This is a genomic window from Actinoallomurus iriomotensis (assembly GCF_030269445.1).
Lineage (GTDB): Bacteria > Actinomycetota > Actinomycetes > Streptosporangiales > Streptosporangiaceae > Actinoallomurus > Actinoallomurus iriomotensis.
In genome coordinates this window covers 1-56,791 of sequence record NZ_BSTJ01000001.1, presented here as the reverse complement: position 1 = coordinate 56,791, position 56,791 = coordinate 1, and the positions used below count along the sequence as shown (strand labels likewise).

Annotated in this window: 52 protein-coding genes and 1 tRNA gene (1 of these 53 cut by a window edge); 26 read left to right on the top strand and 27 right to left on the bottom strand. The window is 70.9% G+C overall.

Going from position 1 to position 56,791, the window contains the following annotated elements; translation table 11 throughout:
* Window positions 1-1,135: the 5' portion of a cytochrome P450 gene (locus QSK37_RS00260; protein WP_285616714.1), read on the bottom strand. It extends 125 nt beyond the left edge of the window; the window shows 1,135 of its 1,260 coding nt (coding positions 1-1,135); its start codon is at window positions 1,133-1,135; the stop codon falls past the left edge of the window.
* A gap of 513 nt (window positions 1,136-1,648) precedes the next feature.
* Between QSK37_RS00260 and QSK37_RS00255 the strand changes: the two genes are divergently transcribed.
* From QSK37_RS00255 to QSK37_RS00245, 3 genes are all read left to right on the top strand, one after another.
* Window positions 1,649-2,269 carry an ArsR/SmtB family transcription factor gene (locus tag QSK37_RS00255; RefSeq protein ID WP_285616713.1) on the top strand — a complete coding sequence of 207 codons (621 nt, stop codon included), beginning with the start codon at window positions 1,649-1,651 and terminating at the stop codon, window positions 2,267-2,269.
* A gap of 48 nt (window positions 2,270-2,317) precedes the next feature.
* Complete coding sequence (locus tag QSK37_RS00250; protein WP_285616712.1) at window positions 2,318-3,076, top strand: SRPBCC family protein; 759 nt, start codon at window positions 2,318-2,320, stop codon at window positions 3,074-3,076.
* Between the two features lie 93 nt (window positions 3,077-3,169).
* Window positions 3,170-3,243 (top strand) — tRNA-Pro (locus tag QSK37_RS00245).
* Window positions 3,244-3,350: 107 nt separating this feature from the next.
* On the opposite strand, the gene QSK37_RS00240 is transcribed toward QSK37_RS00245, so the two are convergent.
* Together QSK37_RS00240 and QSK37_RS00235 are read right to left on the bottom strand one after the other, a co-directional pair.
* A complete protein-coding gene (locus tag QSK37_RS00240) occupies window positions 3,351-5,150 on the bottom strand; it encodes a tetratricopeptide repeat protein (protein ID WP_285616710.1) in 1,800 nt (599 codons plus the stop codon).
* 196 nt (window positions 5,151-5,346) lie between these two features.
* Window positions 5,347-7,305 carry a WD40 repeat domain-containing serine/threonine protein kinase gene (locus tag QSK37_RS00235; RefSeq protein ID WP_285616708.1) on the bottom strand — a complete coding sequence of 653 codons (1,959 nt, stop codon included), beginning with the start codon at window positions 7,303-7,305 and terminating at the stop codon, window positions 5,347-5,349.
* 115 nt (window positions 7,306-7,420) lie between these two features.
* On the opposite strand from QSK37_RS00235, the gene QSK37_RS51605 reads away from it, so the two are divergent.
* The 7 genes from QSK37_RS51605 to QSK37_RS00205 all read left to right on the top strand — a co-directional run bounded on the left by QSK37_RS51605 (window position 7,421) and on the right by QSK37_RS00205 (window position 12,793).
* On the top strand, window positions 7,421-7,540 hold the full coding sequence (locus QSK37_RS51605; RefSeq protein WP_432705510.1) for a putative leader peptide: 120 nt from the start codon (window positions 7,421-7,423) through the stop codon (window positions 7,538-7,540).
* 52 nt (window positions 7,541-7,592) lie between these two features.
* Window positions 7,593-8,045, top strand: coding sequence for a cysteine dioxygenase (locus QSK37_RS00230; RefSeq protein WP_285616707.1), 453 nt, complete (start codon window positions 7,593-7,595; stop codon window positions 8,043-8,045).
* A 193-nt stretch (window positions 8,046-8,238) separates the two neighbouring features.
* On the top strand, window positions 8,239-10,503 hold the full coding sequence (locus tag QSK37_RS00225; protein ID WP_285616705.1) for a sensor histidine kinase: 2,265 nt from the start codon (window positions 8,239-8,241) through the stop codon (window positions 10,501-10,503).
* A gap of 25 nt (window positions 10,504-10,528) precedes the next feature.
* Window positions 10,529-10,942 (top strand): roadblock/LC7 domain-containing protein, encoded by a 414-nt coding sequence (locus QSK37_RS00220; RefSeq protein ID WP_285616704.1) that lies wholly within the window; start codon window positions 10,529-10,531, stop codon window positions 10,940-10,942.
* A gap of 6 nt (window positions 10,943-10,948) precedes the next feature.
* Window positions 10,949-11,323, top strand: coding sequence for a DUF742 domain-containing protein (locus tag QSK37_RS00215; protein ID WP_285616702.1), 375 nt, complete (start codon window positions 10,949-10,951; stop codon window positions 11,321-11,323).
* Window positions 11,304-11,891: a GTP-binding protein gene (locus QSK37_RS00210; RefSeq protein ID WP_285566309.1), complete on the top strand. Its 588-nt coding sequence runs from the start codon at window positions 11,304-11,306 to the stop codon at window positions 11,889-11,891. The genes QSK37_RS00215 and QSK37_RS00210 overlap by 20 nt, the downstream gene beginning before the upstream one ends.
* A gap of 416 nt (window positions 11,892-12,307) precedes the next feature.
* Complete coding sequence (locus QSK37_RS00205; RefSeq protein ID WP_285616701.1) at window positions 12,308-12,793, top strand: hypothetical protein; 486 nt, start codon at window positions 12,308-12,310, stop codon at window positions 12,791-12,793.
* 48 nt (window positions 12,794-12,841) lie between these two features.
* On the opposite strand, the gene QSK37_RS00200 is transcribed toward QSK37_RS00205, so the two are convergent.
* From QSK37_RS00200 to QSK37_RS00175, 6 genes are all read right to left on the bottom strand, one after another.
* Window positions 12,842-14,320, bottom strand: a complete 1,479-nt coding sequence (locus tag QSK37_RS00200) for an FGGY-family carbohydrate kinase (protein WP_285616699.1) — start codon at window positions 14,318-14,320, stop codon at window positions 12,842-12,844.
* Between the two features lie 123 nt (window positions 14,321-14,443).
* Complete coding sequence (locus QSK37_RS00195; RefSeq protein WP_285616698.1) at window positions 14,444-15,439, bottom strand: substrate-binding domain-containing protein; 996 nt, start codon at window positions 15,437-15,439, stop codon at window positions 14,444-14,446.
* Window positions 15,436-16,569: an ABC transporter permease gene (locus QSK37_RS00190; RefSeq protein ID WP_285616697.1), complete on the bottom strand. Its 1,134-nt coding sequence runs from the start codon at window positions 16,567-16,569 to the stop codon at window positions 15,436-15,438. The genes QSK37_RS00195 and QSK37_RS00190 overlap by 4 nt, the downstream gene beginning before the upstream one ends.
* Window positions 16,562-18,130, bottom strand: a complete 1,569-nt coding sequence (locus QSK37_RS00185; RefSeq protein WP_285616696.1) for a sugar ABC transporter ATP-binding protein — start codon at window positions 18,128-18,130, stop codon at window positions 16,562-16,564. Before QSK37_RS00185 ends, QSK37_RS00190 begins: the two co-directional genes overlap by 8 nt.
* Window positions 18,127-20,556: a glycoside hydrolase family 172 protein gene (locus QSK37_RS00180; protein ID WP_285616695.1), complete on the bottom strand. Its 2,430-nt coding sequence runs from the start codon at window positions 20,554-20,556 to the stop codon at window positions 18,127-18,129. The genes QSK37_RS00185 and QSK37_RS00180 overlap by 4 nt, the downstream gene beginning before the upstream one ends.
* Window positions 20,553-21,962 carry an L-fucose/L-arabinose isomerase family protein gene (locus tag QSK37_RS00175; protein ID WP_285616694.1) on the bottom strand — a complete coding sequence of 470 codons (1,410 nt, stop codon included), beginning with the start codon at window positions 21,960-21,962 and terminating at the stop codon, window positions 20,553-20,555. Before QSK37_RS00175 ends, QSK37_RS00180 begins: the two co-directional genes overlap by 4 nt.
* Before the next feature lie 197 nt (window positions 21,963-22,159).
* On the opposite strand from QSK37_RS00175, the gene QSK37_RS00170 reads away from it, so the two are divergent.
* Complete coding sequence (locus tag QSK37_RS00170; protein WP_285616693.1) at window positions 22,160-23,155, top strand: LacI family DNA-binding transcriptional regulator; 996 nt, start codon at window positions 22,160-22,162, stop codon at window positions 23,153-23,155.
* 15 nt (window positions 23,156-23,170) lie between these two features.
* Here QSK37_RS00170 and QSK37_RS00165 read toward each other — a convergent pair whose 3' ends face one another.
* Window positions 23,171-24,124: a LysR family transcriptional regulator gene (locus QSK37_RS00165; protein ID WP_285616691.1), complete on the bottom strand. Its 954-nt coding sequence runs from the start codon at window positions 24,122-24,124 to the stop codon at window positions 23,171-23,173.
* Between the two features lie 108 nt (window positions 24,125-24,232).
* Between QSK37_RS00165 and QSK37_RS00160 the strand changes: the two genes are divergently transcribed.
* From QSK37_RS00160 to QSK37_RS00130, 7 genes are all read left to right on the top strand, one after another.
* Complete coding sequence (locus QSK37_RS00160) at window positions 24,233-25,459, top strand: MFS transporter (protein WP_285616690.1); 1,227 nt, start codon at window positions 24,233-24,235, stop codon at window positions 25,457-25,459.
* A gap of 79 nt (window positions 25,460-25,538) precedes the next feature.
* Window positions 25,539-26,756 (top strand): acyl-CoA dehydrogenase family protein, encoded by a 1,218-nt coding sequence (locus QSK37_RS00155; protein ID WP_285616689.1) that lies wholly within the window; start codon window positions 25,539-25,541, stop codon window positions 26,754-26,756.
* 9 nt (window positions 26,757-26,765) lie between these two features.
* Window positions 26,766-27,410 (top strand): TetR/AcrR family transcriptional regulator, encoded by a 645-nt coding sequence (locus QSK37_RS00150; RefSeq protein WP_285616687.1) that lies wholly within the window; start codon window positions 26,766-26,768, stop codon window positions 27,408-27,410.
* Window positions 27,411-27,420: 10 nt separating this feature from the next.
* On the top strand, window positions 27,421-27,753 hold the full coding sequence (locus QSK37_RS00145) for a cupin domain-containing protein (RefSeq protein WP_285616685.1): 333 nt from the start codon (window positions 27,421-27,423) through the stop codon (window positions 27,751-27,753).
* 270 nt (window positions 27,754-28,023) lie between these two features.
* Window positions 28,024-29,112, top strand: a complete 1,089-nt coding sequence (locus QSK37_RS00140; RefSeq protein ID WP_285616684.1) for a hypothetical protein — start codon at window positions 28,024-28,026, stop codon at window positions 29,110-29,112.
* Between the two features lie 37 nt (window positions 29,113-29,149).
* Window positions 29,150-29,575: a VOC family protein gene (locus QSK37_RS00135; protein ID WP_285566281.1), complete on the top strand. Its 426-nt coding sequence runs from the start codon at window positions 29,150-29,152 to the stop codon at window positions 29,573-29,575.
* Between the two features lie 98 nt (window positions 29,576-29,673).
* A complete protein-coding gene (locus QSK37_RS00130; RefSeq protein WP_285616683.1) occupies window positions 29,674-30,966 on the top strand; it encodes a cytochrome P450 in 1,293 nt (430 codons plus the stop codon).
* A gap of 161 nt (window positions 30,967-31,127) precedes the next feature.
* Here QSK37_RS00130 and QSK37_RS00125 read toward each other — a convergent pair whose 3' ends face one another.
* The 11 genes from QSK37_RS00125 to QSK37_RS00075 all read right to left on the bottom strand — a co-directional run bounded on the left by QSK37_RS00125 (window position 31,128) and on the right by QSK37_RS00075 (window position 41,613).
* Window positions 31,128-32,054: a carbohydrate ABC transporter permease gene (locus tag QSK37_RS00125; protein WP_285616681.1), complete on the bottom strand. Its 927-nt coding sequence runs from the start codon at window positions 32,052-32,054 to the stop codon at window positions 31,128-31,130.
* Entirely contained in the window at window positions 32,038-32,916 is an 879-nt protein-coding gene (locus QSK37_RS00120) for a carbohydrate ABC transporter permease (protein WP_285616679.1), read from the bottom strand. Before QSK37_RS00120 ends, QSK37_RS00125 begins: the two co-directional genes overlap by 17 nt.
* 77 nt (window positions 32,917-32,993) lie before the next feature.
* Window positions 32,994-34,322: an ABC transporter substrate-binding protein gene (locus tag QSK37_RS00115; RefSeq protein WP_285616676.1), complete on the bottom strand. Its 1,329-nt coding sequence runs from the start codon at window positions 34,320-34,322 to the stop codon at window positions 32,994-32,996.
* Window positions 34,323-34,349: 27 nt separating this feature from the next.
* On the bottom strand, window positions 34,350-35,249 hold the full coding sequence (locus QSK37_RS00110; RefSeq protein WP_285616674.1) for a dihydrodipicolinate synthase family protein: 900 nt from the start codon (window positions 35,247-35,249) through the stop codon (window positions 34,350-34,352).
* Window positions 35,250-35,356: 107 nt separating this feature from the next.
* On the bottom strand, window positions 35,357-36,094 hold the full coding sequence (locus QSK37_RS00105) for an amidohydrolase family protein (protein WP_285616673.1): 738 nt from the start codon (window positions 36,092-36,094) through the stop codon (window positions 35,357-35,359).
* A complete protein-coding gene (locus tag QSK37_RS00100; protein WP_285616671.1) occupies window positions 36,084-36,971 on the bottom strand; it encodes an amidohydrolase family protein in 888 nt (295 codons plus the stop codon). The genes QSK37_RS00105 and QSK37_RS00100 overlap by 11 nt, the downstream gene beginning before the upstream one ends.
* Window positions 36,968-38,080 carry a mandelate racemase/muconate lactonizing enzyme family protein gene (locus QSK37_RS00095; protein WP_285616669.1) on the bottom strand — a complete coding sequence of 371 codons (1,113 nt, stop codon included), beginning with the start codon at window positions 38,078-38,080 and terminating at the stop codon, window positions 36,968-36,970. The genes QSK37_RS00100 and QSK37_RS00095 overlap by 4 nt, the downstream gene beginning before the upstream one ends.
* Complete coding sequence (locus tag QSK37_RS00090; RefSeq protein WP_285616667.1) at window positions 38,077-38,841, bottom strand: amidohydrolase family protein; 765 nt, start codon at window positions 38,839-38,841, stop codon at window positions 38,077-38,079. Before QSK37_RS00090 ends, QSK37_RS00095 begins: the two co-directional genes overlap by 4 nt.
* Window positions 38,838-39,599: a creatininase family protein gene (locus QSK37_RS00085; protein WP_285616666.1), complete on the bottom strand. Its 762-nt coding sequence runs from the start codon at window positions 39,597-39,599 to the stop codon at window positions 38,838-38,840. Before QSK37_RS00085 ends, QSK37_RS00090 begins: the two co-directional genes overlap by 4 nt.
* Window positions 39,596-40,594 carry a Gfo/Idh/MocA family protein gene (locus QSK37_RS00080; protein WP_285616665.1) on the bottom strand — a complete coding sequence of 333 codons (999 nt, stop codon included), beginning with the start codon at window positions 40,592-40,594 and terminating at the stop codon, window positions 39,596-39,598. The genes QSK37_RS00085 and QSK37_RS00080 overlap by 4 nt, the downstream gene beginning before the upstream one ends.
* A 122-nt stretch (window positions 40,595-40,716) precedes the next feature.
* Complete coding sequence (locus QSK37_RS00075) at window positions 40,717-41,613, bottom strand: IclR family transcriptional regulator (protein WP_285616661.1); 897 nt, start codon at window positions 41,611-41,613, stop codon at window positions 40,717-40,719.
* A 364-nt stretch (window positions 41,614-41,977) separates the two neighbouring features.
* Here QSK37_RS00075 and QSK37_RS00070 point away from each other — a divergent pair, with 364 nt between their 5' ends.
* The 5 genes from QSK37_RS00070 to QSK37_RS00050 all read left to right on the top strand — a co-directional run bounded on the left by QSK37_RS00070 (window position 41,978) and on the right by QSK37_RS00050 (window position 47,647).
* Window positions 41,978-43,132: a hypothetical protein gene (locus tag QSK37_RS00070; RefSeq protein ID WP_285616659.1), complete on the top strand. Its 1,155-nt coding sequence runs from the start codon at window positions 41,978-41,980 to the stop codon at window positions 43,130-43,132.
* Entirely contained in the window at window positions 43,126-44,439 is a 1,314-nt protein-coding gene (hisD, locus tag QSK37_RS00065) for a histidinol dehydrogenase (RefSeq protein WP_285616658.1), read from the top strand. The genes QSK37_RS00070 and hisD overlap by 7 nt, the downstream gene beginning before the upstream one ends.
* Window positions 44,440-44,443: 4 nt before the next feature.
* Window positions 44,444-45,409, top strand: a complete 966-nt coding sequence (locus tag QSK37_RS00060; RefSeq protein WP_285616656.1) for a sugar kinase — start codon at window positions 44,444-44,446, stop codon at window positions 45,407-45,409.
* A 76-nt stretch (window positions 45,410-45,485) separates the two neighbouring features.
* A complete protein-coding gene (locus QSK37_RS00055) occupies window positions 45,486-45,656 on the top strand; it encodes a hypothetical protein (protein WP_285616653.1) in 171 nt (56 codons plus the stop codon).
* 449 nt (window positions 45,657-46,105) lie between these two features.
* On the top strand, window positions 46,106-47,647 hold the full coding sequence (locus tag QSK37_RS00050) for a hypothetical protein (RefSeq protein WP_285616651.1): 1,542 nt from the start codon (window positions 46,106-46,108) through the stop codon (window positions 47,645-47,647).
* 236 nt (window positions 47,648-47,883) lie between these two features.
* Here QSK37_RS00050 and QSK37_RS00045 read toward each other — a convergent pair whose 3' ends face one another.
* The 4 genes from QSK37_RS00045 to QSK37_RS00030 form a co-directional block, all read right to left on the bottom strand.
* Window positions 47,884-48,567 carry a hypothetical protein gene (locus QSK37_RS00045; RefSeq protein WP_285616649.1) on the bottom strand — a complete coding sequence of 228 codons (684 nt, stop codon included), beginning with the start codon at window positions 48,565-48,567 and terminating at the stop codon, window positions 47,884-47,886.
* Window positions 48,568-48,610: 43 nt separating this feature from the next.
* Window positions 48,611-49,381, bottom strand: a complete 771-nt coding sequence (locus tag QSK37_RS00040; protein WP_285616648.1) for a S1 family peptidase — start codon at window positions 49,379-49,381, stop codon at window positions 48,611-48,613.
* Window positions 49,382-49,507: 126 nt separating this feature from the next.
* Entirely contained in the window at window positions 49,508-50,791 is a 1,284-nt protein-coding gene (locus tag QSK37_RS00035; protein ID WP_285616647.1) for an erythromycin esterase family protein, read from the bottom strand.
* A 47-nt stretch (window positions 50,792-50,838) separates the two neighbouring features.
* The gene (locus QSK37_RS00030; protein WP_285616646.1) at window positions 50,839-51,480 is read right to left on the bottom strand and encodes a CatB-related O-acetyltransferase; all 642 of its coding nucleotides are present in this window, start codon (window positions 51,478-51,480) and stop codon (window positions 50,839-50,841) included.
* A 96-nt stretch (window positions 51,481-51,576) separates the two neighbouring features.
* Here QSK37_RS00030 and QSK37_RS00025 point away from each other — a divergent pair, with 96 nt between their 5' ends.
* Window positions 51,577-52,218 carry a TetR/AcrR family transcriptional regulator gene (locus tag QSK37_RS00025; RefSeq protein WP_285616645.1) on the top strand — a complete coding sequence of 214 codons (642 nt, stop codon included), beginning with the start codon at window positions 51,577-51,579 and terminating at the stop codon, window positions 52,216-52,218.
* Between the two features lie 3 nt (window positions 52,219-52,221).
* On the opposite strand, the gene QSK37_RS00020 is transcribed toward QSK37_RS00025, so the two are convergent.
* Complete coding sequence (locus QSK37_RS00020) at window positions 52,222-53,649, bottom strand: rhamnulokinase (protein ID WP_285616644.1); 1,428 nt, start codon at window positions 53,647-53,649, stop codon at window positions 52,222-52,224.
* Between the two features lies 1 nt (window position 53,650).
* Window positions 53,651-54,649 (bottom strand): LacI family DNA-binding transcriptional regulator, encoded by a 999-nt coding sequence (locus QSK37_RS00015; protein ID WP_285616643.1) that lies wholly within the window; start codon window positions 54,647-54,649, stop codon window positions 53,651-53,653.
* 264 nt (window positions 54,650-54,913) lie between these two features.
* Here QSK37_RS00015 and QSK37_RS00010 point away from each other — a divergent pair, with 264 nt between their 5' ends.
* Together QSK37_RS00010 and QSK37_RS00005 are read left to right on the top strand one after the other, a co-directional pair.
* Entirely contained in the window at window positions 54,914-56,425 is a 1,512-nt protein-coding gene (locus QSK37_RS00010; protein WP_285616642.1) for a sugar ABC transporter ATP-binding protein, read from the top strand.
* The coding region (locus tag QSK37_RS00005) for an ABC transporter permease subunit (RefSeq protein ID WP_432705509.1) at window positions 56,425-56,791 on the top strand (367 nt) is incomplete at its 3' end. The genes QSK37_RS00010 and QSK37_RS00005, both read left to right, overlap by 1 nt.

The following is a 56,791-nucleotide window of genomic DNA, read 5'->3' as shown; positions in this document are numbered from 1 at the left end:
GTTCGGCCTCCATATTGAACACATGCAGCCCGATGCATTTGTGTGGACCGGCGCCGAAGGGCACGTAGGCGTAACGATGATGTCCGGGCTCTCCGCCGAGGGCGGGATCGAACCGATCGGGATCGAATTCGAGCGGGCGTTCCCAGAACGCCTCGAGCCGATGGGTCAGGAACGGGCTGACGAGGACCGACTCGCCGGCCTTGATCGTGACGTCGCCCAGCGTCGTGGACTCGACGGCCCGCCGAGGGAACACCCACCCGGCCGGGTAGAGCCGGAGCAGCTCCTGCACGATCTGCCGGGTGTAGGTCAGGCCGGACAGGTGCTCGGCGCGTACCGGGCCGGACCCCACGACCGTGTCGATCTCCTCGTAGAGCCTCCGCGTCACCTCGGGATGGTCGTCGAGGAGCGGCCACAGCCAGGTCAGGGCGCCGATCGTCGTCTCGGTTCCGGTGGCGAACATGGCGAAGAGGTTGTCGCGGACCCATCGATCGCTGACCTCGGCGCCGTCGGCCTCGTGCGCGCGGCAGAGCACGGAGAAGAAGTCGCGTACCTCGTCGTCGCGCCAGCGCTGTTCGCGGATCAGCGGGTAGAGGACCTCGTCGAAGAGCCGTATGGCGCGCCGGAGCGCCCGGTCGCCCGGCACCGGGACCGAGAACGGCAGGAAGGGCAGGAGGAAGCGGAACGCGATGGCCTTCACCACGGTCTCGAAGGCAGGTGTCAGCCGGGCGGCGTCCGCGGGCGTGATCTTGTTTCCGAAGAAGACACGAATGACGGTGTGGCTGACGATGTCGGACAGCTCGGCCATCGCGGCCACCGGTCGCCCGGTGCGTGCGTGCTCGGCGAGCCCGTCGAGGGACTCGTTGATGGCGGCGGCCATCTGGTCGGCCATCGAGTGGACGTACCGCCGGGTGAGTACGGGCTGGAGTGTCCTGCGGCTGAGTTTCCAGTCCGAGCCCTCGGACATGATGCTCCGGCCGAACAGCCGGCTCAGCGGCCGCCAGTACGTGCCCTCGCGCAGGAAGTTCGCGGCGTCGTCCAGCAGGATTTGCTGGACGTGGTCCGGGTGGGTCGCCAGGTAGACGTCGGCCACGCCGAAGTCGAGGCGAGCGACGCGACCGGCCGCCGCTCTTCCCATGCTTTCCACTTCCCCCATGGGATCGCGCAGTAGTCGCGGCAGATTGCGGTAGAGGCGGAAAGTTTCGGCCTGTGCGGCTGGGTCTGCGACGGCGATAGACATGACCGGACCTATGCTCCGCATCGATGTTTCGGCGGCGCGCACGCGTCCGTAACCCAAATGGTTTCGGAAGTGCTGCTGCGAGGACTGTCGGGGGAAGACTGCGTCGGTTGTCGAGCATCCGTGAGCAATTGGTTACAGTGAATCTGTATCACACGGCAGATTGGATTGGCGAGATCCATCTGTCTCTTGCATTTTGGACATCGTTGTGCTTTCTAGGGCCTGACCGAAACTATTTGCGCTGACAGACAGTCTTTGTTTCGGTCATTCGCTCTGCTCAGGGCGGTGGTCGGCGCGGTGCCGGGCGCGGCGATACGGACCTCGCGTGACGAGTGTCACAAATCGCCCACGCTCCGTGACGCCGAACACTCCGGCAGTCTTGACAAAAAAGTTTGTCGGTGCGAGGCTCCTCGCATGTTCGAAGTGGCAGTGATCGAGGACCCGGCCGCGGCCGAGGTCTCACTCGACCCCATCCGGGCCCGCCTGCTGGCCGAGCTGGCCGAGCCCGCCTCCGCGACGATGCTGGCCGCCAAGGTCGGCCTGCCGCGACAGAAGGTGAACTACCACCTCAAGGCGCTCGAGCGGCACGGCCTGGTCGAGCTGGTCGAGGAGCGCCGCAAGGGCAACGTCAACGAGCGGCTCATGCGGGCGACCGCCACGTCGTACGTCATCTCGCCGGCCGCGCTCGCCGCCGTCCAGCCCGACCCCGCGCGCTCGCCCGACCAGCTCTCCGCGCGCTGGCTGCTCGCCGTCGCCGCCCGTCTCGTACGCGACGTCGGCGAGCTGATCACCGGCGCGGCCAAGGCGCGCAAGCGCGTGGCGACGTTCGCGATCGACGGCGAGGTCAGGTTCGCCTCGGCGGCCGACCGGTCCGCCTTCGCCGAGGAGCTGGCGAACGCCGTGGCCGCCCTGGTCGCCAAGTACCACGACGCGACGGCCGAGGGCGGGCGCGAGCACCGCGTGGTCGTCGCCGTCCACCCGAGTACCCGCCCCCGCGAGGACGGGGCCGCCGCCCCGGCGGAAGAAGAGCGCTGACCGGACCGCCGGCGGCATCCCCGTACCGGCATGGAGAAAGAGACGACGATGACGCACGAGTTCGAAGTACGCAAAGAGATCACGCTGGACGCCACCCCCGAGCAGGTCTGGGACGCCATCGCGACCGGTCCCGGCATCGACTCCTGGTACATGGGCCGCAACGAACTGGAGCCCCGCGTGGGTGGCAGGGGCGGCCTTACGCTCGGCGGCCACACCGAGGAGTCCACCGTGACCTCCTGGGAGCCGGGGGAGCGGCTGGCGTACCGCACGCCGGAGAACCCCGACGGCACCTTCATGGCCTTCGAGTACCTCATCGAGGGCCGCGACGGAGGCGGCGCGGTGCTGCGGCTGGTGCACAACGGCTTCCTCGGCGACGACTGGGAGACCGAGTACGAGGCGATGAAGACCGGCTGGGACATGTACCTCGCCAAGCTGGCGGAGTACCTCACCCACTTCCGCGGCCGCGTGGCCACACCCGTCTTCGCGGCGCGTCCGCAGGGCCCGGCGCCGGAGCGCCTCTGGGCGGTACTGCGGAAGGAGCTGGGCCTGACCGGCGATGTCAAGGAGGGCGACCGGGCGGCGCTGACCGTCGAGGGCCTCCCGCCGATCGACGGCGTGATCGACTACGTGGACCGGCCCCACTTCCTCGGCATCCGCACCGAGGACGCGATGTACCGCTTCATCCACTCCGGCGCCGACCGCGGCAACGTCATCGTCCTCGGCCACCACCTGTTCGCCGGCACGGCCGGGCAGAAGGAGGCCGAGCACGCCTGGCAGGGCTGGCTCGACGGCCTGACCTTCGCCTGACGCCCGCTCGCGTACGGCCGGGCGACGGCCCGCGGCCCGCGCCCTGCGCGACCAGATCATCGGCCACGCTGTGCTAGCCTTTTAACGCGTTCTCGGGACGTAGCGCAGCTTGGTAGCGCATTTGACTGGGGGTCAAAGGGTCGTGGGTTCGAATCCCGCCGTCCCGACCGAGATCACAGGCCTCAGCGATCATCATGGATGACCGCTGAGTGACCAACTGAGTGACCAACGCACGAAGGGGCGCCCGTACGGGCGCCCCTTCGTGCGTGTTGTCTCACTCCGCCGCGTCGTCGGGGCCTTCCCCGCGGCGTTGTATCAGCTCCTGGTCGGCGTAAGCCTGCCAGCCGTACCGGGTGAACCATTCTGCCCGGCGGCGGTCCTGTTCCGTTCGATCCAACTCCCGCAAACGGCTCGCGGCCTCTACCGCTACTTCCGGATGGCCGGTGTCGACGGCCTTTCGGTGCCAGCGCCGGGCCTCCTCGATGTCTCCCTGTCCGGCCTCCAGGTTCCCGAGGTTGGCCATCGCCTTGGGTGCGTGGTCGGAGTGGCCGGTGTCGATGGCCTGCCCGTACGCGCGGCGGGCCTGCTCGATGTCTCCGTGTTCCGCCTCCAGGAGTCCGAGGCCGAAGAGCGCTCTGGGCGCCTGGTCGGTGTGGCCGGTGTCGATGGCCTGCCGGTACCAGCGGCGGGCCGCCGTGGTGTCACCGATGCCATGGAGCCACGCGGCGACCTGGTTAAGCGCATCAGGGGCGATGGTGGTGCCGGGGTGTCCCAGCAGGCGGTGGGCGGCGGAATGGGCATCCATGCGCAGGGCGGTGTATCCGATGTTGCGGCGCTGGTCGCCGTCGAAGAAACGGTCGGCATAGGCCCACAAGGCGTCCTGGACGGGCCAGTGGACCGACGCGGACCCATCGTCGGCGACGACGCTCAGCAGCGAGTGCGGAGCGTACCGCCGGCCACCGGCCACGGTCTGCACGTCGATCAGACGCGGCCTGTCGGGCCTGACCGCGGTCGCCCATTCCAGTGCCCGGGCGTAGCCGGCGGCCGACGCTGGGGCGATGACGCTCTGCCCGGCCGGCTCACGCCGATAGGCCCCGTACAGGTGCGTGAGGACGTCGGTGGTGAGGAGACGGGGCAGCCGGGCCCGGTACCAGTCGGTGACCGCGTGCAGCAACGCGACCCGATCGGTGGTCTCTTCCCCGGCCGGTGTCAAGGCGTCGTGGATCTGCTCCCACGCCACCATCAGCCGGCCCATCAGCACGTCGGCGTCCTCGTCCAGGACCGGTCGCAGGCCGGCGTACGTGTCCTGGGCTCGCAGCTCGGCTCGCTCGGTGCGGGTCAGCACGCCCAACTCGACCTGAACGGCATGTTCTTCGAGCGCCTTGACCTGGTGTTCGGGGATCCGTAGTCCCTCCAGCTCACCGGTGTCGATGGTGGCCAGCACCCGCAGCCCGTCCGGGAGCCGGTCGGCCGGCAGGAGCGCGAGTTCGGTGAATCGATCCGGCGTCAGCCCATCCGGCCACAGCACCGCACCAGGCCCGTGGCCGGCCCACCGGCGGGAGCATTCGATCATGTCGGTGAGCCGGACGCGCGGGTCATCGACGAAGCCGAGGACGTAGTGGTCGGGGAGCTGCGACTGGGCGGCCTGGGCGAGGGTGCTGGTGGTCCCGGCCAGCCGGGGGCCGGCCACCACGACGATGGGCCGGCGTCCGCCGGTGAGCGCCTCATCCAGGGCGTCGTCGACGTCGCGGGGGATGTAGAGCGCTTCGCCTTCGGGGCCGAATCGGTTGGGGTGCACACCCAGATCTCGGGGGGTGACCTCCGTCAGTCGCCGTGGCGACTCGTCCGGGGCGGTCAGGGTCGGCCAGAGTGTCGGCCGGATCTGCCCGTCGCGGACGTCCGAGCGAACCAGCCATCGGTTGACGCCTTCGGCGAGCGTCGCGAGCGTCAGCGCGGCGGCCAGCGCCCACCAGTTCCACCGGCCGCCGTTGAGGATCTGGTTGACCGCGGTGCCGACCGCCACGGCCATCGCGGCCACGCCGATGACCCGGGCCAGCAGGCGTATCGGCTTCATGCCCGCTTCCCGGTCGAGCCGAGAAAGGCGCGCCCAGGCGGGAAAGGACTGTCACGGAGACGTCGTGCCATGGCTTGACGCTACGGCGTGGCGGACACAGCAGGTGCACCATTGCGGCAGAAACGAGACCATGCGCTGACACGCGTCGGTCGGATTACATTTTCCGACGGTTCCGTCGGCATTTCCGTCCGGTGTCTCAGCGCAGCTCCCACAGGCGTACGGCGGCGTCGTCTCCGGCCGTGGCGAGGGTCCGGCCGTCCGGGCTGAAGGCGATCGCGTCGACCGTGCCGGTGCGCGCGTCCAGCCGGGCGGCGGCGGTGCGGCTCCGGACGTTCCACAGCAGCACGGTCTCGTCGCTCGCGCAGGCCAGCGTGCGGCCGTCCGGGCTGAACGCCACCGCGTTCACCCGCCCCGTGAACCGGGGCACGGTGGCCGTCAGCCGGCGCCCGCGGACGTCCCACAGGCGTACCGTGCGGTCGTCGCCGCCCGTGGCGAGGGTCCGTCCGTCGGGGCTGAACGCCATGTCACCGACGAGCGAGGTCAGCCTGGTGAGCGTCGTGGGCCGTGGCCGCGCCGAGACGTCCCAGAGGCGTACGGCCCGGCTGCCCGCCGTGGCCAGGGTCCGCCCGCGCGGGGCGAACACCGCGCTCAGCAGGGTCTCCCCGGGATCCGGCAGCGACCGTGTCGTACGCCGGGTGCCGACGTCCCACAGGCGCACGGCGTCGCCGGAGGTCGCGAGGACCGCCCCGTCGGGGCTGAAGCTGGGCGTGCCGGCTCCCCGGCCGTGGGTGCCGAACGTCGCGACCGCACGGCGGGTGTGGACGTTCCAGAGGACGACCCTGCCGTCGTAGCCGCCGGTCGCGAGCGTGCGGCCGTCCGGGCTGAACACGGCGCCGGCGACCGGGTGCCCGCGCCCGGTCAGCATGGCGGCCGGGGTGGCGGACGGGCGGCCCGCGGCGGTGTTCCACAGCCGTACGGCGTGGTCCTGGCCCGTCGCGGCGAGAGCACGCCCGTCAGGGCTGAACGCCACGTCGAGCACCTCGCCGCCGCCCGCGGGCAGCGTGGCGGCCAGGCGCGGACGGGGGACCGGCGTGCGGTACGACGCGGTGGGGCGGCGCCGTGGGTCGTCCACGCGAAGGCCGTTGCTCAGCAGCAGGAGGGCGAGCGTCGTCAGGGAGGCGACGGTCACGACGGGCCGCCGGCGCGGCCGGGGTGACCGTACGCTCCGCGCCGCCGGGCGGGGCGGCGGAGCGGCGGCCGTTCCGGGCGTCGGCCGGGTCGGCTCGCGCCACTTCTCCCGTACGCGCCGCGTCCGGCGCGCCGTCGCGGCGGAGGAGGCGCGTTCGCCGGCGGCGTCCGCGAGCAGTTCCGCGGCCTCGCCGGCGGTCATCCGTTCGGCGGGGTCCCGGCGCATCAGCCCGTCGACGACCGCGCGGAGCGGCCCGGCGTGGCGGGCCGGCGCGGGCTCGCCCGTGAGGATGGCGTGGAAGGTCGCGTTGGCGTTCGGGCCGCTGAAGGCGCGCCGTCCCTCGACGGCGTAGAAGAGCGTGGCGCCGAGCGACCACAGGTCCGAGGCGGCGACGGCGGGTTCGCCCCGCGCGCGTTCGGGCGCGGTGTAGGACGGGGCGCCCATGACGATGCCGTCCCCGGTGATCTCGTCGCCCGCGCCGCCCTCCGTACGGGCGATGCCGAAGTCGCCGAGCACGACCCGGTCGTCGCCGACGATGACGTTGCTGGGCTTCACGTCGCGGTGGAGGACGCCGTGGGCGTGCGCGGCGCGGAGGGCGTCGAGCACCCGCAGGCCGATGCGCGCGGCCCGCGCCGGCGCCAGCGGACCCTCCATGCGGACGATCTGGCTCAGAGTACGGCCCGGAACGTACTCCATGATGATCCACGGCACGCCGTCGTGCTCGACGACGTCGTGCACGGTCACCACGCCCGGATGGGTGAGCCGCGCCGCCGACCGGGCCTCGCGGAAGGTGCGTTCCCGGTGCTCGCGGCGCTGCTCCTCGGTGAAGTGCGGCGGGAGGAAGAGTTGCTTGGCGGCGACGTCGCGCCGCAGCCGGTCGTCGCGGGCCCGCCAGACCACCGCGAACCCGCCCCTGCCGATCTGCTCGATGAGTAAGTACTGCCCGGCGATCAGGCTCTCCCTCATGCGAGGACCTTAACCACGGCGGGCGCGCCTGCCACAGGGACGCCGGACTCGGCATCGATGAGCGGCCGTACGGCGTCGGCGGACGGCGACCGCGCGGGCCCGGCAGGCACTCCCCATGTTTCCAGTTGACTTAGTAGGCAATCTGTCCCAAGCTGGGGGAATGCTTTTCGGCGCTCCTCTTCACGCGCGCCTGCACGTCGACCTTCGGCGGCAGGCCAGCGCGCTGTGTCGGTGATCGAGCTCGTACGCCCGCGCCGTTCACCGAGGTTCGATTCAGGAGCATCATCATGACCACCGCCACCATCAGCTCGACCACGTCCCGGCTCGGCGAGATCGCCCGGTCCCTCGCCGACCGGTCCGAGGAGTGGCTCCACCGCGTCCGTCTCAGCGCCGACGGCCGCTGGTACGAGCGCCTGCACCACGACGACGACCACGAGGTCTGGCTGATCAGCTGGCTCCCGGGACAGTCGACGGGGTTCCACGACCACGGCGACTCCGAAGGCGCCTTCACCGTCGTGCTGGGCAGTCTCGAAGAGCGTGCGCCCGGTCGGACGCGCACCGTCGACTCGGGCGATTCCTGGGCCTTCGGCCCTGACTACGTCCACGACGTGCGCAACGTCACGGACGCTCCCGCGGTCAGCGTGCACGTCTACTCCCCGCCGCTGAGCACGATGCGGCGTTTCGAGGAGACGCCCGACGGCCTGGTGGAGGTCGCCGTCGAGCAGACGGAGGACTGGTGACGCCGAGCGAATGTCCGCGGCCGCGGCGACCGAGCGGAGCCTGATTTGGGCGAGTTGCCACCAAGGTAACTAATGTGGTGCCATTTACCTTCTCGGGGAATTGCTCCATGAGCGGTGCTTGGTGCACACGCGCAAAACCGATAAGGCTGTCATGGCTTCCTCCAAGCATTCCGCAAGGTCGCTGCGGCTGAGGTTGTTGGTACTGCTCCTGATCCCGCTGCTCTCCCTCGCGGCGCTGTGGGCATTCGCCGCCTATCTCACCTCGCGCGATGCGCTCGGGAAGTACGAGGCGTCGACGACGTACGAGAAGGTCGCCGTGCCGGGGGCCACGCTCACCACCGCCCTGGAGCAGGAGCGCGTCGCCGCCGCCGGCTTAGTGAGTGCCGATGGCAGTGGCGAGCGCGGCGGGATCAACACCGCGCGGGCGAGCACGGACGCCGCACAGGCGGCGTTCCGCCGGTCGGCCCTGTCCGGCGCGGCGCGCCGGACGATGAGCGGGACGACGCGGCAGCGACTCAACCAGCTGCTCACCCAGCTCGACGGGTTGGCCGGCGTCCGGGCCAAGGTCGACGCGGGCAGCGTGGACGCCCTGGGCGCGATCAACGACTACGACGCGGTCGTCGACGCGCTCCTGCGGCTGTTCGGCGGCATGGCGCCGATCAACGATCCGGACGTCTACCGGCAGGGCACCGCGCTCATCGCGGTGAGCACCGCGCGTGAGTTCATGATGCGTGAGAACGCGCTGGTGACGGCCGCGCTGGCCCGGCGCGCCAAGCGCTTCACCGGGCCGGAGTACACGATGTTCACCCGGAACTCCGCGAACGAACGCTACCTGTTCGACGGCGCCCTGGCCGAGGTGAAACCGAGCCTGCGGGAACCGCTCCAGCAGCTCGCCGGCTCCTCGGAGTTCAACACGCTCCGCAGCCTGGAGGACGCCATCGTCGCCGGCGGCCCCACGGCGTCGCTGGCCCCACGGGCGAAGGACTGGCACGCCACGGTCGCGCCGCTGACCACGACCTGGACGCAGACCGCCAGCCGGGCCGGCGTCATTCTCACCGCGGACACCAAGCCCATCGGCGACCGGATCATGTTCATGCTGTACGCGACCGCCGGGTTCGGTCTGCTGGCCGTCGTCTGCTCGATCGTGGTCTCGGTGCTGTTCGGCCGGAGCCTCGCCCGCGAGCTGACCGGCCTGCAGCGCGCCGCGCTCGACCTGGCGGGGGAGCGGCTCCCCGAGGTGATCAGGCGGTTGCGAGCCGGTGAGAAGGTCGACGTCGAGGCGGAGGTGCCCCCGGTACGGGTCGGCCGGAGCCGGGAGGTGACCAAGGTCGCCGACGCCCTGACCACGTTGCAGCGGACCGCCGTGCAGGCCGCGATCGGCGAGGCGCGTCTGCGCCAGGGCATCAACCAGGTCTTCCTCAACCTCGCGTGGCGGAGCCAGTCGCTACTGCACCGCCAGCTCAGCATGCTGGACACGATGGAGCGCCAGGCCACCGACCCGGACTCGCTGGAGGGCCTGTTCGCGCTCGACCACCTCACCACCCGCATGCGGCGTCACGCGGAGGGCCTGGTGATCCTCTCCGGGGCCGCACCCGCCCGCGGGTGGCACAACCCGGTGGCGGTGCGCGACATCCTGCGCGCCGCGATCGCCGAGGTCGAGGACTACACGCGGGTCGTCGTCGAGGCGGCCGCGCCCGCGGCCCTCGACGGAACCGTCGTCGCCGACATCACCCACCTGCTCGCCGAGCTCATCGAGAACGCCACCGCCTTCTCTCCGCCGCCCACTCAGGTGCACGTACGCGGTGAGCTGGCGGCCAGGGGCTATGCCGTCGAGATCGAGGACCGCGGCATCGGGATGAACGACGCCGAGCTCGCCGACGCCAACCACCGGCTGGCCCACCCCCCGGAGTTCGACCTGGCCGACAGCGACCGGCTGGGCCTGTTCATCGTGGGCCGGCTGGCCGAGCGGCACGGCATCGACGTCCGGCTGACCGCGTCGCCGTACGGCGGTGCGCGCGCCGTCGTCATGATCCCGCTCGACTTCATCGCCGGCGACGGCGGTGAAGACTACGAGCAGGCATGGTACGACGAGCCGTCCGACGGCGCGGCGTGGCCGGCGACGCCTCCGTGGCGGCCGCCCGGCCGGGCCATGCCCCCGCTGCCCGCGGCGGCGGGGACGATCGGCCTCGCCACCTCCGACGGCTCGGACCCGGACGCGCCCGAGCTGCCCCGGCGTGTCCGGCAGGCGAACCTCGTTCCGCAGCTGCGCGACGACACCTTCGCGCCGGGGCCGGCGGTGCCCGGGCGGGCGGACGCCGGCCCCGGGGAGGCCGGGCCACCGCCGAGCAACGTGGACACCGGACCGACCACCCGGCCGCCGGAGGAGACCCGGTCGATGATGACCGCGCTCCAGCAGGGCTGGCAGCGCGGGCGCGAGGAAGAGGACCCGGACGAGTGAGTTCCTTTGGGAAGGCGGCGAGCGGATGCTCGAAACAACCGGTGAGCTGAGCTGGTTGCTGGACGACCTCGTCGGCCGGGTGCACTCGGTGCGGCAGGCGATGATCCTCTCCGGCGACGGGTTGCCCATGGGCCTGTCGCACGGCATCGCGCCGGCGGACGCCGAGCACTTCGCCGCGCTCTCGGCCGGGTTCCACAGCCTGGCGCGCAGCGTCAGCGACACCTTCGGCGGCGGCGACATCCGCCAGACGGTCGTCGAGCTCGAGTCGGCCTTCGTCTTCGTGATGGCGGCCGGGGCCGGGTCGTGCCTGGCCGTGCACGCCGAGGGCGACGTGAACATCGGAGTGATCGCGTACGAGATGACCCGGCTGGTCAAACGGGTGCGCCGACATCTCGGCGCCGCCCCGCGGTCGGCGGGTGGAACGCCGGGCGGAGCGTGATCTCCGGTGAACGAACGGCGACGGCGCTGGTTCGACGACGCCGCGGGACCCGTGGTCCGTCCCTACGCCGTCACCCGGGGGCGGACGCGCTCCGGCGGAGGACCGCTGGACCTGGTCTCCATCGTGGTCGGTGGCGTACCGTCGGCGGCGGACCGGATGTGGCTCGAGTCCGAGCATCTGCGTCTGCTCGCCCGCTGCCGCAGGCCGACCACGGTCGTGGACCTCGCCTCGGACACGGACCTGCCGCTCGGCGTCGTCCGGGTCCTGCTCGGGGACCTCAGAGACCGGGGGCTCGCCACGGTCCGGGCCCCGGCGCCGTCAGAATACGCACGCGACGAGACGGTACTCCGAATGGTGTTGGATGAGCTTCACTCTCTTTGAACCGCAGGCCGACGCGCGACCGAGGGCGATCAAGATCTTGATCGCCGGCGGCTTCGGCGCCGGCAAGACCACGCTCGTGGGCACGGCCAGCGAGATCCGCCCGCTGCGCACCGAGAGCGGCCGGTCCGCGTACGGGCGCGCGATCGACGGCCCCATCGGCATGGACTCCAAGGAGTCCACCACGGTGGCGATGGACTTCGGCCGGGTGACCCTCCCGAACAACGTCATGCTGTACCTGTACGGCACGCCGGGGCAGCGTCGCTTCTGGTTCATGTGGGACGGCCTCGCGCGCGGAGCGGCGGGCGCGATCGTGCTCGCCGACACGCGGCGGCTGCCGGACTGCTTCGGCGCGATCGACTACTTCGAGCAGCGGGGCACGCCGTTCGCCGTGGCGGTGAACTGCTTCGACGACGCCCCGAGGTACGGCGAGGCGCGCGTCCGGGTGGCCCTGGACCTCGACCCGGGCGTGCCCATCATCATGTGCGACGCCCGCTCGCGCGACTCGGTGATCCAGGTGCTCATCGCGGTGGTGGAGCACGCTCTGCGCGTCAACGGCTCGTTCGTCTAGGGCCGGTCGCCCAGCGGGCGCCCCGGATCCCGGCCTGGTCGCCGTTCCACACGACCGGTGAGCGAGGCGGAACCCACGCCCCGGCAGGTCCTCGATGGCCGATATCCGGCATGGCGCCAGACCGGATCACGGCTCCCGCACGCCATTCGATCATGAACGGTTTCATGATCAGTAATTGTGGTGAGCGAAAAAATGATCACTGAATTGTGAGATCGATTTCCTAGCCACAGCGGGATTCGATACTGTTCATACCGCTTTGTTACAAGCCCACGTGCGTGTGGACCAGGGTCCTTGTGATCTTTCTCCCCCAGCAGTGACTCACGAAAGGACGCCACCGTGGGAACCGCAGTGCCCCCCGCCGCATTGCCGCGAGGATGTGTCCGGGGCGACGCGAGCATGACCGTGGACGCCGAGTCATGATCGTCTCAGTCGTCATCCTGCCCATCGCCCTCCTCAGCCTGGTTCCGGTCATGGCGGTCCGCCGCCGGGACGGCGTTTCCCGAGGTGCCGCCTGGCGACATCCGGAATCGATGACCGCCAACCTCGCCGCCGACGCCGAGGAGTACCTCGCCTGGCTGGCCGACCATCACTGGCCCGACGACGAGTACCTCGAACTCGAGCGTGGCTGGCGGTCCGAACTCGACCCCTTCGAGCCGTACGACGACCGTCCCGTGTGCCCCGGCTGCCATCGCCCCGGCAACGACGTGTGGCCGTGCCACGAGTGCGGGCTGATGATGCACTCGACTTGCGGCTACGGAATGCGGCGAAAAAAGATCTCCAAGCCGTACCGTACGCGCGACATGGGCGCGGAGTCGGTCATCGCCGAATGGCGGTGCAATCGGTGCATGTCGGTCGTCGGCCTCGATGTCGACCGGGGTGACGAGAAGGGCCGCGCCCAGTAACCGCACCGGTGGCCCGTGGGGTTCCGGACATCGGCGCCCGGCCACCGCTCAGGGTTCCCGGGAGAAGGCCGCCAGGGTGTGGGCGGCCTCCCGGGTCGCGGGATAGAGGTCGCGGTAGAGCCGGTACAGCTCGGCGTAGACCTCGCCGGCCGCGGGGTCGGGCTCGACCGTGTCCGCCGGCGGGTTCCAGTCCGCGCCGTCGGACAGGCCCGCCGCGCGGGCGGCCAGCAGTGCGTCGCCGTAACACGCCCCGATCGTCACCGAGGGGATGACCTGTGGCCGGCCAAGCACGTCCGAGACGATCTGGGTCCACAGCCCGCCCTTCGTGCCGCCGCCGACCGCGACCAGCCGCCGTGCCTCGCCGCCCGCCGACCGCATCGCCTCCAGGTTGTGCCGGACGCCGAAGGCGGTGCCCTCCAGGGCCGCGCGGTACAGGTGGCCGCGACCGTGGCCCAGGGTCAGGCCGAGCACGAGGCCGCGCGCGTCGGGGTCGAACAGCGGGGTCCGCTCGCCGGCGAAGTAGGGCAGCATGATCAGCCCGCCGGCGCCGTGCCCGGCGGCCCGTGCCTCCTCGGTCAGTTCCTCATAGGCCGCGCCGGTGAGCTGTCGCAGCCAGTCGGTGACGGCGCCGGAGGTGGCCATGCCCGCCGCGAGGTCGTAGGTGCCGGGCGTGACGCCGACCGTGCCCCACAGGCCCGGCCAGGTGCGGCGTGAGTCGAGGACCTCGATGAGGAACATGGTCGTGCCGTACATGACCATGACGTCGCCGGGCTCGGTCACGCCGACGCTGACCGCCTCGGCCCACGCGTCGATGGTGCCGGCGACGACGGGTGTGCCCGCGGCGAGTCCCGTACGCTCCGCCGCTCCCTCCGTGACCGTGCCGGCCACCTCGCCCGGCCACGCGAGCGGCGGCAGGTCCAGACCCGGGGCGATCTCCTGCGCCCAGTCGCCGATCCAGGCGTGCTCGCGGCTGTCGTACAGCGGTGAGCACTGGCTCGCCGAATGGTGGTCGAGGACGTACACGCCGGTCAGCTCGTGCACGAGGTAGGAGCTCGCCATGAACAGCCGGCCGGTGCGCTCCCACACCTCCGGCTCGTGGCGGCGCAGCCAGGCCAGCTTGGGCCCCACCGCCTGCGTGGTCAGCGGCGAGCCCCCGCGCGAGACGATCGCCTCGGCGCCGTACCGCGCGGTCAGCTCCTCGATCTCGGCGACCGCGCGCGTGTCGACGCCGTACAGGATGGCGGGGCGCAGCGGCACGCCCTCGGCGGTCGCGGGCAGCGCGCACGGGCCGATCCCGCTGACGCCGACGGCGGCGACCGGTTCGCCGCCGGCCTGGGGGAGCAGCTCGCGGGTGACGGCGGCGAAGCCCTCCCACCACACCTCGCGGGCGTCGTGCTCGGCCCAGCCCGGATGGGGCCGCGACACGGTGTGTTCGCGGACCGCGGTCGCGACCACGGTGCCGTCCGGAGTGGTCAGCACCCCCTTCGTGCTGGACGTGCCGATGTCGACTCCAAGCAGGAGACTCACGAGCCACCCTTTCCCCGCCGAGGGGCGCGGTCCGTCGACCGCGCCCTGGGGCCTGTCTCGAAGCCCCGCTGTCCTACTGCGCGGCGGACGAGGACTTTGAGACAGGCCCCCGATCCTCACGCGTCAGCCGCTGATTTTCCCGGACATGTCGTACTGCTTGTAGAGCTGTGCCGCGTTCTCCTTGGTCACCTGGGTGGTGTGCAGCACCTGCTTCTTGCCCACCTGCTGGCCGTGCGCGATGGCGTACGCGGTGTCGGCGGCCTCCTTCGCGCACGTCGGGTAGACGAACGTGCTGGTCAGCTCGCCGAGCTGGACCGCGCGGATGCCGCCGTCGGGGATCGCCAGGCCGTCGATGCCGATGAACTTGATCTGGCTCTCCCGGTGCTGCGCCTTGGCGGCCAGGTACGCGCCGAGCGTCATCGGGTCGTTGTGTCCGTACACCAGGTCGATCTTGGGGTACTTGCTCAGCCACTGCTGCATGATCGGCACCGCGGAGTCCTTGAGCCACTTCGCCTCGCGGTCCGCGACGATCTTGATCTTCGGGTTGGCCTTGACGGCGTCGCGGAAGCCCTTGTCCCGGTCGATCTGCGGCTGGTCGGACATGATGCCGCGCAGCTCGACCACGTTGCCGCCGTTCGGCAGCTGCTTGACGGCCTCCTGTCCGGCCAGCTTGCCGATCTCGTAGTTGTCGCCGCCGATGAAGGAGGTGTAGCAGTCGGTGTTGACGCTGCGGTCCAGGATGATGACCGGGATCTTCGCCTGGCACGCCTGCTGCACCGCCGCGGTGAGCGGGGCCGGCTCGTTCGGCGAGACGATCAGCACGTCCACCTTCTGCTGAATGAAGTTCTGCACCTGGCTGACCTGCGTCGCGCTCGACTGGTGCGCGTCGGCGATCGGCAGCAGCTTCATGTCGGGGTGCTGCTTCATGAAGTACTCGAGCTGCAGGTTGAGCTGCGCGCGGTACGGCTCGGCGTTGTTGGACTGGGAGTAGCCGACGACGAACTGCTTCTTGCCGCCGGCACCGGAGCCGCCCGAGGCCGACGGCGCCTTCGACGCGCAGCCCGCGGCGAGTGTCACCACCGCCACGACCGCCACGAGCGGGCGAATCAAAGATTTCACTTTTCGTCTCCTTCTCGGGGTGAAGAACCGATCAGGCGTCTGACCGGTGTGAGAGCGGCGGCGAAGAAGCCGGGCCGCTGGAGGACGACCGCCGCGACGACGATCAGGCCCTTGATGACGAGCTGCCAGTTGTCGCTGACCGCGTTGAGTCCCAGCACGTTGTCCAGCAGCGTGAGGATCAGCGCGCCGACGAACGTGCCGACGATCGTGCCCCGGCCGCCGGCCAGGCTCGTACCCCCGATGACGGCCGCCGCGATGGCGTCCAGTTCGTACGAGGTGCCGGCGAGCGGGTCGGCCGAGGCGCTGTAGGCCGCGTCGATCGGTCCCGCGAACCCGGCGAGCAGCCCGGACAGCACGAACACGGTGATCGTCACCGCGGTGACGTTGACCCCGGAGAGGCGGGCGGCCGTCGCGTTGCCGCCGACCGCGTACACGTGACGGCCGAACCGCGTCTTGGACAGGATCAGCTGGAACACGACGCAGACGACGACCAGGGCGAGCACCGGGTAGTAGACGCCCTGGCCGAGGACGCCGGTCAGCACGTTGTGCCCCGGCGTGCCCAAATCCTGGAACTGCGCCGAGTGCGGCGTCAGGTGGCCCTGGTCGTTGACCACCTGCGTGCCGACGCTGACGTTGTTGGAGTACTGCCGGTCGAGCCCGCGCACCACCGACAGCATCGCGAGCGTCATCACGAACGACTGGATCCGCAGCCACGTCGTGCCGACGCCGTTGCACAGCCCGAAGAACGCCCCGACGAGCATGCAGATCGGCACGATCTCCCAGGGCGTCATGTTGTGGTGGACGAGCATCATGGCCGAGACCATCGAGCCGATGCCGAGGATGGATCCGACCGACAGGTCGATGCCGCCGGTGAGGATCACCAGGGTCACGCCCACCGCGAGGATGCCGCGGGAGGCGAACGCGCCGACCGCGTTGGTGAGGTTGGTCTGGTTCCAGAACACCTCGCCCTTCGTGGCGAGCCCCAGCACGATCACGAGGATCAGGCCGATGTAGCCCTGCAGCGAGCCGAGCACCGGCAGCAGCCGCCGCATCCGGGTCCGCAACCGCGGCGGCGACCCGCCGGTCTCCGCGGCCACGGTCTCCTCTTCGGTCGCGGTCTGGTCAGGCATCAGCTGTCTCCTGGTCGAGTACGGCCTGGCGCGCCATCGCGGCGGCCAGGATGTCCTCCTGGTTCGCCGGCGGGCCGTGGGCCGGGTCACGGTGGAACTCTCCGGTGAGGCGCCCCTCGCAGAGCACGAGGATCCGGTCGCACATGGCGATGAGCTCGGGAAGTTCGGAGGAGACCACCAGCAGGGCGGTCCCGTTCGCGGCGAGCCGGCTCATCAGCGCGTGGATCTCCGCCTTGGCGCCCACGTCGATGCCGCGCGTCGGCTCGTCCATGAGCAGCAGCGCCGGCTCGGTGAGCAGGCACTTGGCCAGCACCACCTTCTGCTGGTTGCCACCCGAGAGATTGCGCACCGTCGCGTTCAGGCCTGGTGTCTTCACCCGCAGGTCGCGAACCTGCCCGGCCACCGCGGCGCGCTCCCGCCGCCGGTCCACGAACAGCCGGGTGTAGCGGCCGAGCGCCGCCAGGCTCGCGTTGAACGCGACGGTGTTGCCGAGCACGAGGCTCTGCGCCTTGCGGTCCTCGGCGACCAGCGCCAGACCGCGCCGGATCGCGTACCGCGGTGAACGCGGCCGGTACGGTCTGCCGTCCAGCTCGATCCGCCCGGCCGAGGGCCGGTGGGCGCCGTACAGCGTCTCCAGCACCTCGGTGCGGCCCGCGCCCATGAGGCCGGCCAGCCCGACGATCTCCCCGGCGCGTACGGTCAGGTCGACGTCGTGCAGCGCGGTCCGGCCCGCCTCGGCCCGCAACGACAGGCCCTCGACCCGCAGCCGCACGTCGCCGCCACCGTGCTCCCCGCTCTCGCGGGGGAACAGGTCGCCCAGCGGACGGCCGACCATCATCTGGATCAGCTCGGCCCGCGTCGTGCCCGCCATGTCACGCCGCCCGATGTACGCGCCGTCGCGCAGCACGGTCACCGAGTCGGCGATCTCCTCCAGCTCCTCCAGCCGGTGGGAGATGTAGATGACGGCCACACCACGGCCGGTCAGGTCGCGGATCACCTCGAACAGCCGCTGTACCTCGGCGTCGGCCAGCGCGGACGTCGGCTCGTCCATGACGAGGATCCGCACGTTGTTGCTGAGCGCCTTGGCCACCTCGATGAGCTGCTGCTCGGCGATGCGGCAGCTGCGGACCAGGCGGCGCGGGGACAGCCGCAGGCCGAGGCCGGCCAGCAGCTCCGCGGTACGGGCGTGCGCCGCGGACCGGTCGCGGGTGCCCCACCGGGTGCGGGGTTCCCGGCCGAGGAAGATGTTGTCCGCGATGGACAGGTCGGGCACGAGGTTGAGCTCCTGGTGGATCATGGCGATCCCGTGCCGCGCCGCGTCCTTGGGGGAGTGGATCGCCGCCTCGTCCCCGCCCACCTCGATGACGCCGTCGTAGTCGCCGTGCACGCCGGCCAGGACGTTCATCAGCGTCGACTTGCCCGCCCCGTTCTCGCCGAGCAGGGCGGCCACCTCCCCGGCGTGCACCGTCAGGTCGACGCCGGACAGCGCCCGCACGCCGGGGAAGCTCTTGCCGATGCCCCGCATCCGGAGCACGACTTCCCTTGTCACCGGCTGGGTCACCGGTTGCTCCACGCCTGGTAGGACGCGGCCGGCCACGGCGGGCCGTCCGGCGTCAGGGTGACGGTGATCGAGCGCCGGCCGGCGGTGACGCTCGCGGGCACCTGGTAGGTGTCGTCCAGCCAGCGGTGGGTGGTGTTGCCGAGCGGCTGGAGCCAGTCCGGCAGCGCGTGCCCGTTCACGCTCACCTTCGCGTGCTGGTACGGGGTGTTCTGGTCGCTCGTCCGCAGGAGCGTCACGCCCCGGTTGGCCGGGTCGACGGCGAGCCGGAACGTGACCGGTGCCGTCGCGGGCCGTACGTTCGCGGTGAGCGCGGTGTTCGTGCCCTCGAAGTTCGAGCTCAGGCTGGTCACCGGGGCGGTCCCGGTGTAGCCGTGCGCTTTCTCGCTCGCCGCGTCGCCGAGGGTCAGCGTGTCCGTACGGCGGGACGCGTCGGAGTCCTGGCCGTACCAGAAGGCGGTCGTGGAGTAGTTCGCCGCCACGTCGTCGCCGGGCCCGTGCTCGATGCCGAACGTGATCGCCGAGCCGAACGGCACCGCCTCGTTGATCATGAATCGGTACGCCCCGGTGCAGTCGGAGCCGGCGGCGCAGCCGGTCGTGGAGGTCAGGTGCGCCGGGTCGCCGTTGAACGGCTCGGTGTAGGTGTCGCGGTTGAAGTACCAGCCGCTCTGGTAGAAGTCCTCGGTGCCGGTCCCGTGGATCTGCGGGCTGCGCGAGCCGTCGGTGTAGACGCGCTCGTCGCCCTCCAGGAACGCCCGCGACGCCGGGCCCCGCATCGAGGAGACGACGCCGACGAACTTGCCCTGGCCGGTGGCCTGCAGGTACGTCCAGTCCTTGCCGTTCTCGGTGGCACCGGACCGCGACTGCGTGCGGAAGTAGCCCTCACCGGTCATGACGTGGTGTCCGGAGGTGACCTCGGCGTCCCCGGCGGTCACCGCCAGCGGCGAGCCGTTGTACAGCTCGACCGTCGCGTCGTGCCGGTACGGCATCGGCCACCAGGCGGCGTAGGAGTGCGCGGCCGGGTCGATGCCGGTGAACAGGGACCGTACCGGCGCGACCGCGAAGCCGGAGCCGAAGAACTCCCCGAGCGGCGAGTCGACGGTCCGTTTCCCGTCGAAGGTGATCCGCACCCGCAGGCCCTGCAGGAGCTGCTGCGCGGTGTGCAGCCTGGCCAGCTGGTCGTCGCTCAGCGGGTAGGCGTACACGCGGTCGCCCTGCCAGGTCTGGCCGGTGATGGCGTACCCGTGGGCGGCCTCGTCGGCGGTGTCGCCCACGTCGACCGTGTCGGTGCGGGTCAGCGAGCCGCCGACGTGGCTGTCGGCCCAGTAGGTGAACTCGTTGAAGTCGAAGTCGGAGGAGATGAAGGTGTTCTTGATGGTGAGCCTGGACTTCCCGGCGGTCAGGCTCGCCGGGAGCTCGACCGAATCCTCGGCCCACTCCCCGATGCCCTTCGGTTCCGTCGGCCCCCACTGGCCCGCGTCCTGGCCGTCGACCGTGATCGAGGCGCGCTGGTGGCCGATCCCCGGGTCGTAGCGGCGGGTCAGCCGCACGCCCGTGTTGGCCGGGTCGACCTTGACGGTGAAGGTGCTGGAGCCGTTCGCCCCGAACGCGCGGCCGTCGTCCTCGACGCTGCTGTGAGCCGAGACCGGTTCGGCCTGCGGCAGCGTGAGCCGCAGGGCGGACAGCTCGCCGGCGCCGGTCGCGCGCGCCAGCGTCGTGGTCGCGCCGGGAGCGAGGCGCAGCGCCGACTTCCGCGTACGGGCGCCGGGCAGCGGTGCCTTGGGGTCCCGGGTGCCGGCGGCCTTCAGCTTGGCGATGACGTCCGTGGCGTGGTCGGACGGATCGAAGGTCCGCACGCCGGCGTCGTCGGCGAAGGTCCGGTAGGTGACGTGGTAGAAGATCGGGTTCTTGTCGGTGGTGATCCGCATCGAGTGCCGGAACGGCATCGGCACCTCGACGTACACGCCGCCGGAGGTCTGGTCCGCGTTGGCGACGAGCGGGTTCACGAACGGCGCGCCGACCTTGCCGTCGACCAGGTCCTGGAGCGACGCGTGCACCACGTCACGGCCGTCGAGGGTGATGGTGATGTTCCCGGTGGCGCGCACGTCGCCCTCGTCGCGGGTGAACCAGATCGCGTCCACCTCGCCGGCGCCGTCGTGCTCGGCGATGACGCAGCCGTCCGCGGTGGTGCGCAGGCAGGAGTACGTCCCGTTGAAGCCGTCGTTGTTGCCGCCGGTGCGGTCGAAGCTGGAGAACTGCTTGGTCTGCACGCCGGTGGTCAGGCGGGCGAGACGGTCGGGGTGGCGGTAGAGGTCCCAGCCGACCGGGCCCTTGGCGCTCACGGGGGCCGCCTGGGCGTGGGTCGTGACGCCGGTCAGCGTGCCGGCGGCGAGGAGGAGGACGGCGAGGCGTCTCAGGCGAGGTCTCATCGAAGTTCACCGAACCCGTCGAAGTCGATGGCCAGCAGTTCGCAGACGGCACGCAGCTCCGCGACGTACTCGCCGGGGACCGCGTGGATGTGGTTGGCGCCGAACCGGGACAGGAACTCCTCGCTGTCCACGCGCAATCGGGCGAACGCGTGCGGCCACTCGTACGTCGACTGGCGCATCATCGCCTCGTTCGTCGCGTCGTCGTACTGCTCGAAGGCGCCGCGCATGACGTGCATCCGGTACCGCCCGTCGTAGCGGGTGAGCCGGGCGAACGTCATCTCGCCGGGCGCGGCGAGGTGCTGCACGGAGGCGCCGCCGGCCGGGAAGTAGAACACCTCCGGGTGGAAGTGGACCTTCGCGAGGTTCTCCGCCGGGTCGGCCGAGCGCGCGGCGTACCAGGTCGCGTGCTGACCCGAGTTGCACAGGTCCCACACGTCCTTGTCGGCGTGGTAGTGGCGCACGTCGGCGAACAGCACCGGGTCGCCGGACAGGAGCTTGAGGATCTGCATCGTCAGCGCGCCGTCCATGTCGGCCTCGGTCGCGGTGACGTGGGTCTCTTTCGGGCCCTCCCAGTCGTACGGGTCGTTCAGGAACGCCTCGGTGACGTCCATGGTGGTGAAGTGGGTGGTCAGCTCGGGCTGGCCCTTGATGCCGGAGAAGTCCAGGTTCCACTCGTCGATCAGCTCGCGCACGGCGTAGTAGGAGCGGATCTGGCGTTCGAGCAGCTCGGGGGTCAGCTGCTTGCCGTCGTAGTGGACGTTGCCGTGCTTCTCCAGCCAGTCACGCCCGGCCGTGACGCGGGAGGCGTCGGCGTTCTCGGCGCGGCGGACGACCTCCCACTGGTCGATCTCCTCGACGTCGACGCCGAACTGGCGCATCCACTGGTCGGTGTTGGCGGTCGCGGTGTACATGCCCATCGGCCGGCCGCCGATCCGGCCGAACGTCGAGCCGCGCAGGCCGGTCACCGCCGTCGCGGCCCGGACGCTGGTGAGGATCCGGTCGGTGATGGCCTCCGGGTCGCCCCACACGCGGGAGTGGACGCGGCCGGCCTGGTCGAGCGCGCCGCCGCCGGCCAGCATGCCGACCATGCCGGGGTACTGCGGGTCGATGTTGCCGACGAGCAGCAGCGGACCGGGGGTGGCGTCCGCGGCGAGCATGGTGAAGTGCGGGAACGCCCACACCGGGTAGTTGAAGATGGTCAGGTCGGGTCGCTGTCCGGCCACCCACCGCGCCTCGGTGGTGGCGAGTTCGTTGGTCCAGATGACGTCGCGGGCGGTGATCACCTCGTGCCCGTGCGCCCGCAGCAACTCGGCCAGGGTCCGTGTCGACTCGCTCACATGGCCGGCGACGTCGCGCGCGACGAAGTCACGCCCGTCCGACATGCTGAGTAGACCGATTCGCGCCACGCGTGACCTCCGGTTGGACGTCCCGGCCGCCTTCTCCGACCCGGCGCCGGGGGTGGGGTACAGTCGTCGAGAAATCGATTTCTGAAATCGATTTCTCGGAACGTAGATCGTGGCTTCCGGAGCTGTCAACCCCCGGCACTCAGGTGACCGTGGACAATGTTCCGGATGGCGAAGAGGGGGGCGGCATCATGGCGCAGGTGACGATCCGTGAGGTCGCGCGGACGGCGGGCGTGTCGCCCGCCACGGTGTCGCGCGTGCTCAACACCTCCGAGACGGTGTCACCCGATCTCAAGGAGCGCGTGCTCGCCGCCGTACGCGACCTCGGTTACCGCCCGAACAGCCAGGCCCGCAGCCTGCGCACCCGGGCGACGACGGTGCTCGGCGTGATCATCTCCGACATCACCAACCCGTTCTTCACCGCGATGGTCCGGGGCGTGGAGGACGTCGCCAGCGCGGCCGGCTACTCCGTGGTGCTGGCCAACGCCGACGAGGACCTGCGCAAGGAGCAGCGCTACCTCGAGGTGGCCGCCGCCGAGCAGATGGCGGGCGTGCTGCTGTCGCCCGCCTCGGCCACCGAGACCTCCATCGACGTGCTGGCCGAGCGCGGCATCCCGGTGGTCACCATCGACCGGCGGCTCAAGAGCGCCGACGTCGACTGGGTGATGGTCGACAACCACCGGGCCGCCAAGGAGGCGACGCTCCACCTCGTCGAGCAGGGCTGCCGCCGGATCGGCTTCATCGCCGGCCGTCTCGGCACCACCACCGGCGCTGGCCGCCTGGCCGGCTACCGCGCGGGCCTGCGGGCGGCGGGCCTGCCGTCGGCGCGCGAGCTCGTGGTGAGCGGTGAGTTCCGCATCGACGGAGGCCGGGAGGCGACCGAGCGGCTGCTCGCACTGCCCGACCGCCCGGACGGCCTGTTCGTGTCCAACAACCTGATGACGATCGGCGCCGTGGACGCGCTCGACACGGCGGGGGTGCGCTTCCCGGACGACATCGCCCTGGTCGGCTTCGACGACATGATGCCGGCGCTGAGCCTGCGCTCGCAGATCACGGCGGTGAGCCAGCCGACGTACGAGATCGGCCGTCAGGCGACGGAGCTCCTGCTCAGGCGGGTGAGCGGTGAGCCGTTCCCCGAACGCCACATCACCCTGAACGCCGAGCTCAAGGTGAGGGAGAGCTCGATCCGCGCCTGACCCGGCCGGGACCGGTCACCCGGACGACCGCGTAACCGCTTCCGGTGGCATCGTCGTGTCCTGCTCGTCGGACGCCGCGACGGCCGTGGCCGCTCGCACGAAGGCGGCGACGGCCGGTGAGTGTGAGTTCTGCGGCCAGGCCACGGCGAGCGTGACCGGCAGGAGGTCGTCGGCGGGGCGGTAGACGATGCCGGGTCGCGGGTAGCGGCGTGTCACGCAGGCGGGCAGGAAGGCCACGGTGTCACCGAGCTCGATCAGCTTGAAGATCTGGGTCAGGTCGGAGGCCGCCCGGTGAGTCACGACCGCGGGCTCACGGTCGGTCTTCGGTGGCCGCTCGCCGCTGCCGACGGGCGGTCCGAGGTCGTCCCGGTCCGCCGGGGACCCGTCGGGACGCGTCCGCCCGGCGAGGTCGGCCAGCCGCAGCGATGATCGGGCGGCCAGCGGATCGGCCGCCGACAGGGCGACCAGGCGGGGCTCGGTCAGGAGCGGTTCGACGTCGAGGCCGCGCTCGTCGCAGGGAACGGCGAGCAACGCGACGTCCGCCCGGCCGTCGCGCAGCGCCTGGTCCTGTTCTCCCCGTCCGCCCAGCAGCAGCTCGACCGGTGGCGCGGCCTCCTCCCGCCGGTACGCGGCGAGGATCCGCGGCAGCAGCCCGCCGTCATGGTCGGCCTTGAGCGCGAGCCGCAGCCGTGGTGCGGGCCGGCCGGCGTGCCTCGCGCGGCGGGCGGCCGCAGCGATCGCCGCCAGCACGTCCCGGGCGTCCCGCAAGAGGACCTCTCCGGCCGCCGTGAGCGTGACCTGACGTGTCGTCCGCTCGAACAGCGTCACGCCCAGCCGGCGCTCCAGTTCTCGTATCGACCGGGACAGCGGCGGCTGTGCCATGCCCAGCCGGGCCGCCGCCCGGCCGAAGTGCAGCTCCTCGGCGACGGCCACGAAGTATCGGAGTTGCCGCACCTCCAGATCATTCATATCCGCAAGGTATCAACGGTGATCCGATCGGTCCTTCAGGTCCGCGCCCGCGACGGGTTGACTGGCCGCTGCCGTGGAGGAAGGACCAGCTGACAGCGGGGAGTTCCCATGACGGACTCGGTGACCGGCGATCGCTGGCTGCCCCACGTGAGCGTGCTGGCCGTCGGCGCCTTCGTGGTCGGCACCGACGCCTTCGTCATCGCCGGCCTGCTCCCCGACATCAGCCGTTCGCTGTCCGTCAGCGTCGCGGCGGCGGGCCAGCTGGTCAGCGTGTTCTCCATCGCGTACGCGGTGCTCTCGCCGGTGCTCGCCGCGCTGACCGGCGGCTGGTCCCGGCGTACCGGCCTGGTCACGGCACTGCTGGTGTTCGCGGCCGGCAACGTGGCGACGGCGCTGGCGCCCGGCTACCCGCTGGTCCTGGCCGCCCGGGTCGTCGCCGCCGCGGGCGCGGCCATGTTCACGCCCAACGCCGGGGCCACCGCCGCGACCGTCGCCGGTGAGCGGCGGCGCGGTCAGGCTATCGCCGTTGTCACCGTGGGTCTGACCTCCTCGCTGGTGGTGGGCGCCCCGCTGGGCACCGCCATCGGTGACGCCTGGGGCTGGCGGGCCACCGTGTGGTTCGTCACCGCCCTGACCGTCGTGGTGACGCCGATCATCGCGCTGCGCCTGCCGCACATCCGGCTCGCCGGCGCGGCCGGCCTGCGGCAGAGATTCGCACCGCTGGCCGATGCCGGGGTGGTCCGGGTGCTGGCCGGCACACTGCTGGCCTTCATCGGCATCTACCTGCCCTACACCTACATCGGCGCCGTGTTCGCTCCGGCGCCGGCCGGTCACGGCGACCGGGTGGCGCTCCTGCTGTTCGCCTTCGGCGTGACCGGCACGGCGGGCAACCTGGTCGCGGGCAGGCTCGCCGACCGGTACGGGCCGCGCCGGGTGGTGATCACCGCCACCCTCTCGCTGGTGGTGGTGTTCCTGGTCATGCCGCTGATCAGCGGGGTGTTCACCGCGGCGGTGCCGGTGGTCGCGCTGTCCGGGTTCGCCTCCTGGTCGGTCACCGCTCCGCAGCAGCACCGGACCATCGCGCTCTCGCCCGCCGGGACCGGGCCGCTGGCGGTCTCCCTCAACGCGGCGGTGCTGTACCTGGCGATCTCGCTGTCCGGCCTGATCGGCGCGGTCGGCCTGAAGTCCGGCGGAGCCGCGGCGCTTCCGGTCATCGCGGCCGTCTTCGTCCTGGCGGCGGCCATTCTGACCTGGCTGTCCGGCCCGGCCGAACGGCGGGCGACGGCCAGGACGGTGAGGGAGCGGTCGCGCGAACCGGACGAAGGTGTCCGTTGACGTGCTCCGGCGTACGGACCTACGGTGACGCCATACCGACTGGTCGGTATGCACGGCATCCGCGGTGGAGAGGAACGGCATGGACTTCGGGTTCGACGCGACGACCGGCGACTACCGGGACCGGCTGCTGGAGTTCATGGACGCCCACGTCTACCCGGCCGAGCCGGTCTACGCCGCCCAGGCGGCCGAGCGGACCGACCCGTGGTCGACGCCGCCGGTCATCGAGGATCTCAAGGCCGAGGCGCGCAAGCGCGGCCTGTGGAACCTGTTCATGCCGCACGAGCCGTACGGCGCCGGGCTGACGAACCTGCAGTACGCGCCGCTCGCCGAGATCATGGGACGGTCGCCGAAGATCGCGCCGGTCGCCCTCAACTGCGCCGCGCCCGACACCGGCAACATGGAGATCCTCGCCATGTTCGGCACCCAGGAGCAGCGGCAGCGGTGGCTGGAGCCGCTGCTGGACGGGGCGATCCGCTCGGCGTTCTGCATGACCGAGCCGGCGGTGGCCTCCTCCGACGCCTCCAACATCGCGCTGCGCATCGAACGCGACGGCGACGAGTACGTGCTCAACGGGCGCAAGTGGTGGTCCTCGGGCGCGCTCAGCCCCGAGTGCGAGATCTTCATCGTGATGGGCGTCACCGACCCGGACGGGCCCGCGTACCGGCGGCAGAGCATGGTGCTGGTGCCCAAGGACACCCCCGGCGTCACGGTCGAGCGGGGGCTGTCGGTCTTCGGCTACGACGACGGCACCCACGGCGGGCACGCCGAGGTCGGCTTCGAGAACGTGCGCGTGCCGGCGGACAACATCCTGCTCGGCGAGGGTGAGGGCTTCCGCATCGCCCAGGAACGCCTCGGCCCCGGCCGCATCCACCACTGCATGCGCGCCATCGGCATGGCCGAGCGGGCGCTGGAGCTGATGTGCGAGCGGGTCACCTCCCGCGTCGCCTTCGGCGCCCCGATCGCCGACCACGGCGTCGTCCAGGACTGGATCGCCGAGTCGCGCATCCGCATCGAGCAGGCCCGGCTGCTGGTGTTCAAGACCGCGTGGCTGATGGACACCGTCGGCAACAAGGGCGCGCGCGTGGAGATCTCGGCGATCAAGGCGGCGGTGCCGGAGATGGCGAGCTGGGTCATCGACCGCGCCATCCAGGCCCACGGCGGCGGCGGCGTGTCCCAGGACTTCCCGCTGGCCGAGCTGTGGGCCGGCATGCGCACGCTGCACCTGGCGGACGGGCCCGACGAGGTGCACAAGCGCTCCATCGCCCGCCGCGAACTCGCCCCGTACCGGAACCGCTGAGCGGCCCGGATGGCGCAGGGGACGGCGGAGGTTCCCGGGCGGGCGCGGCCGCTGCCGGAGCGGCTGCTCGAGGCGGCCACCCGCCTGTTCGCCGGGAACGGCTACGAGAACACCTCCGTGCAGGAGATCGTCGCGGCGGCGGGCGTCACCAAGGGCGCGATGTACCACTACTTCGCGGCAAAGGACGATCTGCTGTATGAGATCTACCACCGCCTGCTCGCGCTGCAGACCGAACGCCTGGAGCGGATCGCCGGCGGTCCGGGCACCCCGGAGGAGCGGCTGCGCGACGCCGTCCTCGACGTGATCGAGACGAGCTGCGCCCACCTGGACGAGCTGACCGTCTTCTTCCGCTCCATGCACCTGCTGCCGGAGGACAAGCGCCGGGCCGTACGCGCGGAGCGGCGGCGCTACCACGAGCGGTTCCGCGCCCTGGTCGAGGAGGGCCGGCGGGACGGGACGTTCCGTACGGACGCGTCGGCCGACCTGGCGGTCAACTTCCTGTTCGGCGCGGTGCACCAGATCAGCACCTGGTGGCACCCGGACGGCGCGCTGGGCCCCCGCGACGTCGGCCGTCACTACGTCGCGCTGTTCCTCGACGGCCTGCGCCGCGCCGGGGACACGGGGGTCTGGCCGCCGTCGGGGGCGGCACTGTAAGACTGGCGTAATGCAGAGGAAGATGTCACTGGAGGCTCTGGCGCGCGAACTCGCGGCCCGGGCGGGCGCCGACGCCACGGGACGCAGCTCGGAGACCGTCTTCGGCGGACACGAGCGGACGCTGCGGCAGACCGCCATCGCCTTCACCGCGGGCCGGTCGATGGCGGAGCACGAGAGCCCGGGCGACGCGACGCTGTACGTCCTGCAGGGCCGGGTCCGCCTCACCGCCGACGGGGACGCGTGGGACGCACGGACCGGAGACCTGCTGATCCTCCCCGACGTACGGCACGGCCTGGAGGCCCTGGAGGACTCCGTCATCCTGCTGACCGTCGCCAAGACCTGAACGCCTGAACCGCCCCGCCCGAGCCGGCTCAGTCATGCCCGGCGGACACGGAACGCCGGACGAACACCTGACGGAAGAGCCCTCCCGCAGGGAGCCCCCTCCCGCCCAGGGGGGCACCCCACTTCCATTGTCCAATTCCGAGGGCGTCGGGCGGTAGTCCGCCGATTCGGCTGTGGACAACCGCGGACGCGAGGAGGCGCACGTGACCGAGCGAAGCGAGGGAACCGGCAAGCACAGTACCGTGGTCACTTTTCCGACGGAGGAGGGCCCGTGACCGTACAGGTCTTCTGCTATCCCGAGGACGCCCTGCTCACCGGGCCGGCCGAGCTGTGCGCGCTGGCCGCCGGGCTCGGCGCCGACGCGATCGCGGTGGCGGTCCGTTACCACCCGGCGCGGCGCTGGTTCGCCCGTCATGGCCTCGTACGGCACTCACCGCCCGGGATCACCTACTTCCCTCCTGCCGAGGATCGGTACGGACGGCTGCGGCCGCTCACGGTCGCGGGTGAGGAGGAGATCACGGCGCTGCGCGAGCTGCGGGAGGAGGCGCCGCGGCACGGTCTGGCCTTCCACGCCTGGACGGTCGTGCTGCACGACGACCCGGTGGTGGCCGCGCACCCCGAGCTCGCCGCGCGCACGCTCGACGGCACGCCCACGATCCACGCGTTGTGCCCGAGCCACCCGGACGTGGTCGAGTACGCCTCCGCGCTGGTCGCCGACGTTTGCGCCCGGTTCTCCCCGGACGTGGTCGAGCTGGAGTCCGCCCTGTACGCCGCGTGGGACCCGTCGTACGTCATCTCGCTGGAGCTGGCGCCCCTGACCGGGATGGCACGGGCGATGGCGGGGCAGTGCTTCTGCGGCGCCTGCGTACGGCTGATGGAGGAGCTCGGCCACGACCCGGCGGAGCTTCGGGATCTCGCGCTCGCCGGCGAGGGCGCCCCGACGTTGCGGACGGTGCGCGCCCACGGCGTGCGGCGCGTCATGGAGGCGACGGCGGCCGCCGCGCACGAGCATGACGCGGCCGTCCGTCCGCTGATCTTCGACGACCCGGACATGGCGGCGCTCCAGGGGTCGGGCCCCGACGCGTTCGCGCCGGCCGACCGTGTCGGCCTCGGCTGCGGCACGCTGACCGGCGACGCGCTCGCCGCCCGGTACGGCGGGCTGGCGGCCCTGGCCGGCGACCGGCCGCTGCTGGCGTCGCTGAACTGGAGCCCCGACCGCACCGGAGGCCGCCTGGCGGACGACGTCCGAGCGCTGCGGGGAGTGGGGGCGGCCGACATCGCGCTGTACAACCTGTCGCTGGTCCCGGAGAGCGCCCTGCCGGACCTCGCCGCCGCCGCGCGAGCCGCCAAAGGGGGATGAAAGACTCGGACGCGACACCCACGGTTGAGGAGGAGTCGTGACCGTAGTACGTCCTGGGTTCCATCTGGCCATACCGGTGGACGACATCGGCCGCGCCCGTGCCTTCTACGGCGGCGTGCTCGGCCTGCCCGAGGGGCGCTCGTCGGACGCGTGGGTGGACTGGAACTTCTACGGTCACCAGGTGGTCACCCACCGGGTGCCGGTCACGGCCGACGCGGAGGGGAGCAACCCGGTCGACGGGCATGACGTGCCGGTGCCGCACTTCGGCCTCATCCTGCCGCCGGAGGACTTCCACGCGCTGGCGGGGCGGCTGCGCGACGCGGGCGTGGAGTTCGTCATCGAGCCGTACGTCCGGTTCGCCGGCGAGCCGGGGGAGCAGTGGACGATGTTCCTGCGCGATCCGGCGGGCAACGCGCTGGAGTTCAAGGCGTTCGCCGACGAGTCACAGCTGTTCGCCAAGTAGCCGCCGCATCCACCTGCCCGCCGGGGGCGACCCGCGGCCTTTTCCCCATGGGCCGGATGTGCTTCACTGTAATTGGTCGCTTACTTGGGTGGTGTCGCATGACGACCGAGTCGCCCCCGGGACTCGAAGATCTCGACCTGTCCGGCCTGGACTTCTGGGCGCGCCCGCTCGACGAGCGGATGGCCGCCTTCGCGGCGTTGCGCGCGCGGGAGCATCCGGCGTTCTTCCCCGAGATGTCCGTGCCGCTCGTGCCCGCCGGCAAGGGCTACTGGGCGCTCGTACGGCACGCCGACGTGAGCGAGGCGAGCCGCCGCCAGGACGTCTTCAGCAGCGAGCCGAGCGCCACCACGATCCCGGACCTCCCGGCGTACATGGGGCGCTACTTCGGTTCGCTCATCAACATGGACGATCCGCGGCACGCCAAGATCCGCCGGATCGTCTCCCGCGCCTTCACCCCGAGGATGCTCGCCAAGACCGAGGACGACGTACGCCGGCGTGCCGCGCGCATCGTCGACGAGCTGATCGACTCCGGGCCCGGAGACTTCGTGGCCAAGGTCGCCGTTCGCCTGCCGGTCGAGGTGATCTGCGACATGCTCGGCATCCCCGAGCGTGACTACGCCCGGGTCATCGCCCGGACCAACGTCATCCTCGGCAACTCCGACGCCGAGTACACCGGGGTCGACCCGGACCGGATCGACCGGTTCACGATGGCCCGCGCCCTGTTCCGCATCGTGCGCGCCGCCCGCGACCTCCACCGCTTGGCGGCCCGCCTCGGCCGCGAGCGCATCAAGAACCCGACCGACGACCTGACCTCGGCACTCGTCAACGCCAACGTCGACGGCGAGCGGCTGACCACGCGGGAGCTCGGCTCGTTCTTCCTGCTCCTCGTCGTGGCCGGCAACGAGACGACGCGTACGGCCCTGAGCCACGCGCTGAAGCTGTTCACCGACTTCCCCGAGCAGCGGAGGCTGCTCCTGGAGGACTTCCACGGGCGGATCGGCGGCGCGGTGGAGGAGATCGTCCGCTATGCCACGCCGGTCATCTTCATGCGCCGCAACGTGACCCGCGACCACGAGATGAACGGGCACACGTACCACGCGGGCGACAAGGTGCTGCTCTTCTACAACGCGGCCAACCGCGACGAGGCGGTCTTCCCGGACCCGGACACGTTCGACATCACCCGTACGCCCAACCCCCACGTCGGGTTCGGCGGTCCGGGCCCGCACTTCTGCCTCGGCGCGAACCTGGCCCGCCGGGAGATCACCATCATGCTGGAGGAGCTGTTCACCCGCCTCCCGGACATCCACGCCGCCGGTGAGCCCGACCGTCTGCTGTCGGGCTTCATCAACGGCTACAAACGGCTGCCCTGCGCGTTCACCTCTCCGGCCTAGCACCAAACGGTGACGAGGTTGAATTTGTTCGCCGACTCCGAACCGAGGTTCGTCGAGGTCCAGGTGTTGACGGCGCCGGTGTTCCGAAGACCGGCGCTGTCCTTGTAGCAGAACGTAATGCCGTCATGCTGCTCAGCGTCCAGGCGGACGGACGGATCCGGTCATCCCTTGATCGCCCCCGCCGTCAGCCCTCTGGTGATGTGCCGCTGCATGAACGCGAAGACCAGCAGGACGGGCACCGAGGTGATCATGATGCCGGAGAACAGCGCGACCCAGTTCGTCCCGTAGTCCGCGGCCTGGCCGAGCTGGAACAGCCCCAACGGCAGTGTCATCTTCCCCGGCGTGTGGATGAGCACCAGCCCGTAGAAGAACTCGTTCCAGTTGTTCAAGAAGCTGAGGATGGTCACCGACGCGAGGCCGGGCCCCAGCAGCGGAAGGATGATCTTCAGGAAGGTCCGGGTCGGCCCGGCGCCGTCGACCGCTGCCGACTCCTCCAGTTCGCGGGGGAGTGTCTTCATGAACCCGACGAGGACGAAGATGTTCAGGGGAAGGTTGTAGGTGGCGTACACGAGGATCAGCCCGAGCCGGGAGTCCAGCAGCCCCACATCGTCCACGGTCATGTACAGCGGGATGAAGGTGACCATCCACGGCACCATCAGGCCGAGCAGGAACACCATCAGGACCAGGTTGTTGACCTTGAACTCCACCCGGGCGATGGGGTACGCCGCGAAGGCCGCCACCGCCACCCCCAGGACCGTGGCGCACACGCTGACCAGAACGCTGTTGAGGAAGAAGTCTCCGATACTCGCGTTCGTCCACGCGGTCACGTAGTTGCTCCATCGCCACCCGTCGGCCAGCGACCACGGCGCGGTCGTGAGGAACTCCCGGTTGGTCTTCAGTGACGCGTTGAACACCCACAGGAAAGCGCTCAGCGACGAGAACGCGAAGCAGACCAGGAACAGGTACAGGGCCAGGTGATACGTCCGGAAGGGTGCGCGGCCCGTCGCGCGCACGCTCCGTCGGCGCCGGGTGGCCGCGCCCCTCGCGGCGGCCACGGGCGGGTTTCGCGTCTCAGTACTGGATGACATCGCGCTTGAGCACCTTATTGACGATCACTGTGAGAGCCAGCATGACGAAGAGCAGGGTGACGCCCATCGCGGCGGCGTACCCGAAATCGGCCTGGTCGAAGGCGGTGCGGTACATCAGGGTCGACACCACGTCGGTGGAGCCGAACGGACCGCCCCGGGTCATGATCTGGACGAACGCGAAGGACTGCATGCTCTGCACCACCCACAGGACGAGCAGGATGCGCATCAGATCGCGCAGCATCGGCAGCATGATCCGCCGGAACAGCGCCCATTCGCCGGCGCCGTCGACCCGCCCGGCCTCGAGCACCTCGACCGGCAGCCGCTCGAAACCGGCGGAGAGCAGCACCACCCAGATCCCGATCCCCTGCCAGACCACGGTGAAGGCGATCGCGGGCAGCGCCGTGGTCGGGTCTCCCAGCCAGGTACGCGCCAGCGCGCCGAGCCCCGCCGAGCGCAGGGCCGGGTCGATGAGGCCGATCGTCGGGTGGTAGATGAACTTCCACATCAACGCCACGACCGCGGTCGAGAGCACTGCGGGGGCGAACACCACGAACCGGAAGAAGCTCTCCCCGTACAGCTTCTGGTGCAGTGCCCAGGCGACCGCCACGGCCGGTGGGAACAGCATGCAGGCGCCGATGAACGTCAGCAGGAAGGTGTTCTTCAGCGCTCGCGTGTACGAGGGGTCGTCGACCAGCTTGCGGTACTGCTCTCCTCCGGTGAAGGACGTACGCCCGGTGCGGGAGAAGTGTTCGAACGAGATGATGCCGGCCCGCACCAGCGGATAAAGGAAGAACAAGCCCGTCAGGATCAGCGCGGGCAGCAGGAAGGGAATCACGATCCTTCGCTGCGATCTACGGAACATCGTCACCTCCTGCTTTCGTCGAAGGGCGTGCGGGTGGGGCGGCGAGGCCGGCCCCACCCGCGTTGGCGGGCCGGTTCTCAGTTGCCGCAGACACGCGACAGGTTGCTCTTCAGGTTGTTCAGGGTCTGCTGGGCGTCCGACTTGCCGAAGAACAGCTTGGCGATCTCCGGGTAGACCGCGTCCTTGGTCTTCGAGTCGGGGATGCCGTAGTAGCGCGGCACCATCGTGGACGCCGACTTCATCACCTTGTCCATCCCGGGCATTTCCGGGGGCGCGCCCACGTCGTTCACGGCCGACACCTCGCCGATCTCCTTGGCGCGCGCGGTCTGCGTCTGCTTGCTGGTGAGCCGTTTCAGCCACTCGATGGCGAGCGGGATGACGTCGCTCTTGGCGTTGAGCGAGACCAGCTGCTCGCCGCCCATGAGCGCGGTCTGGTCCCCGTGACCACCCGGCAGCGAGGGGAAACCGATGGCGCCGAGCTGGAAGTCCGGCGGTATGGACTTCTTCATCTCACTGACGAGCCAGCTTCCCATCAAGATCATTCCGGCCTTCCCCTGGAAGAAGGACGCCTGGGCCGCGGTGAAGTCGGTGCCCTGGAAGCCCTTGAGGAAGGCGCCCTTGTCCCGTAGCTGCTGGAGCTTGGTCAGGCCGTCGGCGAAGCCGGGATCGTCGAGTTTGCCGGTGCAGTCGCTGAGCGCGGCGCGTGTCTTGGCATAGCCGACGCTGCGGAGGAAGAGATAGTCGCTCCACATGCCCATGTACGGCTCGAAGAGACCCGTGACCGCGATCGGGTCCACCCCCGCGGCCTTGAGCTGGTCCACGGCGGTCAAGAGCTCGTCCCACGTGGCGGGCGGCTTGATGTCGTGGTCCTTGAATATCTTCGCGTTGTAGAACAGGACGGTCAGCGAAGCCTCGGTCGGTACGGCGTAGTACTTGCCGTCCTTGTTCTTCATGAACGGCTGGGCGGTGGGGCTGAAGGAGTCCAGCCAGGGCTTTCCGGTCTGCGGATTCTGCTGCTTGAGGTAGGGGGTGAGGTCGACCAGGAAATCGTCATTCGCCCAGTCCTGCAGGTTCGGGTTCGTGCCGTCGAACATTCCGTAGTCGAGGTCCGGGCCCTTCCCGGACCGCCAGCGCTGTTCGAGGCCCGGACGCGCCTCGGTGTTGGCGAAGGTCAGCGTCATCTTGGTCCCTGGATAGTCCTTCTCCAGGCCATTCGCGAGATCGCGGAGGAAGTTGTAGGACGGCGTTCCCTTAGCCGGTATGACACCGGCCTCGATGGGCCCGCCCTTGACCGGCTGGGTAACCGAGGCGGCATGTGATGATCCCCCCTTGCCGCCGCTACACGCGGCGGTGGCCAGGAATGCCGCCGAGAGGGCTGCCATGATGGCGCGAGCTCTGGCGCTCATTTCGAACACCTCTCTTCATTGTTCAGACTAGATTTGAATAGCGGGGAGCTCCTCGGTGAACTCGGCGAAGAACTGGTCCACCATGCGCACCTCTTCTTCGTCCAGGACACGGCCGGGAGCGCGGCACATCGGTGATGTGAAAAGCCCCCTTCGGACGGATATCAACTTCTCTGCCGCGATGATGAGCTCGGTGTCGAGCATCCAGTACGCGATGTACGGCAGCAGCCGGCGGTGCAGCTCGTACCCTCCCTTTTCGTCTCCCGCCGCGAGACGTCTCCAGATCTCGACGTAGATCTCGGTGAATGAGCAGCCGGGCTGGGTACCGACCGCGCCGCGGCGGAACGCGTCCGGCAGTTGCACGCCGGCGTATCCCTCGACACAGGAGATCGACGGATCGCCGTTGGACAGTTCGGCGATCAGGCGGCCGGGGGGACTCGACTCGACCTTCACGAGCTTCAGATTCGGATGCGCGGCGGCGATCTCCAGGATGCTGTCGGCGGAGATGTGGCTGGCGGTCTCGGTCGGCGCGTACTGCAGGACGACCGGTGTGGGCGCGATGGCGTCCAGGACGGTCCGGATGTGTTCGCCGACCGCCTGGCCCGACGGCTGGAGCTGATAGGGCGGGAGCAGGTTGATGAGGTCGGCGCCGGCCGCCACGACCTCGTGCGCACGCCGCACCGCCAGGTGAGTCGCGTGGTCCTGCACCGCGACGATGGCCGACACGTCCGGCCGGGCGGAGGTCTCGGCCAGCAGCAGGGCGGTGAGCTCGGACCGCTCGGTTTCGGACAGCTTGAGGAACTCGGAGGCGAACCCGGGGAACATCACGCTGGTCACGCCGGTGTTCAGCACATGACGGACGACCCGCTGGAACCCGTTGAAGTCGACCTCGCCGGTGGCGGTGAAAGGCACCTCCAGGACGGGTGACACGCCTCGTACGTTCACCGCGGCATCCGCCGCCGAGGTTGTCGCAGCCGCCGTTGACACGATCCGCTTCCTCCTGTGGCTTTCGGTGGTGATCGGTGGCCTCTGGGCCGTCATCGGCCGAGCAGCCGGGAGATGGTCCCGCCGAAGACCGCGTGCCGGTCCTCCTCGGACAGCGGCAACTGCGACGTCCGGGAGAGCTCGGCCGCCGGAATGGTGTAGGGGGCGTCGGTGGCGAACACGATCCGTCCGGGGCCGATCTCCTCGTCCTGCGTCAGCTCGGTGAGGAGGGTGTCCCACGGCGCGTAGCTGGTGTCGGCGTACAGGTTGGGGGCATGACGGAGCGCCGGCGCGGCGTCGATCCAGAAGTCGGTCGCGCCGCTGCGACCCATGACGAATGCCAGCTCCGGATGGCGGCGGGCGAGTGTGGCGAGGGGCAGCGGCAGCGCGTTCGGCGGGGTCCCGGTCCGTACGTAGACCGGCCAGCCCGCCGAGGCGGCGAAGTCCAGGAGAGGTTCGACCATGCCGTCGAGCAGGTCGAAGCCTTGCAGCACCGGGTCGATCGCCAGTGCCCCCGCGCCGGCGTCGCGGGCGCGGCGGAGCTCGTCGACGGCGGCCTCGCCGCCGAGCCACGGCGTGGCCACCGCGTAGGCGATCAGCCGTCCGCCGGCCGATGCCGCGGCGCCCGTCGTCGCCTCGTTGCCCGCCCTGACGTGATAGGCGATCTGGGCCTCGGCCGGTGCGACCAGGGCGCGTTCGATGCCGAGTGCGTCCATGCCGGTCAGCAGCTCTTCGACGCTCAGCTCGACGTCGCGGCCGACCCCGATCCGTACGTGCGCGTCAACGACCATTGGGGGCTCCCGGAGAGAGGCCGAGCGCGCCGAGCGCGTCGGCGTGCACGATGCCTTCGATCACTTCGCTCGATATGCGCGGCATGCCGGTGCCCTCGACGACGTCGTTGACCCGACGGAGTCCCGCGATGGCCTCACCGGTGTTGGCGATGGGGAAGTCCGATCCGAGGAGGAGCTTGCCCGCCGCCCCCCACTCCGTGGCGTACAGCAGCGACTCGTAACAGACCCATGGACGCAGGTAGATGGAGGAGACATCCGCGTAGACGTGGGGATGCTTGCGGATCGTCACGACCGTTTCGCGCGCCCAGGGGTGCCCCATGTGCGCCAGGACGATGCGCAGCTCCGGATGCCGTATGGCGATCTCGTCCATGACCAGGGGGTAGGTGTAGCGCAGCGGTGCCTTCCGGATGGGTGACGCGCCGCAGTGGAAGAGAATCGGCAGGCCGTGGCGCTCGCAGTACCGGTAGAACTCCTGGGCCGGCTCTCCCAGCGGGTCGAACTCCTGGTAGTTCGGGCCGAGCTTGACGCCGACCAGCCCGAGGTCACGGCATCTGTCGGCCTCGTCGAGCGCGCCCGGACGCGTCGGGTTGACGGACATGAACCCGATCCGCCGGGCCGGGTCGGCGGCGACGAAAGCGGCCGTGTTGTCGTTGGTCAGCGCCGGGTCGTAGGGGAGCCCGGTCGCCGCCTCGGGGTCATCGACCGCGATGTTGAACACCACACAGATGTCGGCGTCCGCCATCGACGAGTCGAAGTCCGCCCAGGAGTTGGTCGTCGCCACGGGACGGTCGTTCCGCCATTCGTGGTAGACGCGCCGCTCTCCTTCCGGCACCGCGTCCCGATGCGTGGGCGTGTGCGCGTGAACGTCGACGATCATCTGAAGCCTTCCGTGATCTCCGGACGGGGCTGGACGCCCAAGCCGGGCGCGTCGCCGAGCCGGACCGTCCGGCCATCGGAGTCCAGCGGCTCGGCGAGGATGTCCTCGGTGTAGTAGAAGGCGCCGATGATGTCCGACGGGATCGCGGAGAGGGCCGGCAGTGCACAGGCCACGTGCAGCTGCGCCGCCGCGCCGATGCCCAGCTCGCCGTTGGAGCCGATGAGAGTGTCGACGCCGAAGGCGCCGGCCAGCCGGCCCATCTGCGCGGCGCGACCGGGGCCACCGCTCTTGCCCACATAGACGCTGACGACGTCGGCGGCGTCGGCGCGTACCACGCGCACCAGGTCGTCGGTGCCGAACACCGACTCATCGGCCACGACCGGCATCCCGGCGCCGCGCAGATCGCCGAGCCCGCGAAGGTCGCCGGGCGCCACCGGCTGTTCCAGGAAGGCGATGCCGGACCGGGACATCGCCACCGCCGCGGCGGCGGCCTGGGTCCGCGTCCATCCCCCGTTCGCGTCGACGCCCAGGAGGGTGTCCTCGCCGACCAGCGCGCGGGCGGCGGCCACCCGGTCGATGTCCCCGGCCACGCCCAGCCCCACCTTGACCTTGAAGGCGGAGAAACCCGCCGCCCGCGCCGCACGGTAGGCGCGCTCCAGACCGGCGCCGTCGCCGGACAGGGAGAGCTTGATCGGCACGCTGGTGCGGTACGGCCCGCCGAGGGCCACCGCCAGCGGTACGTCCAGCGCGCGGGCGTAGGCGTCCCAGAGCGCGATCGACACGCCGGCCTTGGTGAAGGGGTTGCCGGCCAGCACGCGGTCCATCGATGACTCCAGCCGGCCGACGGGCGTCAGCGGCTGTCCGATCAGCGCCCCCGCGAGCACGGTACGGATGAAGTGCTCCGCGCTGGCGCCGTCCTCGCCACTCCACAGCGGAGTGGCGCTGACCTCGCCGTAGCCGACGACGCCGGTGTCGGTGACGACCCGTACGAGCAGGAAGTCCGACCGGTCGTGCGCCCCCTTCGCGCCGTGTACGACCAGTTCGGGATGGGCGGCCAGACTGACCGCCACGGTCTGGACGGCGTCGATGCGCGCCGTGGTGACGCTCATGACGTCATCCCCAGCAGCCGGCGCGGATTGTCGACCAGAACGGCCTGCCGCCGGGTCTCGGGAATGCCCCAGAGCTCGACCTCGCGGGCCCGGGCCACGGCGTAGTCCTGGGACGCCCGGTCCGAGAGGCCGGCGTCGCTACCGAACAGCACCTTGTGCGCGGGGGCCTGAGTGACGATTCTGCGCGCCGCGTAGGGAGGAGTGCCGCACAGGCACAGGTAGAGGTTCTCGGTCTCGCACGTCATGGCCAGGGCCTCCCGCCACAGGTCGTGCAGCCCGCCGTGACCGAGGACCACGGGCAGACGCGGATGCCGCCGGGCCAGCGCCGCGATCTGGGCGGGGGTCGAGTACGGCGGGGTGCCGTCGTGCGACAGCAGGATCCCGCCATGCGCGGCGAGGATCTCGCAGACGGGGTCCAGCATCGCCTCGTGCGGGCTGAAGCCCTGCAACCATGGGTGGATCTTCATGCCCCGCAGGCCGAGCTCGCCCAGCATCCGTTCGGTCTCCGCGACGGCTTCGGAGGGTCGCCGGATGTTCACCGTGCCCATCCCGAAGAGCCGGTCCGGATACGCGGCGACGAAGCCGGCGAGGTCGTCGTTCGCCTGGGGCGTGAAGTCGAACAGGCCGTCGTGGCTCAGCACCACGGCCGCCTCGATGCCGGCGCCGTCCATGAACTGGACGAACTGCTCGGCGGTGAACGGCGCGCCGCCCAGCCAGCTCGTGGTGCGCCACAAGGGCGTGTGCGTGTGGAAATCGATCACAGTGTCCTCGCCAGTAGCACGAGCCGTTCGGCCAGAGCCGTGATGACCGCGTCCAGACGGGCGTGGCCGTCCGCGGAGGTGGCGCGGTGTGGCAGATCGGTGTAGCCGTCGATGGACGACCATGCCGTCGCATCGTGCAGCTCCAGGCCTGGTGGCGCCGGCGGCGCCGGCGGGCTGTCACGCTGTGGCGCCGGCCTTACCAGGTCCGGGCGTACCGCCATGACCAGCGCGGTCTCGAAGGCACCCGCGTGACCGGGGACCGGCGGCCCGATGTCGGAGACCTGCGCCGTCGCGGCGTCGCGTGGCTCGACCAGCCGCCAGTAGTCCACGTGCGCCACCGCGATCGGGTGGTGGGCGGCGGCCGTGGACGCCGCGGCGTGGCAGACACCGGTGTTGCCGCCGTGCCCGTTGACGATCACCAACCGGCGTACGCCGCCGGCGACGGCCGAGCGGATCACCTCGGTCAGCACGGCCGTGAGCGTCTGCGTCGACACCGACAGCGTGCCGCCGAACGGCAGGTGGTGGTCGGAGCAGCCGTACGGGAGCGGCGGGGCCAGCACGATCGGACGCGGACTCGTCTCGGCGGCCTGGTCGGCGGCGCGCTCGGCCACGGTGGCCGCGAGCAGCGCGTCGGTGCCGGTGGGCAGGTGCGGCCCATGCTGCTCGGTCGATCCGATCGGCAGGACCACGAGAGCCTCGCCGGCCAGCGCCGCCAGCCTCTCCCGGTCCGTCTCCGCCCAGCGTGTCGCGGCGTTCACGCGGCCACCCCCTCGGCGCACGCGGCGACCCGCTCACTCGTCGCCAACGCGGACAGGCCGTCCTCCAGGCTCGGCTCCGCCGCGGGCGTCTCGCCGCGGGCCAGCGCGGCGAACCGGCTCAGTTGCCGGTCGAAGGAACGCTCCATTCGCTCGCCGGGGAACCGGACCGTCCGCCGTTCGGTGGCCGTGGCCAGCTCCAGCGTGAAGGTGCGCCCGTCGAGCGTGGCGAGGCCGCGCGGCCCGAGCACGGTGATCTCGCACCGTGGTAGCGCCTCGACGAGCCAGCCGAACTCGACCAGCGCGGTCGCACCGCCCGGGTAGCGCAACCGGGCTCCGGCCAGGTTGGCCCGTGGCCAGTCCGGATCCGTCCGCACCTGCCAGCCCCCTTCCACCTTCTCCGCCGGGCCGCCGAACAGGTGGGCGAGCCAGTCGAAGACATGTGAGCCTTCGTGCGTCACCGGGCTACCGTGTTCGAGCGTGGCGCGGATGCGGTCGAGGTGCTCCTGGTCGGCCCGGTCCAGCGGTTCGTCGTAGATGTGTGCGCGCGCCATGAGGGGCTCGCCGAGCACGCCGGAGACGATCCACTCTCTGAGGCGTGCGATGGCCGGGTCGTGACGGTAGGTGAGGCCGGCCTGCAACCGGCCACGTTGAGGGCCGGTGAGCTCTCGGTACACCGCGGCGTCCGCGGACGACGTGGCGAGCGGCTTCTCCGCGAGTACGTACAGGTCGGCTCGCAGGGCCCGTACGGCCAGCCGGGGCGTGACCCACGGCGGGGTGGCGAGCACGATCCCTCGTACGCCGGCTTCGGCGAGTACGGGCCAGGGGTCGTCGACCACTCTGGCCTTTCCGGCGAGCAGTTCTTTAGCCTGCTCTCTCCGCCTCGCGTCGAGGTCGGCGGCGACGACGATCTCGGCCTCAGTCGAGCGGAGCACGGCCGGTAGGTGGGCGCCCAGGCCGATGTCACCGAGGCCGATCAGAGCGAGGCGGACGGACATCTGCCACCTTCTTCGAAATACTAAAAACTAATCCGGCAATCGGAAGATAGCAGCACCCCCTCCGGGTGGACAAGAGTCAGATATCGGCCCGTTCCGGGCCGGATTCACGCGGCCTGGGCTGGTCAGTCGGCCTGGCCGGAGCGGTGGCCGAGCCGCATGGAGACCTGGCCGGCCACCTCAAGAACTCCGTCGACGACCTGGCGCAGACGATCCCCGTGCAGGTCCCGGGCGAAGCCGGTCACTCCGACGGCGCCCGCCACCCGGCCCTCGTTGTCGAAGAACGGCGCGGCCACACAGCCGATGTCGGCCTGTTCTTCTTCGTCCTCGACGGCGTAGCCGTCCTGGCGCACCTTCTCCAGGTCGCGTAGGAAGGCCGCCGGGTCCGGCGCGTGGGCGTTCGGCCCGCTGCCGGTCGTCAACTGGGACAGCAGCGGGGCCAGCTCGTCCTCGGGCAGGTAGGCGGCGATGGCCCTTCCCAGGGCGGTGAGGTCGAAGGGCGAGACCTTGCCCAGATAGGTGTTGAACTGGATGAAGGCGTCGCCGGCCTCCTTGGCCACGTACACCACGGACGACCCGGTCAGCATGCCGATGTGCACCGGCATCGTCAGCCGGTCCGCCAGTGCGCGCATCTCGTCACGGGCCACCGTCGACACGTCCGCCTTGCGTACGAGCTGGGCGCCCAGCCCGTACAGGCGGAAGGTCGCCCGCCAGAAGTGGCTGCGGCCCACGACGCGGCGGGCGGCGTACCCCCGCTCCTCCAGGGTGTTCACGATCGCCGCGCAGGTGGCGAGCGGGATGCCCGTGCGCCGCGCGAGGGTGGTCAGCGTCATCCCGTCGTTCTCGGCCACGAGCGTCTCCAGCACCGTCAGGGCGCGCCCGACCGCGGGGGAGGAGGCGCGGGTCGGCGACGGGCGGTCCGGCCGGGGTCGCTCGCGTGCCGGCGGCTCCTCAGGCGGCATCTGCGGATACGCCGATCGCGATCCGTCATCGCTGACGCTCTCCTGCCGGCTGCGGCTCATCCCGTCCGTCCTTGGGTGTGCTCGGGGAACGGACTGGTGCTCCAGTCCGTCATTCGTGACCCGGCCGCCGGGCGACGAACTCGATACGGCCACAACGGGGCCGCGGGGGCTGTGAGAGTTCTGCACGATGATCCGGCAGCCAGCCACAGCGTAGACCCGCCGGCCGGCAGGGGCCTCCATGCCACGGGCGGAGGGCCGGGGACGCCAGGACGGCGACCCGCCCGGCCCGGCGCCTTCTCGACGACCGGCTCCGCGGTCGAAGTTCGCGAGGTCGAGGTCTTGCCTCGCCGATACGCCACTGACACACTCCCTTCCACGACATATCGATCATATATCCAATATTTGGGAGATAGAATTGCGCCGGATGGCACCGGTGGACGCCTCAGCGGTGTACGTCTTCCCGGAGGACGTGCTGCTCACGGGGGCGGAGCGGATCTGCGAGCTCGCCCACGACCTCGGGGTGGGCGCGGTATCGGTGTGCCTGCGCTACCACGCCTCCCGACGATGGATGCCGCGGCACCGTACGTTCGCGCACAGCCGCTCCGGCGCGATGTACTGGCAGGCCGAGGCCGGCGCGTACGGCGCGCTGCGGCCGGCACGGGTCGTCGACGAGGCGATCGAGGCGGCGCTGCATCGCCTCCGACGGACGACCGACCGTCACGGCCTGGCGTTCCACGGCTGGCTCGTCGTCCTCCAGGACGCCGGCGTGGTCGCCGCGCACCCCGACACCGCGACCACCACATTCGACGGCCGTCCGCATACGGAGCTGCTCTGCCCGGCCGGCGAGCGCGTCCGCGGGTTCGCGGCCGACCTCGTCCGCGACGTTTGCGCCCGGTTCGCACCGCGCCTGCTCGACCTCGAAGCCGTCTTCTTCTCCTCCTGGCAGCAGAGCTACGCCGTAGCGGTGGAGATCGACACGGTCCGCGAGGAAACGCGGCGGCTGGTCACACAGTGCGCGTGCGCGAACTGTCGTTCGCTGCTCGCGCGCCACGGCGTGGAGCCGGGTGACCTGCGCGCCGCGGTCGAGGCGTCGGCCTCGTACGGGTCCGCCGCCGGGCCGGAGGCCGGCCCGCTGCTCGACCGGATCGCCCTGGCGCGGGCCGAAGGCGTACACGCGCTCCTCGACGAGGTACGCGACGCGGCGCGCGCCACCGGGACGCTGATCCGCCCGCTGGTGTTCGCCGACGCGGACGGCGCCCGCCTGCAGGGGGCATGGGGACGGGGGCTGGCGGCGGCCGACGCGGTGGGGATCGGCGCGGACCTGACCGGCGGTCTCGACGCCGACGTACGCGAGGTGATCGCCCCGCCCCCGACGCCGGTCACCGTCTCACTCACCTGGAGCCCCGGTTGGACGCCGGACGTCGTCGACGCGGGCGTCGCGGCGCTGATGTCCCAGGGCGTCCACGCGGTGAACCTCTACAACCTCTCGCTGGTCCCTTCCGGCCGGCTGGAGGATCTGGCAGGTGTGGCACGCCGGTTCCGGCCGGCCATCGGAAAACTGGGAGGTGCTGGATGGTAGTGCTGAAGGCGGCGAGTACGACGGCCCCGGCGCAGCGGACGGCCGTGGCCGACGTGGTGACGGGCATCATCGAGGACGTCCGCGCGCGTGGTGACGAAGCGGTGCGGGCCTACTCGGAGAGATTCGACTCCTGGTCGCCGTCGAGCTTCCGGCTCGGCGAGGAGGAGATCGCGCGGATCGTGGGGCGCGTACCCGAGACGGTTCTCGACGACATCCGTTTCGTGCAGACGCAGGTGCGGGAGTTCGCCCGGTACCAGCGTGACTCGTTGACCGACATCGAGGTCGAGACCCTGCCGGGCGTACGCCTGGGCCACCGGCACATCCCCGTCTCCGCGGCCGGCGCGTACGTGCCGGGCGGCCGGTACCCGTTGGTGGCATCGGCCCACATGACGGTGGTGACGGCGAAGGTGGCCGGCGTACGGCGGGTCGCCGCCTGCACGCCGCCGATCCGCGGTGCGGTACCCGACGCCACGGTGGCGGCGATGCACCTGGCCGGCGCCGATGAGATCTATCTGCTCGGTGGCGTGCAGGCCGTGGTGGCGATGGCCCTGGGCACCGAGTCCATCGCCCGGGTGGACATGCTCGCGGGGCCGGGCAACGCCTACGTCGCGGAGGCGAAACGCCAGTTGTTCGGGGAGGTGGGCATCGACCTGTTCGCCGGGCCGACCGAGATCCTCGTGCTCGCCGACCACACCGCCGACCCGTTCGTGGTCGCGGTGGACCTGCTCAGCCAGGCCGAACACGGGCCGGACTCGCCGGCCATCCTGATCACCACGTCCCGTTCCGTCGCCGACCAGGTGATCGGGCACATCGCCGAGATCCTTCCCGGGATGCCCACACGGGACATGGCCGAGCCGGCCTGGCGCGACCACGGCCAGGTGCACGTCGTGTCCGACCTGGACGAGCTGTACCGGCTGGCCGACGAGTTCGCCAGCGAACACGTCGAGGTGCTCACCGCGTCGCCCCGCGAGGCGCTGGACCGGATGCGGAACTACGGCGCGCTGTTCCTCGGCGAGGGCACGTGCGTGTCGTACGGGGACAAGGTGATCGGCACGAACCATGTCCTGCCGACCCGCGGAGCCGCCCGCTACACCGGTGGGTTGTGGGTCGGTAAGTATCTGAAGACGGTGACCTACCAGGAGGTGCTCGACCGGCAGGCGAGCGCGCGTCTTGGCCGGGTGTGCGGCCGGGCCAGCCGGGTGGAGTTGTTCGAGGGGCACGCACGTTCGGGCGACGTGCGTGCGGCGAAGTACGCCGGCGACTCGTTGCCGTGGTCCCAGCACGACGTCTCGGCCGGCCAGAGCTGAGCCGATGTCCGGTACGCCCGAGGTCGTGACATGCGGCGAGGCGATGTTGCTCTTGCTGGCCGAGCCGGGCGTGCCGCTGGCGCGGGCACGCCGCTTCGGGTCCTCGGTCGCCGGGGCCGAGAGCAATGTCGCCATCGGGCTGGCCCGCCTCGGCCACTCGGTGCGCTGGATCGGTTCGGTGGGGTCGGACCCGGCAGGGGACGCGGTGCTGAGCATGATGCGCGCGGAAGGCGTCGACGTCTCCACGGTCACCGTTCACCCAACGGCTCCCACCGGCCTGCTGCTGCGCGACAGCCACGCGACGCGCGGCATCGACGTGCAGTACCACCGCGCCGGCTCGGCGGCGTCGGCGCTCGCGCCAGAGTCGGTGCACGCGCCGCTGCCCTCCGGCACCAGGCTGCTCCACCTCACCGGCATCACCGCCATGCTCTCCGACTCGACCCACCGGCTGACCAGACACTTGATCGACACGGCGCGCGACGAGGGAGTGATGGTCTCGTTCGACCCGAACGTCCGCCACAAACTCGGCGCTCCGGATCGCTGGCGCACGGTAGTGGGTCCCCTGCTCGGCCAGGCCGATCTGGTGCTGGCCGGCGCCGACGAGTTGGAGATGCTGACCGGACAGGACGCGGAACGCGCGGTGCGCACGTTGCGCGACGGCGGTGTCGAGGGCGTGGTGGTCAAGTACCCCGACAAGTCGACGGTGCTGACGAACGCCGCCGGCACGTGGGCACGGCCCGCGTTCCCCGTACCGGTGACGGATCCGGTGGGCGCGGGCGACGCCTTCGCGGCCGGGCTGCTCTCCGCGCTGTTGCGCGAGGTCCCGCCCGACCGCGCGCTGGCGGAGGCGGCGACCGTCGCGGCGCTGGTCGTCCAGTCCGCCACCGACATCGACGGTCTGCCCACGTCCGCCCAACTGGCTCGGGCGCTCGCGCACCTCGCCGGCCATTCCGATCCGGTGTACCGCTGACGGCGCGGGAGATGTGATGTGTCGCGGGGAGGTCATGCCGAAACCCTGATCGACGCCGGCGGAGTGGGTTCGCGCCATGGAGATCGGCGCCGACGCCGTCAAGCTCTTCCCGGCGTCCGCCTCCTCGCCGGCGGTGCTGCGCGACATGCTCACCGCGCTGCCGCGGGTACCCGTCGCCCCCGGCCGGAGCGATCGCGTGCGGAATCGGCTCGGCGCTGACGGTGGCGGGCGGCGACGCGACCGGTGATCTGCTGGATCGGCGGCCGCGGCACGCCGAGCGCTCGCGGACCGTCGGCCCACCATGCGCCGGCCGCGCCGACCCTCCGCGCACGTCACGGAGCCGGCGGAACGCCGGTGCCACGGTGGGCGCGATGCCGTCCTGAACGGCTCTTGCGTGGTCCACGTCACCCTGATACACATATTCAGTAAGCCGAATATATTTACGAAATATCGAAGAAAGCGGGATGCGCGAAGGAGGGCGCGCTCCCGGAGTGCCACGACCACCGCCGGTCGGGCCTGACCTCGGCGGTCGTGTTCCCCAAGCCGTTCTCTCCCGACTCCCACCCGCCGGCCGGGCACGCCCCACCTTGCGCGGATCGCCTCCGCTCCCGTCGCACCGACCGGTCCGGGCCGGACGTCACGTCCCGGCCCACCTCATCGACCGCTTCTCCTGACGTCCCCCACGAAGGAGTCACGATGCGAAGATCCCTCACCTCCACCGCCCGGCTCGCCGTCACCGCCGCGCTCGCCGCGGTCCTCACCACCGGCGGCGCCGCGAGCGCCGCCCACCCGGCGCGTACGGCGCGCCCGGCCGCCCTTCCGGCCGCGCCGACCACGAACCGGCCCTGGGTCCCCGCCGACGGTGTCCGGGCCACGCACCCCGGCGGCAACACGATCGGCACGCAGGTGCGGGAGGCCAAGCCGCGCAAGGACGGGTACCGGCACATCGACACGCCCCGGCTCATCAAGCGGCTGAAGGAACTACACGTCAACACCTTCTACTACACGGTGTGGGACATGCCCACCGACTGGGCCGACTTGAAGGACGAGTTCGCCCCGGCCGCCCAGCGCGCCGGCATTCGCGTCTGGGTGGGCCTCGCGCCGCCCAGCGAATGCTTTCCCAACGACGACGCGCACCTCGCGGGCCGCTGCTCCCGCCCGTACGAGACCGACTTCCTCACCTGGGCCGACCAGGTCGCGCGGCTGTCGAAGACGTACTCGAACGTGGTCGCCTGGGCCATCGACGACTTCCTGGCTTCCGACAACGCCGAGCTGTTCACCCACGACTACCTCAGCCGCATGCGGCAGATCACCAAGTCGATCAACCCGGACCTGGGCCTGTACACGATCGCGTACTACGGCACCGCCACGAACCCGGGCTTCTACGCGACGTACGGCGACGTCATCGACGGCGTCGTGTACCCCTACCTGGGCAAGGACAACAACACCAACGACGCGTCGGCCGTCGCGGCGAACCTCGACGCCATCCGGACGCTCACCGAGCAGAAGCACCTCAGCCTCATCCTGCTCGACTACTCCGGCCGGCTGCTCGACAGCGTGCTCGCGCCCACGGCGCGGTACGTCAACGACGTGCTGGACGTCGGCATGCGCTACACCCGCGAGCACAAGATCGACGGTGTGATCTCGTACGGCACCCAGCTCACCGGCGAGAACCTCACCGACCCCAGCCAGGGCCCGCGCCAGGGCGACGGACGCCTCGCGCTGACCGTCGCCCCGCACGTCGGCACCAGAACCGGCGACTACGCGGAGGCCTCCCAGGAGGTCACCGTCGACCCGACGTCGCCGCGGTACGAGCTGTCGTGGTGGCACCGCGACCCGTTCTACGGCGGCCTGGGCGGCTATCACTTCAAGCAGGTACTGATCGATGACCAGGTCATCTGGGAGTCCGACGTCACCGACTGGTTCAACTTCATGTGGATCAACGGCTCGGACCGGCAGGGCCCGGTGGACGTCACCCAGTTCGTGAAGGGCAAGAAGAAGGTGAAGCTGTCCTTCCGTCTGTACGAGAGGCAGGGTGTGGGCGACTACTACACCGACGCGACCTTCGACGACCTGTCCTCGATCGGCCTGGACATCCGCGACCCCGGGTTCGAGCACCCGTCGGCCTGGCAGATCAGCGGCAACAGCGATCACGTCAACGCGACCGTGCACGTGTACCACCACGACGAGCCGGAGCGGATCTTCCGGACCGTCGCCAGGCAGTTCGCACGGCACTGACGGCCGCCGGCGGTCATCAGGGCGGTGTCGCGCCGGGTCGGACTCACGTCCGTGAGTCCGACCCGGCCGGACGCCGGCGGCCGGCCGGAACCTCGGATCGGCACCTCCACGGGTACGGGAATGTCCGGGCCGTCGCCGTGGAGCAGGACGGACGCGTCGAGGACGCGGGCGCGTAGAGCCGCGACCGGCGGCAGACCACCCGTCACCAGATCGACCAACGTCCCAGGGCGGTGGACCTAGCTCGGTACGCCGAGGACGGCCGCGAGCCGGCGGAGCCGGTCCACGCCCGGCGGGATGTGCTCGGGTGTCAGGCGGTGCCTCTCGACGACCATGAGTTCGCCGCCGCTGATGCTCCAGTTCGGCGCCTGGTCGCGCAGGTGCGCGTCGATGAGGGCGGGGGACAGGAGCGCCCGCGCCGCGTACGGGTCGGCCGCGTCCACGCGGAAGCGCCGGTCGAACTCCGGATGCCCGATCTCGGTCCCCGAATGCCCGCCGAGGGACTGGAGTACCCGCGAGCCCAGGCTGCGGTTGCCGACCGTGATCTCGGGCCACATCCCCGGCAGCGTCGCGACGAACACCGCCAGGTTGACCTCGATCGTCTGCGTGCCCTGGGAGTTGGTGCTCGTGGTCTCGTACCGGCAGTCGGCGGCGGTCACCGGCAGCACGCCAACGGTCCCGTACGCGAACCGCCGCATCCGGAATCCCCGCAGGTGAGCGAGTCGTGGCCGCCAGCGGGTGGCGGCGTCGCCCTCGTGCATCCGCCACCCGCTGGCCATGGTCCAGGCGTAGAGCGCGTCGAGGCGGCGCCGCTCGGCCTTCATGCTCGCGGCACCCAAGGCGCGGAAGAGCACGACGGTCCCGGCGACCACGACACCGGCGACGAACAGCAGCACGATTATCAAAGCCACGAACCCGCCCATGGCAGCATGATCGCGGATGCCGCCGGTTCCCGCGACGAATCGGTCAGGGCAGGGTGACGTACTTGCCGAGGAACGCCCGCGCCGTGGGCGTGTCGAGCCGGTAGTCGAGGTTGGTCATCCGGCACGCGTCGTCGTCACCGCTGATCGTGGTGGCCACGACCAGGTCGGAGGTGGGCCCGCCAAGGAAGTTGGGGCCGCCCGAGTCGCCGAAGCAGGTGCTGCCGTCCTTCTTTCCGTCCATCGACAGCTTGAGCCACGAGCGGGTGAGGCTGCCGAAGGAGATCGACGTGAGACGGCGGGTGTCGGAGTAGTGGTACGTCTTCCCGTCGCCGGTCGGCAGGGCCGAGCCGTAGCCCACCGGGGTGAACACCGACTTGCCCAGGGTGCCGTTGGCCTCGAGCCGGTCCAGCAGCCCCGCGGTCGGCAGGCGTGCGGGCTTGATGCCGGCGATGGGAGTGCTGAAGACGACGACCGCGATGTCGTGGAGATCGGACTTCTCGGTGTAGTCGGGGTCGGCCACGTAACGGCCGACGTAGACGCCGGAGCCGAGCTGGTAGTGGCTGGAGAACGAGACCAGCGCGGTCTTCTGGCCGTTCTCACCGCAGTGGGCGGCGGTGAGGAAGACGGTCGGCGAGATCAGCGTGCCGGTGCAGTACGACCAGGTGCCGTCGGCGTACGCCTTGGCGTTGACCATGGCGCCCACGGCCGGGTGCGTCTCGCCGTCGGGCGTGCCATTGGTGATCGCTGATGCAGGAGCGGGGAGGAGGACCGCGATCAGGGCGGCAAAGACCGCGGCAAGGGGGACAAAACGCATGCACGCACCTTAATACCGCAGGTCACCGTATGGGTAGGCAAGTTACCGTCTGATGTAGATATGAGTAAAAAATCTACCTAAGTGCTCGCTCGTGTCCTGAGTGACGGAGGAGACGGGGCGGGATTCTCAGCCCTTGACGTCGTCGGCCACGGTGGAGGTCGAGGTGCTGAGGATGCCGTCGAACGCCTCCAGGACGGGGGTGTGCACGTAGGCGCTCTGGATCCGGATGCGGTCGGGGCCGGTGCCGCCGGGGAGTTCGCGGCGGGCCCGGCGGAGATCGGCGACGGCGAGCCCGAGGCCGGCGTCGGCGAAGGCGGCTTCGACGCTTCCCGGCTCGGGCGGCTCCAGCGGGGTGTCGTCGACGACGAAGCCGAACCGCGCGTTCTCGTCGCGGCGCATCTCCGCCGTGTGGCCGGCGGTGCTCGTCAGGCCGAGGGCGAAGTAGTCGTCGCCCAGCATGCCGCGCAGGTGCTGTCCCATCGGCAGTCCCGTGAGGTGACCGTCGAAGGAGATCGGCGACGTCTGGAGGTGGGCGTTGTGGGCCGCCAGCACGACGCGGGTCCCCGGTTCGAGGCGCTCCAGGTGCCAGCGGACCGAACCGGCCATGTAGACCTCCCGGGCCGAGGTGTCGGCGGTCAGGCCGGTGCCGGCGAACAGCTCGGCCATGGCGCGGAACGTGTAGTCCCCGTGGCAGGCGCCTTCGAGGCGTCGCAGGGCGATGTCGTAGCTCCGCTGGTCGCCGCGGGAGACGTACAGCGGTTCGACGGAGCGGAACCGGATGAGCAGCCGCATCAGGACCGCGCTCAGGGCGTCCTGGTCGGCGGTGGCCAGGCGCGCCCACGCGGGCGCGGCCACGGCCGCGGAGTCGCCGGCGAACGTCTCGGCGATCCGCATCGCCGTCTCGACCGCCGGCAGGGCCTCGGGATCGATCTCGCGCAGGTAGTCGGCGACCGGAGCCAGGGCGGGAAGCAGCGATCCGCCGGCCGCCGGAACGTCGATCCCGGCGAAACGCACCGGTCGCGAGGCCGTGCGGTTGTGCCGGCGGATCCAGCGCAGCGGCTCGTCGAGGCCCACGGGGATCGCCGCGGCCGTGCGGGCCGACAGGTCGTCGTCCGTGCCCTCGCCCCGCGCCCACGCGTCGAGGGGGAAGCCTTCGCTGAAGCCGTACTCGAAGGCCAGGACGGCGAAGCCGCGGCGTTCGACCAGGAACCGCAGGATGCGCCGGCGCAGAAGCGCGAACTCGTTGATGAAGTGGGAGTTCTCGCCGATCGCGACGACACGCGCGTCGCCGATGACGTCGCCCAGCGGCTCGAGGTCGTCGAGCGGCGCCTCGGGGTCGAGGTGGGTGAGCGGGACGGCATGGCCGCGAAGCCAGCCGGCGAACGGGTCGTGATGGGGTGAGGCAGGCACGTCGGCAACTCGATTCTCAGTGACTGGTCGTCCTTCGCCGGGGCCGGTCAGCGGTCCGCGGCGTTCTCCAGGTCGTCGATGCCGCCGGAGATGATCGTTGGAATGTGCTCGGTGATGTGCTGGAGCGGCCAGTCCCACCAGGCCAGGGCCAGGAGGCGGTCGATGTCCGCGTCGCTGTAGCGGCGGCGGATGAGCCTGGCCGGGTTGCCGCCGACGATGCCGTAGTCGGGGACGTCGTCGACGACGACGGAACCGGAGGCGACGATCGCCCCGTGGCCGATGCGGACGCCGGGCATCACCATGGCCCGGTAGCCGATCCAGACGTCGTTGCCCACCACGGTGTCACCCCGCCCGGGGAGGCCGGTGATGAGGTCGAAGTGCTCGGCCCACGAACCACCCATGATCGGGAACGGGAACGTCGAGGGGCCGTCCATGCGGTGGTTGGCGCCGTTCATGATGAACCGCACGCCCTCACCCAGCGCGCAGAACTTCCCGATGACCAGTTTCTCCGGCCCGTAGTGGTACAGCACGTTACGGGTCTCGAAGGCGGTCGGGTCGTCCGGATCGTCGTAGTAGGAGAACTCCCCGACCTCGATCAGCGGCGAGGTGATCAGCGGCTTCAGCAGCACCACCCGCGGCTGCCCGGGCATCGGATGCAGCACGGTCGGGTCGGCGGGAACGGCCGGCATCGAGTCTCCCTCCTGAGAAGATGTGTCTTAGTGCGACAAGCGACGCATTAAGATACTGGCATGACACCGTCCGACCGAGCAAACGGGTTACCGGCGATGACTTCCGCAGCGCCAGGACCGAACGACGCCCCGCCGACCCGGCGCCGGCCCGGTGGCCGTACCGCCCGCATCCGTACGCAGGTGCTCGACGCGGTCCGCGCGGAGCTCGGCGAGCACGGCTACGACGGGCTCACCATGGACGCCGTCGCGGCCCGCGCGGGCGTGCACCGCGCGACCGTGTACCGGCGCTGGGGCGACGTCGGCGGCCTGCTCGCCGACGTCCTCGACGCGGCCGGCGACGACGACTGGCAGCCGCCGGACACCGCCTCGCTGACCGGCGACCTGGCGGCGCTGAACCAGGAGATTCAGGCGGCCCTGACCGCGGAGCCGCCGGTCATGGCGGCCCTGATCGCCGCGTCGTTCCGCTCGGAGCAGGCCGACCACGCGCAGCGGCGGCTCTGGGAGGACCGGTACGCCCGCTGCGAGGTCATCGTCGACCGCGCCGTCCGGCGCGGCGAACTCCCGCCGCACACCGACGCCCGGCGGCTGCTCATCGCCGCGACCGCGCCGGTGTACCACCAGCTGGTGCTTCTGCGCACGCCACCGGACCCGCACCTGCCCGACCACGCGGCCAGGACCGCCGCTCTCGCCGCGTCCGCCGGTGCCTTCGCCGTGCCCCCGCCGGCCGGCGGGGGATGAGCGCTACGGCAGGCCGATGCGCGCGGCGGCGCGGTCCCAGGCGGTCTTGTCGCCGCGTGGCTCGTACGTGACGAGCTCCTGGGTGCGGCGGACGAGATCGCGGGGGTCACCGTCGTAGCCGTCCGCGCGGGCCTGGACCAGTGCGTTGCCGATGGCCGTGGCCTCCACCGGGCCGGCGACGACCGGCAGGCCGCAGGCGTCGGCGGTCAGCCGGCACAGCAGCGCGTGGCGTGCCCCGCCGCCCACGATGTGCACCACGTCGACCGCGCGCCCGGACAGCCGCGACGCCTCACGGATCGCCGCGCGGTGGCCGAGGGCCAGACTCTCCAGGATGCAGCGGACCGTCTCCGCGCGGCCGGCCGGCGGACGCTGTCCGGTGCGCTCGCAGTGCGCGGCGATGCGGGCCGGCATATCGCCCGGCGGCAGGAACTCCTGGTCACCCGGGTCGACGAGCGCGGCGAACGGCGGCGCCTCGGCCGCGGCGGCCAGCAGGGACGACAGCGACGACGCCGTCTCGCCCCACGCGCGCAGCGACTCCTGCAGCAGCCACAGGCCCATGATGTTGCGCAGGTAGCGGATCGTCCCGTCGACGCCGACCTCGTTGGTGAACCCGGCGGCGCGGCTCTCGGCGGACAGCACCGGAGCGGTCAGCTCCACCCCGGCCAGCGACCACGTGCCGCACGAGACGTACCCGAAACGCTCGTCGGCGGCGGGTACCGCGAAGACGGCCGAGGCCGTGTCGTGCGAGCCGACGGCGGTGACGGGCAGCGAGGACGGCAGACCGGTGCCCGCGGCGACGTCGGCGCGCAGCGTGCCCACGGGGGAGCCGGTCGGCCGCAGAGGCGGGAACAGGGAGGGCGGCAGGCCGAGCCGCTCGATCAGCGGGTACGCCCACGCGCCGGCCCGCACGTCGTACAGGCCGGTGGTCGAGGCGTTCGTCACCTCGGCGCCGGTCGCGCCGGTCAGCCAGTACGCGAGCAGGTCCGGGACCATCAGCAGCGTACGGGCCTGCGGGGGCAGCGGGGAGGACAGCAGCTGGTAGACGGTGTTGAACGGCAGGAACTGCAGGCCGCTCACGCCGTACAGGGTGTCCGCGCCGACCTCGGCGACCACGCGTTCCAGGACGCCGTCCGTACGGCCGTCGCGGTAGTGGACCGGGTTGCCGATGAGGGCGCCGTCCTCGTCGAGCAGGCCGTAGTCGACCGCCCAGGAGTCGACGCCCACCCCGTCGCAGGCGCCGGCCGCCCGCAGCCCGGCGAGCACCTCGCGGTACAGGCCGAGCACGTCCCAGTGCAGCGTCCCGGCGACGCGCACCGGCTCGTTGGGGAACCGGTGCGCCTCGCGGAGGACGAGTTCGCCGGCACCGACGCGTGCCACCATCACCCGGCCGCTGGAGGCACCGAGGTCGACCGCGGCGTAGGTACCCGCCATCTCAGCCGCTCGACTCGCGGACGACCAGCTCGGGCTGGAACATGATCTGCTGGTGCGCGTGGCCGGCCGGGTCGTCGCACTCGTCCAGGAGCAGCTCGGTGGCGATCTTGCCGAGCTGGTACGTCGGCTGACGGATCGAGCTGAGGGGTACGGCGGCGGCCGAGCTGAACTCGATGTCGTCGTAGCCGATGAGCGCGACGTCCTCGGGGACGCGCACGCCCGCCTGGAGCAGGACGCGCAGCACGCCGAGGGCGAGCAGGTCGTTCGCGCAGAACACGGCGTCCGGCAGCCCCTCGTCGAGGAGGGTACGGGCGGCGAGTTGCCCGCCGTGCGCGTTCATCTCCGGGACGACGATGTCGGTCAGGTCGCCGGGCAGAAGGTCGGACGTCTCCAGCGCCCGCAGGGCTCCGCGCCGCCGGTCGCTGCACTGGCGTATCGCCTTCGGGCCGCTGACGAACGCGAGCCGCCGCGCGCCTTTCTCGATCAGGTGGCGCACCGCGAGCTCGCCGCCGGCGACGTCGTCCACGGCGACCGAGCACACGTCACCGGAGGCCGAATGGTCGACGAACACGACCGCGACGCCGTGTTCGCGGAGCCGCAATAGATCGGAGGTGTCGTCGCCCGCCGGAGTGATGAGCACGCCGCGGACCCGCTGTTCGGCCAGGACCCGCAGGTTGCGCGCCTCCTTCTCCGGCGACTCGCCCGAGTTGCACAGGATGACCGCGTGGTCGCGGTCGCTGACGACGTCCTCGACGCCGCGCGCGACCTCGACGAAGAACGGGTTGCCGACGTCGAGCACGACGAGCCCCACCGCCCGGCTCTGTCCCGCGCGCAGGGTCGACGCCGAGCCGTTCCGGACGAAGCCGAGTTCGCGGATGGCCTCTTCGACGCGCGAGCGGGTCGCGGCGGCGACGCGCTCGGGGCGGTTCAGCACGTTCGAGACCGTGCCGGGAGACACACCGGCCCGCCGCGCGACATCCTTGATGCCCACGGTCACCATCGCCGCGCCTCCTCCAGCCAGTGGCGTTCACTAAAGCGAACTCATTAAAACGTGTCAACCGGGACCGGGCGAAGCGGCCGACGCAGTGCCGATGGTGACTTTCTCGTTATCTGTTCCGCATAACAGCAGCTCAGAGCCTTGATGGCCACGGAGGGTCAGGGGCGGGGGGCAGATCGACCCCTTGACGTAGCTCCCGGTCAGACTTAGCGTCCCGGGTCAACTTCGTTAAAACGTTTTTACATCGTTCACTTCCGGGAGCGAAGCATGAGCGAGCCGCCTCCGATCCTGGCTCTGGAGAACGTCGGCAAGTCGTTCGGCGCCGTCCAGGCCCTGCGGGGCGTGTCGCTCGACCTGCGCGGCGGCGAGATCCACGCGCTCGCCGGGGAGAACGGCGCGGGCAAGTCCACGCTGGTGAAGATCCTGGCCGGGGTGCACCGGCCGGACGAGGGCACCGTCCTGCTCGACGGGCGGCCGCGGGAGTTCCGCGGCCCCGGTGACGCGCAGCAGGCGGGTGTCGCGGTGATCTATCAGGAGCCGACGCTGTTCCCCGATCTGTCGGTCGCGGAGAACATCTTCATGGGTCGTCAGCCGCGGGCGAGTTTCGGGCGGATCGATCGTCGGGCGTTGCGTGCGGAGACGGCGAGGTTGTTCGAGCGGCTGGGTGTGGCGTTGGATCCGGACCGTCCGGCGCGTGGGTTGTCGATCGCGGACCAGCAGATCGTGGAGATCGCGAAGGCGATTTCTCGTGATGCCCGGGTGTTGATCATGGATGAGCCGACGGCGGCGCTGTCGGGTAATGAGGTCGCGCGGCTGTTCACGGTCTCCCGCGCCCTTCAGGACCAGGGTTGTGCGCTGCTGTTCATCTCCCACCGGTTGGAGGAGATCTTCGAGATCTGCCAGCGGGTGACGACACTGCGCGACGGGCGGCTGATCGCCACCGAGGACCTCGACGGCCTCACGCCCGACGACCTCGTCCAGCGGATGGTCGGCCGCGAACTGGACACGCTCTATCCCAAGCAGGACACCACACTCGGCGACCCCGTGCTGGAGGTGTCCCGGCTGACCCGCGAGGGCGTCTTCACCGACGTGTCCTTCGAGGTGCGCGCCGGAGAGATCGTCGCGCTCGCCGGGCTCGTCGGGGCGGGTCGCAGCGAGGTCGCCCGCGCCGTGTTCGGCATCGACCGCTACGACGCCGGGGCTGTCACGGTCGGCGGTCGGCGACTGCCGGGCGGCAGTCCCACCGCCGCGATGTCGGCGGGAATCGCGCTGGTGCCGGAGGATCGGCGTCAGCAGGGTCTGGTCATGGACGGTTCGATCGAGCGCAACATCGGTCTGACCCAGTTGAGCTCGCTGCGTCGCGGACCGGTGATCTCCCGGAAGGTCGAACGGGATCGGGCGGCCGACTGGGCGATCCGGCTCCAGCTCAAGTACGCCCGTCTCAGCGACACCGTCGGCGTGCTGTCCGGCGGCAACCAGCAGAAGGTCGTGCTCGCCAAGTGGCTGTCCACCGAGCCGGTCGCGCTGATCGTGGACGAGCCGACCCGGGGCATCGACGTGGGCACCAAGGCGGAGGTGCACCGGCTGCTGTCGCAACTCGCCGCCGACGGCCTCGCCGTGCTGATGATCTCTTCCGACCTGCCGGAGGTGCTCGGGATGGCCGACCGGGTGCTCGTCATGCACGAGGGCCGGCTCGCCGCCGAGATCCCACGGGACGAGGCGACCGAGGAGACCGTGATGGCGGCCGCGACCGGCCGTACCCGGGAGGAGGCGGTCTGATGGCCACGACCACCGCGACCACCGCCGCGGCCGGACCCGGCGACGCCGGCGGGCGGCGCCTCGTCGACACCGTCCTGCGCGCCCGCGAGCTGAGCATCGTCGCCGCGCTCATCGTCCTCGTCGGAGTCACGACCGCCGTCAACTCCTCGTTCCTGTCGACGCAGGGCGTGAAGGACATCTTCCTGAACGCCTCGATCCTGGCCTTGCTCGCGGTCGGGCAGACGATGGTGGTCATCACGCGCAACATCGATCTGTCCGTGGGGTCGGTGGTGGGTCTTGTGGCTTTCGCGTCGGGCAAGTTCGTGCTCGGTCATGACCGGAACATCGTCTTGGTGCTGGTGTTGGGCATGGTGATCGGTGCGGTGT

Excerpts from the sequence above, each read along its gene's own strand:
- QSK37_RS00050 (WP_285616651.1), top strand. The coding sequence starts at position 46,106 with ATGCGAAGATCCCTCACCTCCACCGCCCGGCTCGCCGTCACCGCCGCG.
- QSK37_RS00145 (WP_285616685.1), top strand. The coding sequence starts at position 27,421 with ATGCAGAGGAAGATGTCACTGGAGGCTCTGGCGCGCGAACTCGCGGCC.
- QSK37_RS00015 (WP_285616643.1), bottom strand. The coding sequence starts at position 54,649 with ATGGTGACCGTGGGCATCAAGGATGTCGCGCGGCGGGCCGGTGTGTCT.
- QSK37_RS00055 (WP_285616653.1), top strand. The coding sequence starts at position 45,486 with ATGGAGATCGGCGCCGACGCCGTCAAGCTCTTCCCGGCGTCCGCCTCC.
- QSK37_RS00100 (WP_285616671.1), bottom strand. The coding sequence starts at position 36,971 with ATGATCGTCGACGTTCACGCGCACACGCCCACGCATCGGGACGCGGTG.
- QSK37_RS00155 (WP_285616689.1), top strand. The coding sequence starts at position 25,539 with ATGGACTTCGGGTTCGACGCGACGACCGGCGACTACCGGGACCGGCTG.
- QSK37_RS00075 (WP_285616661.1), bottom strand. The coding sequence starts at position 41,613 with ATGAGCCGCAGCCGGCAGGAGAGCGTCAGCGATGACGGATCGCGATCG.
- QSK37_RS00165 (WP_285616691.1), bottom strand. The coding sequence starts at position 24,124 with ATGAATGATCTGGAGGTGCGGCAACTCCGATACTTCGTGGCCGTCGCC.
- QSK37_RS00060 (WP_285616656.1), top strand. The coding sequence starts at position 44,444 with ATGTCCGGTACGCCCGAGGTCGTGACATGCGGCGAGGCGATGTTGCTC.
- QSK37_RS00095 (WP_285616669.1), bottom strand. The coding sequence starts at position 38,080 with ATGAGCGTCACCACGGCGCGCATCGACGCCGTCCAGACCGTGGCGGTC.
- QSK37_RS00180 (WP_285616695.1), bottom strand. The coding sequence starts at position 20,556 with ATGAGACCTCGCCTGAGACGCCTCGCCGTCCTCCTCCTCGCCGCCGGC.
- QSK37_RS00030 (WP_285616646.1), bottom strand. The coding sequence starts at position 51,480 with ATGCCGGCCGTTCCCGCCGACCCGACCGTGCTGCATCCGATGCCCGGG.
- QSK37_RS00130 (WP_285616683.1), top strand. The coding sequence starts at position 29,674 with ATGACGACCGAGTCGCCCCCGGGACTCGAAGATCTCGACCTGTCCGGC.
- QSK37_RS00210 (WP_285566309.1), top strand. The coding sequence starts at position 11,304 with ATGAGCTTCACTCTCTTTGAACCGCAGGCCGACGCGCGACCGAGGGCG.
- QSK37_RS00235 (WP_285616708.1), bottom strand. The coding sequence starts at position 7,305 with ATGAGGGAGAGCCTGATCGCCGGGCAGTACTTACTCATCGAGCAGATC.
- QSK37_RS00160 (WP_285616690.1), top strand. The coding sequence starts at position 24,233 with ATGACGGACTCGGTGACCGGCGATCGCTGGCTGCCCCACGTGAGCGTG.
- QSK37_RS00115 (WP_285616676.1), bottom strand. The coding sequence starts at position 34,322 with ATGAGCGCCAGAGCTCGCGCCATCATGGCAGCCCTCTCGGCGGCATTC.
- QSK37_RS00025 (WP_285616645.1), top strand. The coding sequence starts at position 51,577 with ATGACTTCCGCAGCGCCAGGACCGAACGACGCCCCGCCGACCCGGCGC.
- QSK37_RS00070 (WP_285616659.1), top strand. The coding sequence starts at position 41,978 with ATGGCACCGGTGGACGCCTCAGCGGTGTACGTCTTCCCGGAGGACGTG.
- QSK37_RS00255 (WP_285616713.1), top strand. The coding sequence starts at position 1,649 with ATGTTCGAAGTGGCAGTGATCGAGGACCCGGCCGCGGCCGAGGTCTCA.
- QSK37_RS00190 (WP_285616697.1), bottom strand. The coding sequence starts at position 16,569 with ATGCCTGACCAGACCGCGACCGAAGAGGAGACCGTGGCCGCGGAGACC.
- QSK37_RS00120 (WP_285616679.1), bottom strand. The coding sequence starts at position 32,916 with ATGTTCCGTAGATCGCAGCGAAGGATCGTGATTCCCTTCCTGCTGCCC.
- hisD (WP_285616658.1), top strand. The coding sequence starts at position 43,126 with ATGGTAGTGCTGAAGGCGGCGAGTACGACGGCCCCGGCGCAGCGGACG.
- QSK37_RS00150 (WP_285616687.1), top strand. The coding sequence starts at position 26,766 with ATGGCGCAGGGGACGGCGGAGGTTCCCGGGCGGGCGCGGCCGCTGCCG.
- QSK37_RS00250 (WP_285616712.1), top strand. The coding sequence starts at position 2,318 with ATGACGCACGAGTTCGAAGTACGCAAAGAGATCACGCTGGACGCCACC.
- QSK37_RS00230 (WP_285616707.1), top strand. The coding sequence starts at position 7,593 with ATGACCACCGCCACCATCAGCTCGACCACGTCCCGGCTCGGCGAGATC.
- QSK37_RS00080 (WP_285616665.1), bottom strand. The coding sequence starts at position 40,594 with ATGTCCGTCCGCCTCGCTCTGATCGGCCTCGGTGACATCGGCCTGGGC.
- QSK37_RS00010 (WP_285616642.1), top strand. The coding sequence starts at position 54,914 with ATGAGCGAGCCGCCTCCGATCCTGGCTCTGGAGAACGTCGGCAAGTCG.
- QSK37_RS00125 (WP_285616681.1), bottom strand. The coding sequence starts at position 32,054 with ATGTCATCCAGTACTGAGACGCGAAACCCGCCCGTGGCCGCCGCGAGG.
- QSK37_RS00240 (WP_285616710.1), bottom strand. The coding sequence starts at position 5,150 with ATGAAGCCGATACGCCTGCTGGCCCGGGTCATCGGCGTGGCCGCGATG.
- QSK37_RS51605 (WP_432705510.1), top strand. The coding sequence starts at position 7,421 with ATGTTTCCAGTTGACTTAGTAGGCAATCTGTCCCAAGCTGGGGGAATG.
- QSK37_RS00220 (WP_285616704.1), top strand. The coding sequence starts at position 10,529 with ATGCTCGAAACAACCGGTGAGCTGAGCTGGTTGCTGGACGACCTCGTC.
- QSK37_RS00205 (WP_285616701.1), top strand. The coding sequence starts at position 12,308 with ATGATCGTCTCAGTCGTCATCCTGCCCATCGCCCTCCTCAGCCTGGTT.
- QSK37_RS00040 (WP_285616648.1), bottom strand. The coding sequence starts at position 49,381 with ATGCGTTTTGTCCCCCTTGCCGCGGTCTTTGCCGCCCTGATCGCGGTC.
- QSK37_RS00020 (WP_285616644.1), bottom strand. The coding sequence starts at position 53,649 with ATGGCGGGTACCTACGCCGCGGTCGACCTCGGTGCCTCCAGCGGCCGG.
- QSK37_RS00105 (WP_285616673.1), bottom strand. The coding sequence starts at position 36,094 with ATGGTCGTTGACGCGCACGTACGGATCGGGGTCGGCCGCGACGTCGAG.
- QSK37_RS00045 (WP_285616649.1), bottom strand. The coding sequence starts at position 48,567 with ATGGGCGGGTTCGTGGCTTTGATAATCGTGCTGCTGTTCGTCGCCGGT.